The sequence below is a fragment of the Acetivibrio ethanolgignens genome (assembly GCF_001461035.1).
GTDB lineage: Bacteria > Bacillota > Clostridia > Lachnospirales > Lachnospiraceae > Velocimicrobium > Velocimicrobium ethanolgignens.
Map to the genome: position 1 here is coordinate 69,774 of NZ_LNAM01000001.1, position 57,671 is coordinate 127,444.

The following is a 57,671-nucleotide window of genomic DNA, read 5'->3' on the forward strand; positions in this document are numbered from 1 at the left end:
CAATTCTATATGAATGGACACAACCTCCTTGCCCACAAGCTAAAGAAAAAAGATATCTCTTACCATATGCATGACAACGCTTTCCTTGAAATCGCTGATGTTGAGACTGCACAGAAGCTCTCCGACAGGATCAATCCGGAAGACCTGCACAAAGTCCTTGATGTCCTTGCCAGACGCTACTGTCCTGTGGCTGACAGCCTTGGTCTCAGTTACACCTGGACGGTTCAGCAGATCGAGTGTGCAACCGATATCATGTTCAAACATCCGGATGACCTGGCACCCCTTTATGATGAGATTGTCAGGACAGCAATCTTTACAGTAAAGCCGGATAACATTGCCACTTTTCTGGGACAGCACATTACCTATAACTGTAAGAAAGAAGTCGGAACCAACTATAACCAGAGGATTCTCGGGACGAGGATCAAACACCATATGGGTGATGTATCAATCAAAATGTATGATAAGTTCGGCTGTGTCTTACGGATAGAAAGCACCTGTAATGATATCGGAACTTTCCGGGTAAAACGGCAGGTAGATCACCGGGACGGCAGTTCTACGGAACAGAAAGCCCCGTTGAAAAAGAGCATTTATAGCCTTTACCAGCTATTCACGATTATGAAAGCAGCCAACTACCGGTATCTGGAATTCATCTCATCGTTTGATGACCACAGTAATGGAAACAGAAATCTGAGAAAAGTTACCAGTCCTGTTATGGAAAGTGAACGTTCTTACCGTGGCTTCAATTTCTTTGCAGAACGTGATCTCCAGGTACTGGAGGCAATCAGCCGGGGTGAATACATGAGCTTTGGTATGCAGGGAAAAGACATTCGCCAGTATCTGGGCGATATCAGTTCGTCTGCCATGTCCAGAATATTCAAGCGGCTTCGTCTCCATGGAATCATTGAGCGGGTAAAAGGAACTTACAAATACTTTCCGACAGCTTACGGCAAAGAAGTTATTGCTGCTGGTCTTACAATCAGAAATCTTGTGCTTATACCAGCATTGGCATAAGTGTTTTTTCTACGCAAAAATTTTGCCATTTTGCGCTAAAAATCATTTATAATTGGCCTAATTCCCAAAGTTTCCTGTGGATAACAATTAGTGAGAACCCCCAAAAATTTCAGCACTTTTACAACAACTTTTTTATTTAATTCAGCTGGTAGGCTGAACTGTTACATTTTTTCAACATTTTCTCGTTCTGGAAGTGGTAATATTTAATTTTGGCAAGTGGCAAACTCGGGACGAAAGGATAGAAAAGAGTGGAGGTAAATACATAGGACATATAGAAAAAAACTATAAATATAAAAATTATATAAAAAATAACGATAGGAAAATAGCTCTTTGAGCATAGAAAACTCCGGATTTCTGTGTTATACTGGCAAAGTAATTATAAATTGTGCAGAAAAGAATGCTTGGAAAAGAGGGAGTTAAAGTGAATATTAAACAAGAGATAAGTGTAGCGAAGGTAGGTAAAGATGCAGAGGCTTATTTCAGAGACGGCTATTTTTGCTGTGAGGCAGTTATGGCAGCAGTCCGGGACAACTTTGAGCTGGATGTGCCAAAGGAGGTCATTGCCATGGCTTCCGGTATGGCTGTAGGAGCAGGACGTTCCGGCTGTATGTGCGGTGCCGTAAATGGCGGTATTCTGGCATTAGGCATGTTTTTTGGAAGAACGGAGCAAAATGGTCCGAAGGATCCTAAGGTTGTAAAATGTATGGAGCTTGTCAAAGAACTACATAGCTGGTTCAGGGAAGTAAACGGAAAAAATTCTGTCTGTTGTCGTATATTGACGAAAGAGTTTGATATGGGTAAGGGCGAGCACAAAGAGCAGTGTATTTACTTTACCGGTCTTTGTGCCGGCAAGGTGGCTGAGATTGTAGTTCGTGAGCTTGGATTAAAAAATCTGGATGAAGCATAGAGGATAGACAGGATGAAAGAGAGAATTTTAACTGGATAGAGTATATAAAAGAGAGCTGATTGTCAACTTGAATAAATATATAGTTGACAATCAGCTTTGGCTATATTATTATTTGATTAGTAGATTTTATCTGGGAAATCCAATTGGGTTATGGCCGTTGTTTTTATATTGCTTTATTTTAGCAGTTCCAGGAGACATTCTTTTGTGTATTATCGGAGCAATTCTTGGGAAAAGATTGATAGCATTAATTAACGGAGGAAGGTTGTAGAAATATTGGACATTGAAAGCTTAGGAAATGGGGTTATGCAGGGGAAACAAATTACCCTGGAGGAAGCTGTTTGGTTATATCAGCAGCCACTAGAAAAATTGTGCAGAAAGGCAGATGAAATCCGGGCACACTTTTGTTCTAATAGATTTGATATTTGCACGATTATCAATGGGAAAAGCGGTCGCTGTTCTGAAAACTGCCGTTTTTGTGCCCAGTCAATTCATAATCACACGAATGCGGAAGAATATCCATTGCTTCCGACAGAAGAGATTGTGATAAAGGCGAAAAAAAATGATGAGCAAGGAGTTCTTCGATATTCTATTGTTACCTCCGGAAAAAGGCTATCTGATAAGGAGATAAATCAGATGTGTGGTGCGGTGCAACAGATACGAGAGAAAACAGGTATTGCAGTCTGTATTTCTTTTGGTCTTCTAAATGAAGAACAGTATCGCAAATTGAGAGCGGCTGGAGTAACACGAGTTCATAATAATTTGGAAACTTCTCGAAAGAATTTTTCTAATATATGTACTACCCATACCTTTGAGGATAAGATAAATGCAATTAAAGCCGCACAGGCTGCCGGATTGTCTGTGTGTAGTGGTGGTATTATGGGACTTGGGGAAACACCAGAGGATCGTATTGACATGGCCTTTACTTTACGAGAACTGAGAATTAAAAGTGTGCCTGTTAATATGTTAAATCCGATTCCTGGCACTCCCTTTGAAAACAACAAAAGGATGACATCAGAGGATATGTGTCGAATTGTGGCAATATATCGTTTTATTCTGCCAGATGCCTCAATTCGTCTTGCCGGAGGACGGGGACTGCTGGCAGATAAAGGTAAAAGCTGTTTTCAGTCTGGAGCAAATGCAGCTATTTCCGGTGACATGCTTACTACAGCAGGAATTACAGTAGAAACAGATATGAAGCTATTAAGAGGGCTGGGATATGAAGTGGGGTATGGAAATGAGTAAGAATTTGTTTATTACGGGAACAGGGACGGATATTGGAAAAACTTATATATCTGGCTTGATACTAAAAAAGCTAAAGGAAAATGGAGCTTCTGCAGCTTATTACAAGGCTGCTATGAGTGGTAATGGGCGAAGAAGTGACGGTAGTCTGGAACCAGGGGATGCTGTTTATGTGTCAAAGATATATGGGATTAGCCAGCCTGTAGAAGAAATGTGTCCTTATATTTATGAAAATGAAGTTTCTCCTCACTTAGCATCCAGAATGGAAGGAAATCCGGTGCAGCTGGAGGTAGTATTAGATGGATTTCGGAAGGCCTGTAAAAGCTACGAATATGTTACAATAGAGGGGTCGGGAGGCATTCTCTGTCCCATTTGTTTTGATAAAACAAAGATATGGCTTTCGGATGTAATTAAGGCCTGTAATGTGGGATGCTTGCTTGTAGCAGTTGCTGGACTTGGTACTATTAATGGTGTGGGACTGACTGCGTTTTATATGAAAGAGCATGATATTCCTCTGAAGGGAATTATTTTCAATCATTTTCAACCGCAGGATGCGATGCAGCAGGACAATTTAAAAATGTGTGAATATTTGACTGGTGTAAAGGTGGTTGCCTGTGTCCAGGAGGGAGCTACAGATCTGGATATATCGGTAGATTTGTTAAAGTCGTTGTATGAGGAGGGAGAAGAGTGATTTGGTATCCATATGAACAAATGAAAACAATGAAAGCCCCTTATAAAATTGTAAATGCAGAGGGGGTCTATTTGTATACGGAGGAACAGAAACTAATAGATTCAGTATCTTCTTGGTGGAGTGTTATTCATGGCTATAAACATCCAGAATTAAATCAGGCACTTATTTCACAGGTGGAAAAATTTTCTCATGTGATGTTAGGTGGTTTGACCCATGAACCAGTACAGAAACTGTCAGAAAGGCTGCAAAACTTTCTTCCAGGTGATTTGAATTATTCCTTTTGTTTTGAAAGCATACGGCTCTAGCAAATACGTAGTACATATTCCTACGGAGGTAGAGGCACTGGAACAGGCTTTTGAAAAATATCATGACCGATTAAATTGCTTTATTGTGGAACCGTTGCTTCAGGGAGCGGGAGGAATGAGAATGTACGATGTTTCTTTTCTGAAGCGTGCCAGAGAACTTTGTGACCAGTATGGAGTGTTGCTGATTTTTGACGAGGTAGCAACTGGTTTTGGACGTACTGGCAACCGATTTGTGGCAGATTTGGTTCTGCCAGATATTCTGGTACTTGGAAAGGCACTGACTGGAGGGTACATTGGGCATGTAGTGTAGCATTAAAATCGATTGAGATTTTTGAGAGCCAGGGTTATATGGAAAAAATTCAAAGAATAGAGGAAGTTACCCATCGGGAAATGGAAGGATTTTCTGATTCAAGAATAAAAGAAGTTAGAATAATGGGTGGCTGCATCTGTGTGGAAGTAAAGGATGCTGATACATTGAAAGGGTATCAGCAATTCGCTTATGAACGGGGAGTGTTTAGCAGGCCTTTTTTGAAATACCTATATGCCATGGTTCCATATGTGATTACGGAGGAAGAGCTGGTCAAGGTATTGGATACAATGAAGTTATGGTTTAAGCAGAGATAAAATTAAGGGAGCATCGCAGGGAAGATGCTCCCTTCTTAGAAGGAACTAAATCATTTCCGTATTATGTCAAGAAAATAATTATGTATCCTCAGGTCATTGTTAAGCTCTGGATGAAAGGCTGCTACAAGCTGATTTTTCTGTCGTGCGGCAACAATTTTTCCGTCGACCTCGGCTAAAATATCAACATCTGGACCTGCTGATTTTATATACGGAGCCCGTATAAAGGTCATAGGAACTTCTCCGATTCCCTGAAAATGGCTGTTGGTATAAAAGCTCCCCAGCTGCCGGCCGTAGGCATTCCTTACTGCCAGGATATCCATAGTTCCCAGATGTGGATCCTCCTCTGCTATGTTTTTTGCCAGCAAAATCAGTCCGGCGCAGGTTCCGAAAACAGGAAGCCCTTGCTCAATGCCATGCTTTATCTCGTCAAGCATATTAAGCTCTCTCAAAAGCTTTCCCTGAACGGTGCTTTCGCCGCCAGGAAGGATTAATCCGTCAAAGGATTTTCTCAAATCAGACTTTTGTCTGATTTCAAAAGAGGAAACACCAAGCTCGGAGAGCAGCTTCTCATGTTCAATAAAAGCTCCCTGTACAGCTAAAACTCCAATTGTCAAATTATTTCCCCCTTTCCGCCATAAGAAGCTCGATTTCCTGCTCATTAATGCCTACCATTGCTTCTCCAAGATCCTCGGAAAGCTCTGCAAGCATTTTAGCATCGTTAAAGTTTGAAACAGCCTTCACAATAGCCGCTGCACGTTTTTCTGGATTACCAGACTTAAATATTCCAGAGCCAACGAACACGCCCTCTGCTCCCAGCTGCATCATGAGAGCGGCATCCGCAGGAGTTGCAACACCACCAGCGGCAAAATTAACGACAGGAAGTTTTTTGTGATCATGTACATATAAAACCAAATCGTATGGTACCTGTAGCTGCTTTGCTGCATCATAAAGCTCATCTGTACGCATGGAGGCTAGTCGGCAGATTTCTGCCTGCATCAGCCGCATATGGCGGACTGCCTGGACTATATCACCTGTGCCTGGCTCACCTTTAGTTCGTATCATGGAAGCACCCTCATTAATTCGTCTAAGGGCTTCGCCCAGATCCTTTGCACCGCAGACAAAGGGAACCTGAAAGGCTGTTTTATCAATGTGGTATTTGTCATCAGCAGGGGATAATACCTCACTTTCATCTATGTAATCAATTTCGATGGCTTGTAATATCTGTGCTTCAGCAAAATGACCAATTCTGCACTTTGCCATAACAGGTATACTTACAGCCTCCTGTATTCCCTTAATCATTTTAGGGTCACTCATTCTGGATACACCACCGGCAGCCCTGATATCAGCAGGAATTCTTTCAAGAGCCATAACGGCACAGGCCCCGGCACTTTCGGCAATTTTAGCCTGCTCTGGTGTGGTGACATCCATGATAACGCCTCCTTTCAGCATCTGTGCCAGATTTTTGTTTAATTCAAAGCGTTCATTTTTCATATTCAAATTCTCCTTTACATCTTTATATAAAACTATTATAATATGAGGTGATAGTATTGCAATTATCAGATGAGGAGATTTTTATATAACCAGATGAAATATTCTATAGATGCAAGCTCTGCCCAGAGTGCTTATATGCAGCTGTATCTTCAGCTAAGACATGATATTACAAATTCCTTATACAAGTATGGTGACAGACTGCCATCAAAACGCTTTCTGGCGGCAGAAACGATGACAAGCGTAGTGACTGTAGAGCATGCCTATAATATCCTGTGTGATGAGGGATATATTGAAGCAAGAGAACGCAGCGGATATTATGTTACCTATAAGAAAAGGGACTTCTTTCCTGTGCTTGAGGCTGAGGAAAAGGAAGTACAGATAACACCCAGTCATTATAACCGGGATGAGAGCTTTCCGTTTTCTGTTTTTGCCAGAACGATGAGAAATGTACTCTCTAAATATGGAGAGCAGATATTGATAAAGCCACCTAACTTAGGCAGTCATGAGCTGCAGCGTGCCATTTCCGATTATCTTGCCAGAAGCAAGGGAATTAAGGTTATGCCTCATCAGATTGTAATAGGCTCAGGAGCAGAGTATCTATATAGCTTGCTTGTCCAGCTTTTAGGGCGTGACAGAATCTATGCCCTTGAAAATCCGTCCTATGATAAGATATATTCTGTATATACGGCAAACGGCATTGAATGCGATATGCTGAAAATGGGAAAGGATGGAATTCTCACTGCGGAATTGAATAAAACAAGGGCATCAGTTCTTCATGTTACACCCTTTAAAAGCTTTCCGAGTGGTGTGACAGCAAGTGCTTCCAAAAGAAATGAATACATCGAATGGGCTGCAAAACGGGATGGAATTATAATAGAGGACGACTTTGGCTCTGAATTTACGGTATCGACGAAGCATGAGGATACGGTTTTTTCCTTGGAGCCCCTGCACAGTGTGATTTATATAAATACATTTTCCAAAACGATAGCACCATCCATGCGAATCGGCTACATGGTGCTGCCAAGTGAGCTGGTAGAGGTGTTTTTAAGTAAAATAGGTTTCTATTCCTGTACGGTGCCTGCCTTTGAACAGTATGTTCTTGCTGAATTTATCAATAACGGAGATTTTGAAAGACATATAAACCGGGTCAGAAGAAGGCGGCGACAGGAAGAAATAAATAAAGGAAAACAGGAGGTAAAGCTATGATACTCAATTATAATGAAATGGAAGAAAAGGTGCTGGAGCATTTTGTTGGTGGAGAAAAGGAGCTTTATGCAAAGATGTTTGTGGATAATCACAATAAAATTTTAAAGGGAAGGCTTAAGCCGGGAGCGACAATTGGGTTACATACCCACGATACCAGCAGTGAGATTATTTATATTCTGGAGGGCTGTGGAAAGGTGCTTTATGATGGCAGCTATGAAAGGGTGGAGGCAGGAGTCTGCCATTACTGTCCAAAGGGACATGCCCATAGCCTGATAAATGATAGTGATGCTGAGCTTGTATTTTTTGCAGTCGTGCCACTCACAGATAGAGGATAGGAGATATTTTTATGTTAACTACTATTTTAAGCGTGGTATTTTTTGTTACATCGCTTTTTTTGTTGCTGGTGTTGCTTGCCTACATCAGAACATCAAAAAGATTTCAGGATGGAATGGAGCATATTGCAGAGGGAGACTTGACCAAGAAAATCAAGGGAACTAAAGCCCCGGGAATTAATAAAGTGGTACATTTTTGCAATGTATTTATTAGCAATGTTCGTATGCTGATTGGAAAATCTAGCGAAATCTGCGATAAGATTCTTAACTACTGCGAGGATTTAAATAGAAAGATGTACAATATCGAGCAGAATGTAAAGGATAATGTAACTGCAATCCAGACGATTTCCAGGCACATGGACAGTCAGCAGGAGCAGATGATTGTAGTTAAGGATGACATGGAAGAAATTGTCGGTCAGCAGGAGGATGTCGTACATAATGCAAATACGCTGGAGCAGTTTGCCGTGGATATGAAAAATTCCATCAAGGAAAGCAACGTTATGTTTGATAACCTGATGGAAAAGATACAGAGTTCCTTTGAACTGGAGGAAAGGCTGGCAGGAAAGCTTCAGGAATTAAATGCCAGAGCTGAGGAAATCAGGGTGATTTCCGATACGGTAAAGGATATCAGCGAGACAACGAATCTGCTTTCCCTAAATGCTTCTATTGAGGCTGCCAGAGCAGGAGAAGCAGGAAGAGGCTTTGCCGTTGTTGCAGAAGAGATTCGTAAGCTGGCTGAAATGAGTGCTGTACAGGCAGAGGAGATTCAGCGGATTACAAATAAGGTAGAAAATGGTATTTCTGAAGTGTCAGATACGATGGAAACCAACCTTGAGGTAATGCGGGATTCTTATGAATATGCGAAAAATACCAGCGAAAAGTTTGTAGGCATGGAAGGTAATAGCAAACAGACCTTAACAGCGATTGAAAATATTACAGCCGCGATTGACCAGCAGGAGAAAAAGCTGAAAAATATTGAGGCAGCGATTAATTCAATTTCTGATTTTGTAATCAATACAACAGAAGAAGTAAGAGATTCTGCACAGCGTTCCCGGCAGCAGCTGGAGGTTATCAGTGAAATGGCTGGTAATATCAAGGAGCTTGGCTCTATGAATAAGGATATGGCAGGGACGGTTTCTTCTTTTGCAAAGAATTTTGTATTGGATGATAAGACACGGCAGTATATTAAAAGTGCCGTTGATATTCTGACTAAAATTGCAGCGGAAAGCTCAATTATGTCTCTGGAGGAAGAACGTTGTAATGTAACCCTTCGGGAATACATTCATCACTATCCTATCTTCTGCCTTTTGACAGTTATGGATGACAAGGGTGATACGATAGGGATTACTCTGGATGAAGGACCAAGAGAAGAGCTATATGCAAATTTTGCTCACAGACCGTATTTTAAGGAGTCGATTCAAGGACATAATTATCAGTCAGAGCCATATATTTCTATCGATACGAACGAGTACTGTATTGCACTTTCTGTACCAATTCGTATGAATGGAAGGATTATCGGTATTGTAATGGCAGATTTATCCTTAGAACAGTAAATATATATAATAGAAAGTCCGTTGGTTTAAACAAAAACCAGCGGACTTTTTTCTACTTTTCTTTTTCTTCATTTTTTGGTTCACAGGTCAGGTGGACACCCAGCTTCTTAAAGGTTCTTTCATCTACAGAGGAAAGAAGAACACTGGAATGAACCTCGCAGCCCCTGAGCTTTGGAAGCTGCTCTAAGGCCAGCTTTGCAGCATCGTTTGAAGCAGCACTGGCGGAAAGGGCAATCAGAATCTCATCTGTATGAAGACGTGGGTTCTGGCTTCCCAGATAGGAGGTCTTTAAAATCTGGATTGGTTCAATGGCCTGGGGTGATACCAGATGGGTATCGTGGTCAATGCCTGCAATCGCTTTTATTGCATTTAAAAGGGCAGCAGCAGAGGCTCCTAAAAGGTCAGAGGTCTTTCCTGTGATAAGACGTCCATCTGGCAGCTCAATCGCAGCTGCGGGATGCCCTGTAGCCGCTTCCCGCTCCATAGCCGCTTTTACTACGCCTCGGTCTTCTATGGTGACATTGGCCTGGTTCATTAGAAGCTCAAGCTTTAAAAGAACCTGACGGGAGCTTAAGCCCCGTTTGATATCACACAGGCACTGGTAATAACGCCGGATAATTTCCTGTCGGGAAGCCTCCCGGCAGGCCTCGTCATCAATAATACAGTTTCCTGCCATATTGACTCCCATATCTGTAGGAGATTTGTATGGACTTTTGCCAAGAATTTTCTCAAACATGGCATTGAGCACAGGAAAAATTTCAACATCACGGTTATAATTTACCGTAGTTTTTCCATAGGCCTCCAGATGGAAGGGGTCAATCATATTGACATCATTTAAATCGGCAGTTGCGGCCTCGTAAGCAAGGTTGACCGGATGCTTTAGTGGAAGATTCCAGATTGGAAAGGTCTCAAATTTGGCATAGCCGGCCTTGACACCGCGTTTATGCTCGTGATACAGCTGTGACAGGCAGGTTGCCATTTTCCCGCTGCCCGGGCCTGGTGCTGTGATGACAACCAGAGGGCGGCTTGTTTCGATATAGTCATTTTTACCATAGCCTTCATCGCTTACAATGTGAGCAATATTGCTTGGATAGCCCTCGATATTGTAATGAAGATAGGAACGGATGCCTAGGTTGGTAAGACGGGTACGGAACTGGTCTGCAGCCGACTGTCCGGTATATTTTGTAATTACGACACTGCCTACCATAAGTCCCATGCCTTCAAAGGCATTTATCAGACGCAGTACATCCTGGTCATAGGTGATGCCTAAGTCGCCGCGGATCTTGTTTTTTTCCATATCTTCAGCACTGATGACAATAACGATTTCGGCCTGGTCCTTAAGCTGTAAAAGCATTTTTAGCTTACTGTCCGGTGCAAAGCCGGGAAGTACACGGGAAGCGTGATAATCGTCAAAAAGCTTGCCGCCAAATTCCAGATAGAGCTTGTTATCAAAGGCGGCAATTCGTTCTTTTATATGCTCTGACTGCATTTGCAGGTATTTTTTGTTATCAAAACCAATTTTCATGATGAAACCAGCCTTTCCTCCAGAAATATTCAAAATAAATATAGCATGGAAATAGAAAAAGAACAACCGTAAAAAAGAAAAATAAAAACATAAAATAAAAATTTTTTAAAATTTCCAATATTTTTATTTGGAAAATGAGGTTAAGTGTGATAGAATAGAGTTGTATGATTATGTAAAGGAATGATAAAATGACTGTAAATGCTACTTACTGTCATAATAGTAAGGAAGAACACAGGAGAAAAAGAGTTAAAAGGATAAAGCATGTGATTATAGCGGCTGTTTTTCTTCTGCTTATTATACCAACGGTTTGCTGCTTTATGATGCTTATAAAGGTGAACAGGCTGGAAAAACAGGTGGAAGCTTTGGTGGAGATGCATGATAAGGAGTATCAGGCCTATCTGAAGGAACGTAAAGAGACCCAGACAAAGGAAGGCTCACAGGTTATTTATGCTGCTGAGGTAGAGGATGAAGCCACTATGGCAGATGTGTCAGAGGCAGAGGAGCCTGTTTTGGAAGAATCTACAGAAGAAGTGCTTACACCAGAGGAGCTGTTAGAGCAGAGTACGGAAAAGAAAAAGGTATATCTTACTTTTGATGACGGCCCAAGCCGGTATTCAGATGAACTTTTGGATATATTGAAGGAATATGGTGTAAAGGCAACCTTTTTTGTGATAGGAAGAACTGACAGAGAATCAAAAAGGATTTATAAAAGAATTGTTGATGAAGGACACACACTGGCAATGCATACTTATACTCATAAGTACGAACAGATTTATAAGAATCTGGACAGCTTTAAAAAGGATGTAGAGAAGCTGAGTGATCTTTTATATAAGACAACCGGAGTTCGGCCGAAATACTATCGTTTCCCGGGTGGGAGCAGTAATCAGGTCAGCAAGGTTTCTATTAAAAAATGTATTTCTTATCTAAACCAGAAGGGAATTACCTATTTTGACTGGAATGTAGTAAATGGAGATGCAACAGGTAAGAATTATACAGAAAAGCAGATGGTTACTACCGTTATGGAAGGGGTTCACAAGAACAATAATTCTATTGTACTGATGCATGATACCGTATCAAGGGATACAACGGTGAAATCACTTCCAACGCTGATTAAAAAGCTAAAAAAAGAAGGCTATGTGATTTTGCCGATCAGTGATTATACCAATCCGATTCAGCATATAAAGGCAGATAGCGTCAAATAGAATTTACATACAGGAGGAACATACATGGGCTTTTTAAAAGATTTAAAGGAAGACTGGTCTCAAGCAGTAAATGAACTTTTACCTGAGGATGAGCTGCTTAATAATTTGGAGAAAAACAAGGAGGAAGAGACAGAGGAGCCTGGGGAGGATGAAATCAGTCTTGAAGATGAATTTTTCCAGGCTCTTGACCGGCTGGACTCTGAGGAAGAGTCGGTAGAGCCGGAGGAAGAGGAGGCTGTTGAAGAAGAAGAGGATGAAGAGCTTCGTGAAATAGAACGGATGCTTAGAGAAGAGGAAGAGGAAAAATGGGTAGAAGCAGAACCGCTTGCCCAGGAAACAAAAATAGAAGAAATTAAGAACGAGCCTGAGGAGGATATAAAAATGGGAGAAAAGGAAATGTACGAGGACAGCAATGTAGAGAAAGATCTGCTGGAGCAGCTGATGGAAGAAGAGCAGGAGGTGCCGGCAGAAAAAGAATTGGTTAAGGAGGAGACTCTGACACCACCGGAAAGTGGTGAAAACACTACTATTATTACGAAAGGAACAACAATTAACGGAAGTATTTCTTCCGATGGCTCTTTGGAGGTTTTTGGAACAATTACCGGTGATATTGAATGTCTCGGAAAGCTTTCTATTGTAGGTACGGTATCTGGAAGCTCTACAGCAAAAGAAATTTATGTTAATACCTCCCGCCTGGAGGGTAACTTAAACAGCCAAGGCAGTGTCAAGGTTGGTGTAGGTACGATTGTTGTGGGTGATATCAGTGGAACCTCTGCAGTGATTGCAGGAGCTGTTAAAGGTGAGGTTGATGTAAACGGACCTGTTATTGTAGATTCTACAGCTATTGTAAAAGGAAATATTAATGCAAAATCCGTACAGATTAATAATGGAGCAGTTCTTGACGGATATTGCTCTCTGTCCTACTCAGATGTAGATCTGGATAATTTCTTTAGTGGAGAGAACTAGAATGATGAAAAAATATAACCGGGTTATGTTAAAGCTCAGTGGTGAGGCCCTGGCTGGCGAAAAGAAACAGGGCTTTGATGAGGCTACCTGCATCCAGGTAGCAAAACAGGTAAAACAGCTTACGGAGGATGGTATTCAGGTGGGTATCGTTATCGGTGGTGGCAACTTCTGGAGAGGAAGAACCAGTGAGACGATTGACCGCACAAAGGCCGACCAGATTGGCATGCTGGCTACAATTATGAATTGTATCTATGTATCAGAGATTTTCCGGTATGTAGGTATGAAAACCCAGATTCTTACTCCTTTTGAGTGTGGCTCCATGACGAAGCTTTTTTCTAAGGATAGAGCTAATAAGTACTTTCAAAAGGGTATGGTAGTATTTTTTGCTGGTGGTACTGGACATCCATATTTTTCTACAGATACCGGTATTGTGCTTCGTTCTATTGAGATGGAAGCTGATATTATTTTGCTGGCAAAGGCGATTGACGGGGTATATGACAGTGATCCGAAGGAGAACCCTATGGCAAGGAAATATGATGAAATTTCCATGCAGGAGGTACTAGATAAAAAATTAAAGGTGATTGATTTGACAGCTACAATTATGTGTCTGGAGAATAAGATGCCACTTCTGGTATTTGCTCTTCAGGAGGAAAACAGTATTGTCCGTGCAGCAAGAGGCGAGATATCAGGAACAAGAGTAACGGTTTAATTAAATTTAAAATGAATTCTAGGAGGAAAAACAATGGAAATAGCAAAATATGAAGACAAAATGCAGAAATCAGTGGCAAACCTAAAAGAGGAGTATGGAGCTATCCGTGCAGGACGTGCGAATCCTCATCTGTTAGATAAAATTAAGATTGATTATTATGGACAGCCATCCGGGCTGCAGTCTGTAGCTAATGTTTCCGTTCCAGAGGCAAGGGTTATTATGATTCAGCCTTGGGAAAGCTCCATTATCAAGGATATTGAAAAGGCAATTTTGGCTTCTGATTTAGGACTTACCCCTAGCAACGATGGAAAGGCAATTCGCCTTGTATTTCCAGAGCTTACCGAGGAACGAAGAAAAGAACTGGTAAAGGATGTTAAGAAAAAGGGTGAGGAAGCAAAGGTTGCCATTCGTAACATCCGTCGGGAAGCTAATGATGTATTGAAGAAGGAAAACAAGAACAGTGAGATTTCAGAGGATGAATTAAAGCAGTCTGAGACAAAGATTCAGAAGCTGACAGATAAGTACATCGAGGAAGTTGATAGGGAAATCGAAGCAAAATCAAAAGAAATTCTTACGGTTTAAAAGACAATGGGGGCTTGGGCAGAATATGATATATATTTTGTTTGAGCCCCTATAAGTGCTTTGAAAAGAGGTTGATTATGGCAGAAGTGGAAAAAAGAATTCCAACGCATATTGCGATTATTTTAGATGGAAATGGCCGTTGGGCAAAAAAAAGAGGTCTTCCAAGAAATGTTGGGCATGCCCAGGGAAGCCGGGCGGTAGAGAAAATCTGCCAGGCAGCCTATGACATGGGGGTAAAATATCTGACCGTATACGCATTTTCAACGGAAAACTGGTCAAGGCCCCAGGAAGAAGTAGATGCATTAATGAAGCTTCTTTCCAGTTATTTGAAGGATTGTTTGAAGACAAGTAAAAAAAATAATATGAAGGTCCGGGTGCTGGGAGATATTACGGCATTGGATACTGAATTGCAGAAAAAAATAAAGGAGCTAGAGTCAGTATCCTCTGAGAATACAGGACTTAATTTTCAGGTGGCCCTGAATTATGGAAGCAGAGATGAAATTTTACGGGCAGTAAAAAAGATTTTGACAGATTATGAGGACGGCAGGATAACAAAAGAAGAGCTGGATGAAGAAGGCTTTTCTGATTATTTGGATACGGCAGGAATACCGGATCCGGATTTGCTAATCCGCACCAGCGGAGAGCTTCGCCTGTCCAATTATCTGCTTTGGCAGCTGGCTTATACGGAGTTCTATTTTACAGATGTTTTGTGGCCGGACTTTGATAAAAAAGAGCTTGAAAAGGCTATCGATTATTATAATAAGCGGGAAAGAAGATTCGGAGGCGTTAAGTAAGCGGGAGGAATGACATGTTTGGTACGCGGTTGATAAGCGGAATAGTACTTATGATTGTTACAGTAGCTGTTATGGTGCTGGGAGGAGATGTTCTTTTCTGGACAGTAGCAGTGATTTCACTGATAGGCCTATTTGAATTATACAGAACCGTTGGGATTCATAAATCCTTCATGGGCTATGTGGCTTATCTGGGAAGCCTGTGTTTTGACCTTTTGATTCTTTTTAGTAAAGAGTCGGGGATTACGCACTTAATCATTGGTCTTTTGATGCTATTTTTAATTATTTATGTGCTTGCCTATCCGAGGTACAATTCAGAGCATGTAACGATGGCGTTTTTTGGTATTTTTTATGTAACGGTGATGCTTTCTTATATTTACCGGGTGCGGATGCTGGAGGACGGACATCTTTTAGTGTGGCTGATTTTCATTGGTGCCTGGGGGTCTGATACCTGTGCTTACTGTGTGGGCATGCTGATTGGAAAGCACCATCTGCCGGCAAAGCTTTCGGCCCTTAGCCCAAAGAAAAGTATCGAGGGCTGTATTGGTGGTGTGGCTGGAGCCGCTCTGTTAGGCTTTTTGTATGCCCTGTTAGTAAAAAATGGGATTGCAGGAGTGCAAAATCCGGAGCTTATTTTCGCTATTATTGGAGGAGCCTCCTCTGTGATTTCCCAGCTGGGTGACTGGACAGCTTCAGCGATTAAAAGAAATCATAATATTAAGGATTATGGACATCTGATACCGGGACATGGTGGTATTCTGGATCGCTTCGACAGTATTATTTTTACGGCACCGATTGTGTACTTTCTGGCAGAATTATTGTAGGAATGGGGATAAAGGATGAAAAGAATCGTAATTTTAGGTTCAACAGGCTCTATTGGATGTCAGACTCTTGAAGTAGTAAGAGAGCATAGGGAGGATTTTGAAATAACAGCGTTAGCAGCCGGCTCCAGTATTGATAAGCTGGAGGTACAGGCGAGAGAATTTCTCCCAAAGCTTGTGTGTGTCTGGGATAGTGAAAAGGCATTAGAGCTTAAGAAACGCCTTTCTGATACGGGAATCGGCGTTGTAAATGGTATGGAGGGCATGATTGCCTGTGCGACAGAGGTCTCAGCAGATATTGTGGTAGGAGCCGTTGTTGGTATGATTGGTATTCTTCCTACAATAGAGGCGATAAAGGCCGGCAAGGATATTGCACTGGCCAACAAGGAAACACTGGTAACAGCAGGACATATTATTATGCCATTGGTGAAGGAAAAGGGTGTGAAGCTTCTCCCGGTGGACAGTGAACATTCTGCAATTTTCCAGTGCCTGCAGGGACTTCATGGAGAAAAAGAGGTTGAAAGGCTTATTTTGACAGCCTCCGGCGGGCCATTTCGAGGACGGAAGCTTTCTGATTTGAAAGATATCCAGGTAGAGGATGCTCTAAAGCATCCAAACTGGGCGATGGGAAGAAAGATTACCATTGATTCGTCCACTATGGTTAACAAGGGGCTGGAGGTTATTGAGGCAAAATGGTTGTTTGATGTGGACTTTGATAACATCCAGGTGGTGCTGCAGCCACAAAGCATTATTCACTCCATGGTACAATTTACAGATGGAGCTGTTATGGCACAGCTGGGGACACCAGATATGCGGCTGCCGATTCAGTATGCCTTGTATTATCCATACCGAAGCCCTTTGAGTGGTGACAGGCTGGATTTTGGGAGTATGGGTGGAATTACCTTTGAGAAGCCGGATATGGAGACCTTTCGAGGTCTTTCAATGGCTTATGAGGCAGGAAAGGCGGGTGGCAGTGTGCCTACCGTATACAATGCAGCAAATGAGAGGGCAGTAGCCAGATTTTTAAATAAGGAGATTGGATATCTGACGATTTACGAGATGATAGAGTATGCACTTAATAAGCACACTCGTATAGAAAATCCAACCTTTGAGGAAATTCTTTCCATTGAGAAGGAAACCTATCGGCTGCTGGATGAAAAATGGAATTAAGTCGGATGGAAATGAGGAGAAATAGATGAATATAGTAATTGCAATTTTAATATTTACGGTGATTATCGTAATTCATGAGCTGGGACACTTTCTTCTAGCAAAGAAGAATGGTGTGGGAGTTATTGAATTTTCTGTGGGCATGGGCACGAGAATTATCACTCTGGCTAAGACAAAGGAAGGAATTAAGACCGCATTTTTTATCTCTCAAGAGAATTTTGAGAACCGGGAGGATTGGCAGGATGTTACTAAATATTCCTGGAAGCTGTTTCCAATCGGGGGTTCCTGTATGATGCTGGGAGAGGACGAGGCAAACCCTTCTTTGGATGCCTTTAATAATAAGGGGGTCTGGGCGAGAATTTCCGTTATCTTTGCAGGTCCGTTTTTTAACTTTATTTTGGCCTTTGTACTTTCTTTTATTATTATTGGAATTGCCGGATATGATAAGCCGGTAATTGGACAGCTGGAGCCGGGGATGCCGATGGAGGAGGCTGGTTTTCAGGTGGGAGAGGTGATTAAGGAGATAAATGGGAAAAACATTGTTATCTCCCGGGACATTTCCAGTGTTATGCAGTTTCAGCCTTTATCCGGGGAGCCGGTAGAAATTATATCTGTCCGTGATGGGGAAGAGCATACAACGCTAGTGACTCCGGTAAAGGATGAAAATGGAAGCTACCGTCTGGGCTTTGGCTATGGAGGCACTTATGAAAAGGCAAATCCTATTGAATTAGTAAAATATAGTCTGACGGAGGTAAGATACTGGATTGAATTGACAATCAAGAGTCTAGGACAGCTGATTACCGGAAAGGTCAGTGCTAAGGAGATATCCGGGCCAGTTGGTATTGTAAATATGGTAGGAACAGCAGTGGATGCAGGTAAAAGCTATGGGCTTTTAAATGTCGTTGCCGTTATTTTAAGAATGAGCATCTTAATTAGTGCCAACCTTGGTGTTATGAACCTTCTGCCGATACCGGCACTGGATGGTGGACGTCTGGTCTTTCTTTTGATTGAAGCCCTCCGGGGCAAGCCGGTAGACCGGGAAAAGGAAGGAATGGTACACTTTGCCGGACTGGTAGTGCTGATGCTTTTCATGGTATTCGTAATGTACAATGATATTGCAAGGATTTTATAGGAGAAAAGCTATGTTTCGTGATAATACAAGGGTGGTTTTGATTGGAGACCGGAAAATCGGTGGTGGTAATCCGATACTGATTCAGTCAATGACAAATACAAAAACGGAGGATGTAGAGGCTACAGTAGCCCAGATTCAGCGACTTACTAAGGCTGGCTGCGAAATTATCCGCTGTGCCGTACCAACGGTGGAGGCTGCAAAGGCTTTAAGAGAGATTAAAAAGCAAATATCGATTCCTTTAGTAGCGGATATTCATTTTGATTATAAGCTGGCGATTGCAGCGATGGAAAACGGTGCAGATAAGATTCGGATTAATCCGGGAAATATCGGTGCCACAGAGCGGGTAAGGGCTGTGGTAGATGTGGCAAAGGAGCGAAATATTCCGATTCGTGTGGGAGTGAACAGTGGCTCCCTGGAAAAGTCGTTGATCGAAAAATATGGCTGTGTTACCGCAGAGGGACTGGTAGAAAGTGCTCTGGATAAGGTACACCTCATAGAGGAGATGAATTACGATAATCTGGTTATCAGCATCAAGTCCTCTAATGTACCAATGTGTATTAAGGCTCATCAGCTGATTGCAGAGAAAACAAGATATCCTCTGCATGTAGGTATTACAGAGGCTGGTACGCTGTATTCCGGTAATATTAAATCTGCAGTAGGCCTGGGAGCAATTCTTTCTGCCGGTATTGGCGATACCATCCGGGTATCCTTAACCGGAGCTCCGGAGGAGGAGGTAAAGACAGCAAAGACGATTTTAAAGACTCTGGGACTTCGCAAGGGTGGTATCGAAGTAGTCTCCTGTCCGACCTGTGGAAGAACACAGATTGATTTGATTGGCCTGGCTAATCAGGTAGAGGATATGATTCAGGATTTTGATCTGGATATTAAGGTGGCTGTTATGGGCTGTGTTGTTAATGGTCCGGGAGAGGCAAAGGAAGCTGATATCGGAATTGCCGGCGGTCATGGTGAGGGACTTTTGATTAAAAAAGGTGAAATTATAAAAAAGGTACCGGAGCAGAAGCTGTTGGAGACTCTGCGACAGGAGCTTTTACACTGGAAATAGGTGATTAGGATGTTATTTTTTGAGGCATTTGAAGAGCTGCATGTGGGTGAGGAGCTCCATCGGCTTTTTGAAGAGGCAGAGGTAGAGCGTGTGGTGGCTTCCAGGAGTCACCACCTTATTAAAATACATATAAAGCACAGGCGGCTTTTATCCTATCGGAATATCAAGACGATGGAATACCAGATGAAAAAGCAGCTTTTTTTAGGTACGCCGGAAAGTGTGGCTTTGATTCCGGCCTTTACGCTTTCGGAAAGCTATACTCCAGAAAAGCTGATGCCGATGTACTTGGACAGTATGATAGAGGAGCTTAAGGAGGAAAGCATCTTAGAAGCCAATATCTTAAGAAGTGCCGAATGGCATTTTGAAGGGGATGTGCTTCATCTGACCTGCGAGGACAACTCAGTGATTAAGCAGAAGACCCCGGAGCTAAAGGAGAAGCTTTTATATATCTTTAATGACCGCTGTGGCTTTTCTATCTCGGTTGTCTATGATTATTATGAGCCAGAGAAAAAGGAAGAGGAGGAGCCGGTATTTTATACTCCTGGACGTCTGATGCAGGAGCGGGGAGAGCTGGCGAGGGAAAGACTTAAGGGGAATACGGCTTCTTCAGGTGCAGGTAATTTTGAAAATACGGCAGGTGAAGCTTCTGATGATAAGAAAACCTTTGAACCGAAAAAGGTTTCAGGGGAAAAGCCTGCTTACAAACGGAGTTTCCGTAAGCTGCCGGAGGATCCCGATATCTTTTACGGAAGGCCCTTTGACGGAGAAACGACACCAATCCGTGATATTCAGGATGAGGTCGGTGAGGTGGTTATCCAGGGAAAGGTAACCTTTGTGGAGGCCAGAGAACTTCGAAATGAAAAGACCCTTTTGATTTTTAATGTAACGGATTTTACAGACACGATTGCAGGTAAGCTGTTTTTAAAAAATGAGCAGACAGCAGAAGTGACAGAGAAGCTTACAAAAGGAGCCTTTATCCGTCTGAAAGGAATGGCCTTGCTGGATCGCTATGACCATGAGGTAGGAATCAGTTCGATTGTCGGTATCAAGACGATATCTGATTTTACCTCTGTACGGATGGACAATAGTACTGAGAAGCGTGTGGAGCTTCATGCCCATACCCTGATGAGTGATATGGATGCTGTTGTAGACGTTAAAACAATGATAAAGCGTGCCAAGGCCTGGGGGCATAAGGCCATTGCTATTACGGACCATGGTGTAGTACAGGCCTTTACCGATGCCAGCCATTCCCTGGATAAGGGAGATGATTTTAAAATTATTTATGGCTGTGAGGCTTATCTGGTAGACGATTTAAAAAATATCGTGGAAAATGACAGGGGACAGTCTCTGGATGCACCCTGTGTTGTTTTTGATATCGAAACCACCGGCTTTGGCCCGGTGAAGGATGCAATTATTGAAATCGGTGCAGTAAAGGTAGTAGATGGACAGATTACGGAAAAATACAGTACCTTTGTTAATCCTGACCGGCCGATTCCTTTTGAAATTGAGCAGCTAACCGGTATTAGCGATGAAATGGTGTTGCCTTATCCGATGATAGATAAAATTCTGCCGGAATTTCTGGCCTTTTGTGAGGGCTGTGTGCTGGTGGCTCACAATGCAGGCTTTGATGTAAGCTTTATTACCCAGAAGGCAAAGATGCTGGGAATCTCTACTGATTTTACTGTAGTGGATACTGTTGGCATGGCAAGAGCTCTTTTACCAGATTTAAATAAATTTAAGCTGAATGTAGTGGCAAAGGCTCTGGATATTTCTCTGGAAAATCATCACCGGGCGGTAGATGATGCCGGAGCCACAGGGGAAATTTTTGTGAAATTCATAGAAATGCTGAAAGAACAGGAAATTTTCACGCTGTCTCAGTTAGATGAGCTGAGTAAGGCTTCACCAGAGGTGATTAAAAAGCTTCCAACCCATCATGCTGTAATTCTGGCAAAAAACGATACCGGAAGGATTAATCTCTATAAGCTGGTTTCGTTGTCTCATATTGATTACTACAGCCGAAGACCCCGGATTCCAAAGAGCGTCTTTGAGGAAAACAGAGAAGGACTTATGATTGGCTCTGCCTGTGAGGCGGGAGAGCTGTATCAGGCAATTTTAAGAGGACAGTCCCAGGAGGAAATCAATCGCTTAGTAAACTTTTACGATTATCTGGAAATCCAGCCTCTTGGCAACAACGCCTTCATGGTGCGGGAGGAAAAATATAATGATATACAGTCTGAAGAGGATTTGATTGCGATTAATAAAAAAATCGTTGCCCTGGGAGAGGAGTTTAACAAGCCTGTAGTAGCGACCTGTGACGTGCATTTTCTTGATCCGGAGGATGAGCTTTACCGTCGTATCATTATGGCAGGTAAGGGCTTTAAGGATGCTGATATGCAGGCACCCTTGTATCTTCGGACAACAGAGGAGATGCTTTCAGAATTTTCCTATTTGGGAGAGGAAAAGGCAAGAGAGGTGGTTATCACCAACACCAATATAATTGCCGATAGGATTGAGCGGATATCGCCGGTACGGCCGGATAAGTGCCCGCCGGTGATTGAAAATTCAGCTGAGACTCTGACTCAGATTTGTTATGATAAGGCTCATTCCATGTATGGGCCGAATTTGCCGGAGATTGTAGAGGCAAGGCTGAAAAAGGAGCTAAATTCCATCATTGGAAATGGCTTTGCTGTAATGTACATTATTGCCCAGAAGCTGGTTTGGAAGTCCAATGAGGATGGCTATCTGGTGGGCTCTCGTGGCTCAGTAGGCTCCTCCTTTGTGGCTACTATGTCCGGTATTACAGAGGTAAATCCACTTCCTGCCCACTATTACTGTACCAACTGCTTTTATTCAGATTTTGATTCGGAGGAGGTCAAGGCCTATGCCGGCCGTTCCGGCTGCGATATGCCGGATAAGCTGTGTCCGGTCTGTGGAAAGCCTCTTAGTAAGGATGGACATGAGATTCCCTTTGAAACCTTCTTAGGCTTTTATGGCGATAAGGAGCCGGATATCGACCTTAACTTCTCTGGTGAATATCAGTGTCATGCCCACGATTATACGGAGGTTATCTTTGGTAAGGGACAGACCTTCCGTGCAGGAACCATTGGTACACTGGCAGAGAAAACAGCCTATGGCTATGTTTATAAATACTATGAAGAAAGGGAGCAGCACCGGAGACGGGCTGAGATGGAACGGGAAGCAGAAGGCTGCGTAGGAGTACGCAGGACAACAGGCCAGCATCCGGGTGGAATTATCGTACTTCCCCATGGAGAGGAAATCTATTCCTTTACACCAGTACAGCATCCGGCCAACGATATGACGACTTCGACGATAACCACCCACTTTGATTATCACTCCATTGATCATAACCTATTAAAGCTTGATATTCTCGGTCATGATGATCCTACCATGATTCGTATGCTGGAGGATTTAACCGGAGTAGATGCAAAGTCAATCCGTCTGGATGATGAAAAGGTATTGTCTCTGTTTGATAATTTGTCAGCACTGGGAATAACGCCGGGAGATTTGGATGGTTGTGATTTGGGAAGTCTTGGAATACCGGAGTTTGGTACAGATTTCGTTATGCAGATGCTTAGAGATACAAAACCAAAGACCTTTTCGGATCTGGTGCGTATCTCCGGGCTGTCCCATGGTACGGATGTATGGCTTAACAATGCCCAGTATTTCATCAGTCAGGGTAACTGTACGCTGTCCACGGCGATTTGTACCCGTGACGATATTATGACCTTTTTGATTCATACCGGGGTAGAAAATGGACTTGCCTTTAAAATTATGGAAAGTGTCCGTAAGGGAAAGGGCTTGAAGCCGGAGATGGAGGAGGCCATGCGGGCAGCAGGAGTGCCGGAATGGTACATGGAATCCTGCCGGCGAATTAAGTATATGTTCCCGAAGGCTCATGCAGCGGCTTATGTTATGATGGCCTTCCGTATTGCCTGGTTTAAGGTATATGAGCCACTGGCCTATTATGCAGCTTATTTCAGCATCCGTGCCTCGGCCTTCAACTATGAGCTGATGTGCCAGGGCAGAGAAAAATTAGAGTACTATCTGGCAGATTTCAAACGCCGTAGTAACGAGCTGAGCAAGAAGGAGCAGGATACTGTAAAGGACATGAAAATCGTCCAGGAAATGTATGCTCGGGGCTTTGAATTCATGCCGATTGATTTGTATCGTGCCAAGGCCCGGCATTTTCAGATTATTGATGGGAAAATTATGCCATCCTTAAGCTCGATTGATGGTATGGGAGATAAGGCGGCAGAGGCGGTGGTCGATGCGGCAGCAGAAGGAAAGTTCCTATCCCAGGATGATTTCCGTCAGCGGAGCAAGGTCAGCACGACAATCGTAGATAAGATGGTAGAGCTGGGAATTCTGGAGGGACTGCCGATATCAAATCAGATGTCGCTCTTGGATTTTCTGTAAACTTATGAAGAGTAGAAAAAATAGGGAGGAAAATGCTTTGAAATTTTCTCTGGAATTAAGAATCCGAATGTGGTAAGCTAGTAAAGGATATATTTAGTGCAGGTGAGGAGGTAGCAATATGAAATGTCCTTTTTGTGGGGAAGAAAACACAAGAGTTATTGATTCCAGGCCAACAGAGGATGGGAGCTCCATTCGACGCAGGAGGCAGTGCGATGAGTGCAAGAAGAGATTTACGACATATGAGAAGGTAGAAGCGATTCCCCTGGTGGTAATTAAGAAAAATCAGGATAGAGAGCCCTATGACCGAACAAAGATTGAATCCGGTATTTTCAGGTCCTGCCATAAGCGGCCGATTTCTGTAGAGCGGATTAATATGCTTGTGGATGAGATAGAGGCAGCGATTTTTAATCTGGAGGCAAAGGAGATTCCAAGTAGTCAGATTGGAATGATTGTTATGGATAAGCTTAAGGATTTTGACCAGGTGGCCTATGTCCGTTTTGCTTCGGTTTACCGGGAGTTTAAGGATGCAAATACCTTTATGGATGAAATAAAAAAGATACTGGAAATAAGTGACAAAAAGGAGATATAAAATAATGGCAGAGGAATTATTAAAGAGAGAGCAGGTAAAAAGGGAAGATACCTGGGCTATTGAGGATTTATTTGCAACGGAAGAGGAGTTTTTTGATGCGGTAGATAAGCTGGAAAAGCTGATTTCAGAGTTTTCGGTATTTACCGGGGAGTATTTGAGCCAGGGGGGTACAAAGGTTTTAGAGTATTATAAAAAGCTGGAGGAGGTGTGGCTTCTTCTGGATGATACCTTTGCTTATGCTTCGAGAAATGGAGATGTAGATACAGCCAATGCCCACTATCAGGAGCTGCGTGGTAAGATGACCAGTGTATACAATAAATTTCTGGAGAAAAATGCACCGATTGAGACCCTTATTGCTAAAATAGAGGATGCTGCACTGGAGAAGCTTTATGCAGAGGCTCCAGAGCTTAAAAATTATAAGGTAAGCATAGATAATACGAGAAGACTGCGTCCGCATACTCTGACGCCGGAGCTGGAGGAGCTGTTAGCCTCCTCACAGGAGATGGCTGGCGGCACAGAGAAGGCCTTTTCGCTTTTATGTAATGCAGATTTTGAAAATCCAACGGTAGCAGATGAAAAGGGTGAGATGGTAAAGGTATCTACCGGACGCTTTGTACCGATGTTGGAGAGCCCGGATGCGAGAGTACGCCGGGATACCTTTAAGGCGTATTATGGAAGATATGAACAGTATAAAAATACCTTTGCAGCCTTGTACGAAGGAAAGGTAAAGGCGAATTGCTTTTATGCAAAGGCAAGAAAATATGATTCTGCTCTGGAGGCGGCGGTTGATGTCAACAATGTGCCAAAGGAGGTTTATTTTAACTTGATTGAGGCCGTTCATGAGTATATGGCTTATCTGCACCAGTATATGGCTCTCAGAAAGAAGCTTTTAAAGGTAGATGAGCTTCATATGTATGACATATATGTACCAATCGTGGGAGAAATGGATGCTAAGATTGATTATCCACAGGCACAGGAGGAAATCAAGGCGGCCCTTAAGGTGTTGGGCGATGAATATGTGGGCCTTTTGGAGGAGGGCTTTACGAACCGCTGGATTGATAAGTATGAAAATGAAGGAAAACGAAGTGGTGCTTATTCCGCAGGTAATTACAGCCATCATCCATATGTCCTGATGAATTTCCAGCATAATCTGGATTCTGAGTTTACTTTGGTGCATGAGATGGGACATGCCCTGCATTCCTATTTTTCAGCAAAGAATAATAACATAATGGACAGTGAGTATAAGATTTTCGTAGCAGAGGTAGCTTCCACCTGTAATGAGGCTCTGCTTATGAACCATCTTTTAAATCATACGGAGGATAAGAAAAAGAGAGCATATCTGATAAATTATTTCATGGAGCAGTTCAGAACAACCCTGTACCGTCAGACCATGCTTGCAGAGTTTGAAATGCTGACCCATAAGATGGTAGAAGAAGGTAAGTCCCTGACGGCTGAGAGCTTAAAGAAGCTTTATTATGATTTAAATGTACAGTATTATGGTGAGGACATGGTAGTAGATGAGGAGATTGCCATTGAGTGGGCAAGAATTCCGCATTTTTATTACAATTTCTATGTATATCAGTATGCTACCAGCTTTGCTGCCTCTATGGCACTCAGCCAGATGATTTTAAAGGAGGGACAGCCGGCAGTTGAGCGGTATCTTAAGTTTTTATCCGGCGGCTGTACCAAGTCTCCGACAGACCTTCTTAAGGATGCCGGTGTAGATATGACAACCAAGAAGCCAATTCATGAGGCACTGCAGATTTTCGGCAGTCTGATTCAGGAAATGGAAGAGCTGATGAAATAAGGAAATTACAGTGGCAGCAGCCGTAGAACCAACTCCCATACGAAAGACACCAATAAATAAAAGATCCAGTATGACATTAATTACAGAAGAAGTGATTAATGTCATACTGGAGTGGGTGCTGGCTGTCGCCTACTGACTGCAGGATCCCCATGAAAATAGAGTCCCCGGTCAATACAACCAGGGATTTTGATTTTTCTGATGCTGTTTCTTCCATATAAATAGTATCTCTTTAGTATTTTTTTATAGTATAGCACATTCAGGAGGAATTGACAAATGCAGGACTTATGGTATAATGTCGGCATAGGCGATTTCTGACAACAAAGCGATGTTTTATAGAATTTATAGTGCAGCAGTATTTGGAATAGAGGCAACCATTATCTGTGTAGAAGCAGATGTGAGCGACGGGTTACCTCTCTTTTCTATGGTTGGTTATCTTGCTTCAGAGGTGAGAGAAGCCAGAGAGCGTGTTCGGATTGCTATAAAGAATTCGGGTTACGCACTTTTACCAAAGCATATTACAGTGAATCTGTCTCCGGCAGATATTCGTAAGGAGGGTACGTCCTATGACCTTCCATCAGCTATAGCTATTCTGACCGCATTCGGTCATATTTCACAGGAGTATTTGAAAAATATTATAATTGTAGGAGAGCTTTCTCTGGACGGAAGCGTAGGTGCTGTTGATGGAATTCTGCCAATTTTATTTGCAGCGAAAGAAAGGGGATTTTTAAAGTGTATGCTTCCCTTTGAGAACCGCAAGGAGGCAGCCTATGTGGAGGGAATAGAGCTTATTCCGGTAAAAAATCTTAGGGAGGGTGTTGACTATCTGAATGGAAGGAAAGAGCTTGGAGAGGCTCGGGAGGATGAAATAGCAGACAATAAGAAAAAGGAAGTGTCAGAGAGTGACTTTGCGGAGATAGCTGGTCAGGAGGCTTTAAAGAGGGCACTTTCCATTAGTGCAGCAGGGTGGCATAATGTGCTGATGATTGGGCCGCCCGGTTCAGGAAAAACGATGGCTGCCCGGCGAGTTCCAACGATTATGCCTAAGCTTTCAAAGGAGGAAGCTATGGAGATATCCCGCATTTATAGTGCGGCTGGACTTTTAAAGGGAGAACCGTATTTTATAACAGAGCGGCCTTTTCGTTCACCACACCACACGATTACGGCTTCTGCACTGGCCGGTGGTGGAGCACGTCCAAGAGTAGGAGAAATCAGTCTGGCTCATGGCGGAGTACTTTTCTTAGATGAACTGACGGAATTTAAAAAGTCTACTCTGGAGGTGCTGCGACAGCCGATGGAAGAGGGGCGGATACAGATAGACAGACTTCACGGATGCTGCAGCTATCCGGCTGGCTTTCTTTTTATCGGAGCTATGAATCCCTGCAGCTGTGGCTATTATCCGGAACGGGATAAATGCAGCTGTAGTGAGAGCGAGGTAAGACGCTATCTGTCCCGGTTAAGCGGACCGCTTTTAGATAGAATTGATATCTGTGTTGAGGTTCCCAGGGTAGAATTTTCAGATATAAAGCAGGGAAGAGGAGATGAAACCTCTGCACAGATACAAAAACGCATCCTGGCAGCAAGAAAAATACAGGAAAAAAGATATGAAGGGGAGAAAATACGGTTTAATGGGCAACTGTCCGGTAGCCTTTTGAAAAAATATATCCGCCTGAGGAGAAAGGAGGAAGCTTTTCTGGAAAAGGTCTTTGACCGGAAGGAATTTTCTACCAGGGCTTATTTTAAGATTTTGAAGCTTGCCCGAACTATCGCGGATATAGAAGGAAAGGATAGGATAGAAATCAGTCATTTGAGTGAAGCGGTGTTTTACCGGAGCCTGGATAGAAAATACTGGAGATAAGGAGGAGTGAAATTATGAAAGGGAGCATATATCTGGTAGAGAAAGAGGATAAAGAATATCCAGGGAAGCTTATGCATATTGCCAATCCACCGGAGCGGCTATATGTAAATGGAAAGCTTCCCAGAGAGGATATCCTTACGATAGCTATTGTGGGAGCACGAAATTGTACTCCTTATGGAAGCGAGATGGCAAAATATTTTGGAAGAGAGCTGGCATATGCAGGGGTGCAGATTGTCAGTGGAATGGCGAGGGGGATTGATAGCTATGCCCATTGGGGAGCATTAGAGGCAGGTGGGGCAACCTTTGCTGTTTTGGGCTGTGGAGCGGATATCTGCTATCCCAAGGAAAATTATAAGCTATATGAGAAAATTCTTTCCCAAGGAGGAATTTTGTCGGAATATGAGCTGGGAACACCACCGCTTTCGGCTTATTTTCCGCAGAGAAATCGCATTATCAGTGGACTATGTGATGGAATCCTTGTAATAGAAGCAAGGGAAAAAAGTGGTTCTCTGATTACTGTAAGTCTGGGGCTGGAGCAGGGAAAGGATATTTTTGCTCTGCCGGGAAGAAGCACAGATATGCTAAGTAAGGGGTGTAACTGGATTATCCGCCAGGGAGCAGCACTGGTAGAATCACCGGAGGAGATACTTAGGGAATATGGTTTTTCAGAAAAGTATAAATTAAGAAAAAATAAAAAAAATAATATTCCACTTGAAACAAAGGAAAAAATAGTGTATAGTAGGTTGAGTTTGGAGCCCAAGCACTTAAATACTCTGGTAGAGGAAACAAAATGGAGTGTTTCTGAGGTGATGGGAGCTCTTTTGAATCTGGAACTATCCGGCAGAATAAAAGATGCCGGTGGAGGATATTATGTAATAGTGCTGTAAATACAGCAGATGTGAGGGTATCGAAATGGCAAAAAATCTTGTTATTGTAGAGTCACCAGCAAAAGCTGCGACAATTAAGAAATTTCTTGGAAAAAATTATGAGGTTATGGCGTCCAATGGACATGTAAGGGATCTTCCGAAGAGCCAGATGGGAATTGATGTAGAAAAGGATTTTGAACCAAAGTATATTACAATTCGGGGAAAAGGAGATTTATTGGCAAAGCTTCGTAAGGAAGTAAAAAAAGCAGACAGGGTATATCTGGCAACGGACCCGGACCGTGAGGGAGAAGCGATTTCCTGGCATCTTTTTCATGCCCTGAAGCTGGATGAGAAAAAGGCAAGCCGGATTACCTTTAATGAGATTACCCAGAATGCGGTAAAGAATTCCTTGAAGCAGGCGAGAGACATTGACATGGATCTGGTAGATGCCCAGCAGGCAAGGCGTGCTCTTGACCGCATGGTGGGCTACAGTATTAGTCCGCTTTTGTGGGAAAAGGTAAAAAGAGGCTTAAGTGCAGGACGTGTACAGTCGGTAGCTCTTCGTATCATCTGCGATCGAGAGAAGGAAATTGATGCTTTTGTACCAGAGGAATACTGGACTCTGGAGGCTGACTTTAAAGTGAAGGGAGAAAAAAAGCCTCTTCGTGCCAAATTCTATGGATTAGAGGATGAAAAACTGAATATTCATTCAGAGGAAGAATTACAGGAAATTCTGAAAAAAATAGAAAAAGCAGAGTTTTCTATTAGCGATGTAAAGATAGGGGAAAGAATCAAGCGGGCACCGTTGCCGTTTACTACGAGTACATTGCAGCAGGAAGCGGCTAAGATGCTGAACTTCTCGACGCAGAAAACCATGCGTCTGGCACAGCAGCTGTATGAGGGTATTGCTGTCAAGGGAAACGGAACTGTCGGCGTAATTACCTATCTGCGTACGGATTCGACCCGTATTTCAGAGGAAGCACAGGCCGCTGCCAGAGAATTTATCAGTGCTAATTATGGAGAACAGTATAATGGAGAAGAGGAAACAGCTAAAAAGAGCAGTAAGAAGATACAGGATGCTCATGAAGCAATCCGTCCGACCTATGTGGAGCTGACACCGGCAAAGCTTAAGGATTCCTTGAGTAGAGATCAGTTCCGTTTGTATCAGTTAATTTGGAAGCGTTTTGTAGCAAGCCGGATGAAAGCTGCTCTTTATGAGACAACCTCAGTTAAGATAGACGGGAATGGCTATCGCTTCACTGCAGCTGCGTCCCGTTTGGTAGAGGAAGGTTTTATGATGGTCTATACCACGGATGAGGATAAGGCCGAAAAAACGACTTTGTCTAAAAATCTGGAAAATGGAATGAAGCTGATCCTTGCTGATACGGAAGAAAGCCAGCATTTTACCCAGCCGCCGGCACATTTTACCGAGGCTTCCCTGGTAAAGGCCTTGGAAGAGCTTGGAATCGGACGACCAAGTACCTATGCACCAACAATTACAACAATTTTGGCGAGAAGATATATCGTAAAAGAGAATAAAAATCTTTATGTAACAGAGTTGGGAGAAGCAGTTAATCAGATTATGATGGAGGCTTTTACAACGATTGTAGATGTCAATTTTACAGCGAACATGGAAGGGCTTTTAGACTGTGTTGAAGATGGTACCGTAGCCTGGAAGACGGTTGTCCGCAACTTTTATCCGGATTTAAAGGAAGCTGTTGATCATGCAGGAGAGGTTCTGGAAAAGATTAAGATTGAAGATGAAGTGACAGATGTTGTCTGTGAGGAATGTGGAAGAAACATGGTAATCAAATACGGACCTCATGGAAAATTCTTAGCTTGTCCGGGATTTCCAGAGTGTCGGAATACCAAGCCATATTTTGAAAAAATTGGAGTACCTTGTCCGAAATGCGGAAAGGAAGTTGTTATCCGTAAGACCAAGAAGGGCAGACGTTACTTTGGATGTGAGAATAATCCGGAATGTGATTTTATGTCCTGGCAGAAGCCATCAAAAGAAAAGTGTCCAAAGTGCGGCAGTGGTATGATAGAAAAAGGAAATAAACTGGTGTGCATGAGCGAAACCTGTGGCTTTGTAACTACAATTGTATAAAAAATTACAAAACTATTGAATTTTCAAATAAATTGTGGTAAAATTCACTCATATGGTACAGTAAAGTATGACTGTTGGAGGAGGGGAACGCTATGAGTGTACAGCTGTTAGACAAAACAAGGAAGATAAATAAGCTGTTGCACAATAACAATTCACATAAGGTGGTATTTAATGATATCTGTGAGGTGTTAAGTGAAATACTGGAATCCAATATCCTTGTTATCAGTAAAAAGGGAAAGGTTCTGGGAATCAAGAACCGGGATGATATTCCGGAGATTCGGGAGCTGATTAAGGACAGTGTAGGGGGACATATTGACGAGCTGTTGAATGAGCGTCTTCTCAATATTCTTTCCACCAAGGAAAATGTTAACCTGATGACATTGGGGTTTGAATTTGATAATGTGAATGAATATCAGGCAATTATTATACCGATTGAGATTGCAGGGGAGAGACTGGGAACTTTATTCCTGTACAAGTACCAGTCTCAGTATACAATAGATGATATTATTCTAAGTGAGTATGGAACTACGGTGGTAGGGCTTGAGATGCTTCGCTCCGTAAATGAGGAGAGTGCAGAGGAAAGCCGTAAGGTACAGATTGTTAAATCAGCGATTAGCACCTTATCTTTCTCTGAGCTGGAAGCGATTACCAGTATTTTTGATGAGCTGGATGGAACAGAGGGAATTTTGGTAGCCAGCAAGATTGCTGACCGTGTTGGTATTACCCGTTCTGTTATTGTAAATGCTCTTAGAAAGTTTGAAAGTGCTGGAGTTATTGAGTCCAGATCCTCTGGTATGAAGGGGACCTATATTAAGGTCATCAACGATGTGGTTTTTGATGAATTAAAACAGATTAAAAAGAACAAGATGTGTTAACTATATAGGACCTGGATGGCTTACGACAAAGGGAGTTGATACAGAACTTCCTTTTTTGTTGTAGAAATAGGGCTATTTTCCTATCAATATTCCTTGTTTTTTGTAAAAAAAAAAGATATAATAGCAAAGAAAGGATGTGTGAAGGATGATTGGTTCCAATGCATACAATTATATCAATGTTCTGGGCAAAGCGGCAGATGCCAGTTGGCTGAGAGATGAATTAATCAGCAACAACCTTGCAAACGTAAGCACCCCTAACTATAAAAGAAAGGATGTCCAGTTTGAGTCCTATCTTATGACGGCAGTAGCAGGCGGTGACAGTCTGGATGATAATATCGACAATATTGATTTATCTGCTTTGAATCCGACCACTTATACGGAGTATTCAGGATTGAGCTACCGACTGGATGGGAACAACGTGGATATTGATACGGAAAGTGCGGAGCTTGCAAAGAACCAGCTTCGTTATTATACTCTGATTGATTCGATGAGTCAGGAATTCAGCCGGATTAAGATGGTATTGAACCGTAACAGCTAAAAGGGGAGGTAATATATGTCAGTATTTGGAGCAATGAATGTCAGTGCTACGGGTATGACTGCCCAGAGCGTAAGACGTGATATTATTTCGCAGAATATTGCAAACGTTAATACAACAAGAGACGCCAATGGAAAGCCTTATAAAAAGAAAAATGTTGTATTTGAAGAAAAAAGTGTAACCAGCTTTGCAATGGCACTTGATTTATCTATGGGTGCAACAGGCATCGGACTTGATGGAGTAAAGGTATCAAAGATTGTAGAGGACGATTCGGAGGGAAGAATGGTTTATGATCCATCCCATCCGGATGCAGATGAGGACGGTTATGTTACCTGCCCTAATGTAAATGTGGTGCAGGAGATGACAGATTTGATCGATGCCAGCCGTGCTTATGAAGCGAATGTAACCGCTTTTAATGCATCAAAGTCTATGTATATGAAAACATTGGAGATGGGCAAATAAACAGTAGGAGGATAAAAGATGAGCACTATTTCATCTATCGGGAACGTTCCGGAGAATATATTATGGGGTGATAAGGCGAATGCCGTAAATCCTTCCAGGAACCAGACCTTTGAAACTTTATTCCAGTCAGCACTGGATATGATAAATGAAACCAATGATTTAACGAATAAGGTAGAGGAAGAAGAAATCCGTTTTGCGATGGGGGCCTCAGACAGTCCGGTTGATTTGATGGCTGCACAACAGAAGGCCAATATCTCGTTGCAATATACAGTGGCAGTCCGTAATACAATCCTGGACGCTTATAAAGAGATTATGAACCTTCAGTTCTAAGTAAGGAACAAATCTTAAAATACGGTATACGATAACGGGAGAGAACAGCATGCAGGAGCGTTTAAAAAAGATTCCAGAGCGTTTTCTGGAGTTTTGGAATAAATATACAACCAGACAGAAGACAATCATAATTAGTGTGGTATGTGCCATATTTTTTACGATTGTCCTTTTGGCGTATTTTCTTACAAGACCGAAATATGATGCGGTGCTTGGTAGCTTTGAAGATAGCAAAGAAGCGACAGAGGTTATAACTCTTCTTGAGGGCAATGGGATTCCTTATGAGCAGTCCAGAGATGGGAAAATTATATATGTCGAGGAAAAAAATTATACGAAGGGCCTTAATCTTCTGGCTTCCAATGATATTCTGACAGATGAGATGGGCTGGGAAAACTTCGCCTTTAACAATTCTATGTCAACGACAGAAAAAGAGAAGGAACAGAAGATTACCTTGGCGACACAGACCCAGCTTAGGAATAATATTTTAAAGATGGAGGGCATCCGGGATGCGACCGTTATTATTGATAAGCCGGCTTCTGAATATACAATTTTTGAACAGGAAAAGGAGCCGTCTGTCAGCATTATCCTGGATTTATCTGAGGAGATAACCGACGAGCAGGCTCGGTATATGGCTATGTGGGTGGCGAATGCTATGGGTTCTGAGACCGCAGATGGCGTAGTTATTATGGACAGTCAGAGAAATCTCTTGTTTGGCGGCAAGCAGGAAGAGCTGCTGGGTGGGGCGATTGCAGATAAGGAGGAATATAAGCGAAGGCTTACGAACCAGCTCAATTATGATGTTGAGACTATGATGGTCAAGGCAGAGTTTGATGATGTCAATGTCACCTCTAATATGAAATATGATTTCAATAAGATTACTGAGCAATACACTGAGTATACGCCTACAGAAGGGCAGGAGCAGGGTGTTTATTCCCATAGCTACCAGTATTCTTCCAAGGGTTCGTCTGGTTCTGGTGGTATTCCTGGAACCGAGTCTAACGATGAGGATACCGATTATATGATTCAAACCGGAGGGACTACAGATACACAGATTACGCTGGATAAGTATGATTATCTTCCGAATGAAAGAATTAAAAATATAGAGTATGAAATCGGTGCTGTTGTACCAGGGGAGTCTTCTATGTCGGTTGTACTGACAAAATATGTTGTGTATAATGAAAAAGACTTGAAGCGTCAGGGGCTTTTGGATGGTACAACCTTTGAGGATTTTATCCTGGCAAATAATACAAGGGCTTCTCTTGCAGTAGATGAGCAGTATTATCAGTTGATTGCTTCTGCTACCGGAATTGCAGTAGAAAATATTACAATTATGGCATACAGCCAGCCGGTATTTAACGAAGAGGTTAGGGAACCATTTGACATTACCAATTACCTGATGATTATCCTGGCGGTGCTGATTGTAGCCTTGCTGATTTTTGTAGTATTCCGTGGTACAGCACCAGTCGAGGTAACAGAGATGGAGCCGGAGCTTTCTGTAGAACAGCTTCTGGCAACAACCAAGGAAAACCAGTCTCTGGAGGATATCGAATTCAGCGAAAAGTCCGAAACGAGACGATTGATAGAAAAGTTTGTAGACGAGAATCCAGAAGCGGTAGCGACCTTGCTTCGCAACTGGCTACAGGATGATTGGGGGTAATCAGAATGGCAGCAAATATGGAAATGACAGGTGTACAAAAAGCAGCGATTCTTTTAATTGCCCTGGGACCGGAAAAATCTGCTAATATATTTAAACATTTAAAGGAAGATGAAATAGAGCAGCTTACTCTGGAAATAGCCAATACCAGGAGTGTGTCTCCAGCTTTAAAAGATGAGGTGCTCGATGAGTTCTATGAGGTTTGTCTGGCACAGCAGTATATTGCAGAAGGTGGCGTTGGTTATGCGAAAGAGCTTCTGGAAAAAGCCCTGGGTACCGAAAAGGCAATGAATGTCATTGGAAAGCTGACGGCTTCCTTGCAGGTTCGTCCCTTTGAATTTGTACGAAAGACTGATGCCAGCCAGCTTCTAAACTTTATTCAGGATGAGCATCCACAGACAATTGCTTTGATTTTATCCTATCTGCCATCTGGGCAGGCGGCACAGATTGTGTCAGCTCTGACACCGGACAAGCAGGCGGATGTTGCAAAGCGTATTGCGATGATGGATCGTACTTCTCCGGATGTAATCAAGGAGGTAGAGCGGGTATTGGAGCAGAAGCTGTCTTCTTTGGTAAACCAGGATTACACAATTGTTGGTGGTATCGATTCTATTGTAGAGATTTTGAACACGGTAGACCGTGGTACCGAAAAACATATTATGGAAACTCTCGAAATCGAAGAGCCAGAGCTGGCAGATGAAATCAGGAAGAAGATGTTTGTATTCGAGGATATTCTTTCTCTGGACGACCGTTCTATCCAGCGTGTACTGCGTGAGGTTGATAATAATGAGCTGGCAGTTGCACTTAAGGGATCTAACGAAGAGGTACAGACAGTTATCTTTAACAATCTGTCCAAGCGTCTGGCAACCATGATTAAAGAGGATATGGATTTCATGGGACCGGTACGTCTTAAGGATGTAGAGGAGGCACAGCAGAAAATCGTTAATATCATCCGTAAGCTGGAGGATTCCGCAGAGATTGTAATTGCAAGAGGCGGAGGTGACGAGCTGATTGTCTAATCTGATTAAATGGAATTATATAAATTTGGAAAGTGAGAACCGGCGGATTATTGATTCAGACCATTCCAAAAAAAATCCATTCCTGGAGCAGCCAGCTTCGGGAATGGCCTGTAATAAAGGAGAAAATATGGAGGCCGGAGGCTTCCATGAGGGAGTTAAAGCCGTAAATTACGATGAGCTTCTTAAAAAAGAGCGGGAGCAGATAGAGACAGAGAAAAATGTTGTTCTTTCTGAAGCCAGAAGACAGGCTGACGAGCTGATTAGTCAGGCCAGATGTGTCGCGGAGAATATAAAAAATGATGCTTATGAGAGCGGATATGAAAGCGGCAGGGAATCTGGTCAGGCAGAGGCTTTGGAAATTCTTGAAAAAGAAAAGGAAAAGCTTCAGGAATACCAAAAGGAGCTTGAAAAGGATTATCAGGAAAGGCTTCGCAGCATAGAGCCTATGATAGCTGATTTTATGGCAAAACTTGTGGAAAAGCTGACAGGTACTGTTGTAGAAGGGAAAAAGGATGTTATTCTTTATCTGGTGCGATGTGGACTGGAGCAGACTGGAAAAAGCACCCGCTTTGTGATTCGGATTTCCCAGGAGGATTATCCACTGGTAGAGAGTCATAAGGAGGAGCTTCTGGCTCTTTTAGATGGTCAGGGTGAGTTAAGCTTCCGTGAGGATAAGGGGCTCACTAAAAATCAATGTGTAATAGAAACAGATACAGCGATTATTGAAAGCAGTCTGGATATTCAGCTGGAGAATCTTTCAGAGGATATCCGGCTCATGGCATTAAGCAAAGAGCTGTAAGTGCCGATATATTAACTATGGAAAGCAGGTGTTTTATGGAAAATTTTGAATTTATCTTTCAGAGGTATAACCGGCTTCTGGAAAAGTCCTATGTAAAGCACCTGGGAAAGGTAGTTAAGGTAGTTGGTCTTACGATAGAATCTATCGGACCAAGTGCTAAGCTAAATGATTTGTGTAAGATTATTTCTGCCGATGGACGCAATGAAATTATGGCAGAGGTAGTTGGCTTCCGGGATGACAGAGTTCTTTTAATGCCCTTTGGAAGTGTTGAGGGGGTAGGCTTGGGAAGCCGGGTAGAAAATACCGATGAGTGCCTGAAGGTTATGGTAGGTGCTAATCTTCTAGGGCAGGTTCTGGATGGATTGGGACGTCCTCTTTCCGGTGAGACCCTGGCCTGTGATAGAGCATACCCGCTGGATGCACCGCCACCGGATCCGATGAAACGAAAAATGATTGACGAAGTACTTCCTTTGGGAGTAAAGGCTGTTGACGGTATGATCACTCTGGGAAAGGGGCAGAGAATTGGAATTTTCGCCGGCAGTGGTGTTGGAAAAAGTACCTTGATGGGCATGTTTGCCCGTAATACCCGGGCTGATATTAATGTAATCGCACTGATAGGAGAGCGAGGCAGGGAGGTTCGTGAATTTATCGAACGGGACCTGGGAGAAGAGGGCATGAAGCGTTCAGTAGTAGTAGTAGCTACCTCGGATAAGCCGGCACTGATTCGTAAGAAGGCAGCGATGACGGCAACGGCAGTTGCTGAGTATTTCCGAGATCAGGGTAAGGATGTCCTTTTAATGATGGATAATCTGACCCGTTTTTCGATGGCTCAGAGAGAAATCGGCCTTGCTTCCGGTGAACCACCGGTATCCCGCGGATATCCGCCGAGTGTATATTCTGAGATGCCCAAGCTTTTAGAGCGGGCCGGAAGGTCAGATAAAGGATCTATTACCGGTCTTTATGCAGTTTTAGTTGACGGTGATGATTTTAATGAGCCAATCAGTGATACTGCCCGTGGTATTTTAGATGGACATATTATTTTGTCCAGAAAGCTGGGACATAAGAATCATTACCCGGCCATTGATATTTTACAGAGTATTTCCCGTGTTATGAGCAGTGTAGCCTCCAGTGAGCATAAGAAATATGCCGGTATGCTTAAAAACGTTATGGCTACCTATACGGAGGCGGAGGATTTGATTAATATCGGAGCTTATAAAAATGGCTCTAATAAAAATATAGATTATGCAATTGAAAAAATTGATGCAGTAAATGAGTATCTGCGGCAGCAGACAGATGAGAAGCTGGAGTATGAAGAAGAGGAAGAGCTTCTGAAACAAATTTTTGAGGATGCTTGATTATGGCAAAATTTATCTATAAGATGCAGAACCTCCTGTCGATAAAGCTGAAGCTGGAGGAGCAGGCAAAAAACGCTTTTGGTGAGGCAAGGGCAAGGCTTAATCAGGAAGAGGAGAAGCTTTCCATGCTGGAAGGAAAAAAGCAAAGCTATGAAAGGCAGCTCTCAGAAAGTATAGCCGGAAAGCTTAATATCCGGGAAATATGTCAGACAGAAGAGGCTGTAGAAATTATGAAATATAAAATTCGCATACAGAGTATTGCAGTGACTACGGCAATGCAGCAGCTGGAATTAGCCAGAGTTAAGCTGAATGAGGCAATTCAGGAGCGAAAGATACAGGAAAATCTAAGAGAGCAGGCTTTTCTTACTTTTATGGAGGAGCTGAAGGCAGAAGAACAAAAAGAGGTAGATGAAAGAGTAAGCTTCATGTACCGTGACAGTGAGGAAGAGTAGATGGCTAGAAAAAAGAAGGATGAAATAGAAAATATCACAGAGGCTGGAGCGGAGACAGAAAAAAGGGGAAGTAAGATTGTATCCTTTCTGATTGCCTTAGTAATCGTGATTATCTGGCTGGCGGTTTTTGCCCTATTGATAAAGATGGATGTTGGTGGCTTTGGAAGCCGGGTGTTGGCCCCGGTTTTAGAGGATATTCCGATTATTAATAAGATTTTGCCGGGTGGCGGTGGTTACACTGACAGCGAGGGTAACACCTATAAGAGCCTGGATGAAGCGATGGCACGGATTAGTGAGCTGGAGCTTCAGCTGGATTCCATGAACAGCTCAGGGGTAGCCAATTCCGATTACATAGCACAGTTAGAGGCTGAAATTGCACGCCTTAAGACTTTTGAAGAAGAGCAGAAGACTTTTGAAGAAAGGGTAGCCGAGTTTGATAGGGAGGTTGTATTTTCAGATAAGGCACCGGATATTGAAGAATATAAGAAATTTTATGAAGGTATTAATGAAGAAAATGCAGCGAAGCTTTATCAGCAGGTAGTTGAGCAGCTGCAGGTGGATGCTAATATGAAGGAGCAGGGTGAGCGGTTTGCTAAGATGGAGCCTGCGACAGCAGCGCAGATTTTAAGTGAGATGACTGGAGATTTGGATTTGGTATGTGGCATCCTAAAGAGTATGAAGACACAGCAGAGTGCTGAAATCATTGCAAATATGTCAAGTGAGTTTGCAGCCAAGGTAACTAAAAAAATGACCCTGATGGATCAAGAATAGGCACCTTGTTTGTAATAAATACAATTGAATAGAAGGGAGGAAACCAATGACAGCATCAAACGTGTTGACGCAGGCGATTCAAATGATGGGTTCCAGTGGCAGGGATACGGTTTTGGCGAAGCTTGGAACTGCTACAGGGAATAGCTTTGGACAGGTAATGGGTGATAGTCTGAATAACCAGCTGGGAAGGCAGAAGGATGATCTTCAGGCAGTAAAACAGAAGCCTTCCTGTGGCAGACAGTTTACTTCCAAGGGGATAACCGATAGGGCAAAGACACTTTCTGTAGCTCAGGAAAAGTCCGCAGTCAGTCAGGAAGTACCAGAGCTTACTAAGAAGATGGAAGCAGCTGTAAGGGATCTGCTGCAGGAAGAGCTGGGGCTTACAGAAGAAGAACTGGAGGCAGCAATGACAGCCCTGGGATTAGATTATCTGAAGCTTTTACTTCAGGAAAATATGCAGGCCCTGGTCTTAGAGGTAAATAAAGCCGATGCAATGGAGCTTCTCACTGATGAAGGCTTAAGCAGTCAGCTGAATACACTTTTGCTTGGTACCCAGGAAATTCTTTCTGAAAACGGAATTCAGGCATCAATGGAGGAACTGCCGGAGCTTCTTAAAGGTTTGGAGGGTGCTTTGGAAACGTCGGTAAAGGATGAAGAAGGGATTCAAAGCAAGGTAACAGAGGAAGGCGGACCTGTGGTAGAGCTTGTGGCAGAAAAGACAGCCGGAGCTGAAAAAAAGCCAGAGGTATCGATGGAAGAGGAAAATCCTAAGGCATCGGAAGCTGGTGAAGAAGCAGAAAGCTTAGTTAAACCAGAAAAGCACTTGGAGGAGACTTCACAGAAGAAGGACAGTAGGGAAGGCTTTCAGAACCGCAGCGATACAAAGGAAGAAGGCTTAAAGAGCTTCGACCGTGAAAAGAGTCAGAATCCTATGGATGTGCTTCTTCAGAATCTGAGCAGCCATATGCCAATAGATGAGGTGAGTATGACAGCGGCTCAAAGACTTGAGGCAATGCGGGACATTGTAAATCAGGTATTGGAGCAGATTCGTATCACGATAAAGCCGGAGACTACCAGCATGGAGCTTACCCTGAATCCGGAGAATCTTGGAAAGGTAAGTCTTACTGTGGTTTCCAAGGAGGGTCATCTGACCGCCAGCTTTACCGCACAGAATCAGGTAACAAAGGAAGCACTGGAAAGCCAGATGCAGACTCTGAAGGAAAGCTTAAACAGCCAGGGCATTAAGGTAGAGGCTATTGAGGTCAATATTGAAAGCTTCGCCTTTGATGAAAGAAACCAGATGAATGGCGGACAGGAGAATCATGGTCAGTCAAAGTCGAAGGAGAGAAGGCTCACCACAGAGGATATCCAGAAGGCCTTTGGTGAGGATATCAACGGTGAGGAAGAGACAATTGACACGGCAGCGATTACTCAGAGTGGAAGCCAGGTTGATTACATAGCTTAGGCGATAAAGGAAGGAGGAAAAGGATGAGTGATTTAATACTTCCAATTAAGGAGGGACAGGTTGTCGGGGAAACTACGAAAACCACCAACACAAGTAAGAAAACGACAGGAACCAGTGAGTTGGGAAAGGAGCAGTTCTTACAGCTTCTGGTTACTCAGATGAAATACCAGGATCCGCTAAATCCCACAGATAATACCCAGTTTGTAGAGCAGCTGGCTACTTTTTCCCAGTTAGAGCAGATGCAGAACTTAAATGCTACGACAATCAATACCCAGGCATTCTCTCTTGTGGATAAAGAGGTTATTATCAAAACGAAAAATTCGGATGGCAGGGAAAATCTGATTCAGGGTATGGTAGATTACGTTACGACTAAGGGCAGTAAAACTTATCTCTCTATTAAGGATAAGCTTTACTCCATGGATGATCTCTATACAGTGATAGGTACTAATTATGTTGTCAGCCAGAAGCTTCCAACAGTAGAAGCCCAGAGCTTTGAGTATGATCACCAGAAGCCGGAGGATATTATAGTTAAGGTATCCCTGGGTAAGGATGAATATGAGGCATCCGCTGTTGTTGTACTTTTGGATGGACAAGTAGTAGCTAATAAGTATCTTTCCTATAAAGATGGTAAGGTTACAATTAACAAGGAAGCCTTTGCTGCAACCGATGCTGGAAATCATTCCTTAGCATTTGTCTTTAATGATCCGCTGACTACGACGGTAACGAATAAGGTAACAGTTAAGATTACCGGAGACAAGCAGATGGAAGAGCTTCCAAAGGACGAAGGAAACACCGGAGATGACAGTGGGAATGTAACTGAGCCGGGAGATAAAGCAGAGAATATTGGAAACGCATAAGCATGGATGCAAAGGGTGAAATATATGAACATTATGAGAAATAAATTCTCCTCCATTGAGGAGATGACAGGAAAGCTTCATAATAGCCAGGCAAATACCCGAAATGCGGCTTCTCTTTCAAAAGGACAGGGAATTTCCTTCCAGGAGGTCTTAGAGAAGACAAAGGCGACAGAGGAGAGTCGGAGACTTCGGTTTTCCAAGCATGCGAATGAGAGATTACAGAGCAGGAACATTGACTTGTCAAAGACTCAGCTGGAGCGGTTAGAGCAGGGAACCAACAAAGCAAGGGAGAAAGGAATCAAGGAATCCCTGGTGATGGTGGACGATTTGGCATTTATTGTAAATGTAAAGAATAACACAGTGGTGACTGCAGTAAATAACAGCGAGGATGGTGTTTTCACCAACATTGACGGAGCGGTTATTGGCTGATAGTTATGTAAGAAAACCCGCCGGACCTTGATAAGGAAGCGGGTGGCTCCCGACTGACAGACGGAGCCGGAACTTAATTTTAAGGAGGTCGTTTCATTATGATGAGATCATTGTTTTCTGGTGTTTCCGGTCTAAAGGTACATCAGACAAAGATGGATGTTATTGGTAATAATATTGCAAATGTAAATACCGTAGGCTTCAAGGGAAGCAGCGTAAATTTTTCCGATGTTTTCTATCAGACTACCCAGTATGCTACTGGACCAAATGCAGCTACCGGGGCTGCCGGACGTAATGCTATGCAGATTGGTCTTGGTTCCAATCTGGCATCTATTACAGCAAGCATTACCCAGACCGGTGGTTCCCAAAGAACGGATAATCCCTTTGACGTTATGATTAATGGGGATGCGTTTTTTATTGTAAACAGTGGTGGCACCAATTATTTTACAAAGAATGGTGCATTTAATATTGATGCTGCCGGTACTCTTTGTACCTCTACCGGTGCTAATGTTATGGGCTGGCAGGTAGATAAGGATGGCAATATCGTAAAGGCAGCGGTATCTCCACTGAAAATCATGGCACCGGAGAACCTGTATGCAGAGCCGGAGCTGACAACAGCTACCTACTTAAGTGGTAACATTGACCAGATGGATCCACAGCTTTTGAGTGCTGATGGACTTCCGGTACAGGTAAGCTTTTTTGATAACCTGGGTAACAGCTATACGGCAAAGCTTAAGGTTACGGCAAAGGCAGGAGCTGGAGCACCGGCAAAGCCAAGTGCCGAGGAGGCAAAAAAGGGAAACTATACAGTAAGTCTTGTAGATATTGTTGATAGCAGTGACAGCTCTATTTTTAAAGCAGGTGGTGTGGCAGCAGGTGGAGCAAAGCTGAAGTTCGGTGGAAAGGATCTGAATGTTAATGCAAATGGAACAATTCCGGATAATGCAGTAGATTTGGCCTTTAACCCTTCCAATGGTAGCTTTAAATCAATTGGAGCAAATAATGATGGGGGATTTCCTAATTCCATGAAGCTTACTATTGAGACAACAGGTACTGTTCCGGGAGTATTTGACAAGATAATAACAGATCCAGATGGAAAACAAACAAAGGATGCAGAATATAAGGGCATTGACATTGATTTTTCATCTCTTACCATGTATGCCACCAGTGGTACTTCTAAAATCGAGCCTACCAAGGGAAGCTTAGATGGCAAGGGTGCCGGTCTTCCGGTAGGCAATATGACAGGAGTCAGCATTGATACAAATGGAAAGATATTTGGAAGCTACGATAATGGTACGAAAAAGCTGCTGGGGCAGCTGGCGGTAACCACCTTTGCTAACCCATCGGGTCTGGAGGCTGTCGGTGACAGTATGTTTGCTGAGACACAAAACTCCGGCTCCTTTGATGGAGTAGGACAGGATCCGACCCAGGGAGGTGGAAAGCTTTCTACCGGTGTACTGGAGATGTCCAATGTGGATTTATCCTCTGAGTTTACCCAGATGATTACAACCCAGAGAGGTTTCCAGGCAAATTCTAGAATTATCACAACATCAGATACTCTTTTAGAGGAATTGATTAATCTGAAGAGATAAGGCTAGCTTAAGTGAATAGTGAAGGAACAGGGAGGTTATCTTCACTATTCACTTTTTATGTAATTTAGGACGGATTTCCTATCTTAAAATATTTTATCCCGAAATTTACATTATTTTGTTGTTTTTTCTTGTAAATAGAGAAAATTTTATATATAATAGTAGGGAGGTATTTGGTATGATTGAAGTAACGCGGATGAATGATACAAAATATATGGTAAATGCAGAGCTGATAGAGACCGTGGAGGAGACACCAGATACGGTCCTGACCCTTACTACTGGTAAGAAGCTCGTTGTGAGAGAAAGCAGTAAGGAAATTAGAAATCGAATAATAGCTTACAAAAAAGAAATCTTTTTTGTAGCTGTAGATAAATAAACTATAATACATAGGCGGTGAAGAATTTTGGATATAGCTACATTAATTGGATTGGTTCTTGGATTTGGTTTGATGATTTTCGGTATGGTATTCGGAAAAACCTTTTCGGCGGTTATGAACTTTATTGATCCACCTTCCATTCTGATTACGATTGGTGGTACCTTTTCCTGTCTGATTGCACAGTCAAAGGATATCGGTACCTTTGTAAAATCCTTGAGTTCCTTTGGTCTGGCACTGAAGCCGGTACAGTCGAATGAGGCTGAGACAATACAGAATATTATCAATCTTTCCAACGTAGCCCGTAAGGAGGGACTTCTGGCTCTGGAAGAGGCAGCTAACGGTGTTGAAGATGATTTCTTAAAAAAAGGAATTCTTCTAATTGTAGACGGTACTGACCCGGAGCTGGTGCGTGGTATTCTGGAAACAGAGCTTTCCTGCATTGAGGATCGTCATGGATCGATTATTGGATTCTGGGAGAATATGGCGGCTATGGGCCCTGCATGGGGTATGATTGGTACCTTGATTGGTCTGATTAACATGCTAAAGGAATTAAGTGATATGGCTAGTGTAGGACCAAATATGGCGGTTGCTCTGGTAACGACCTTCTACGGTTCTCTGATTGCAAACTGGATTGCAACACCGGTTGCAAACAAGCTTAAGATGAACAACGCAACTGAGGTTCGTATGAAAGAGGTTATGGTCGAAGGACTTCTGTCGATTCAGGCAGGCGAGAATCCTCGTGTTATTGAAGAAAAACTGAAATCCTTTATGGCACCTTCTGCCAGAGGTAGTGTTGGCGAAGGAAATGAAGGCGGTGAAGCATAATGGCAAGAAAGAAGAAAGAGGAAAGTGGCGGTGGTGGTTCACCGGCGTGGATGGCGACCTTTTCGGATCTGATGAATCTTCTGCTTTGCTTCTTCGTATTGCTGTTTGCAATGTCCAGTGTTGATGAGGAGGCCTTTGCAGATATTGCAGCATCCTTTAACAACAGCTTTAGCATCTTTTCCGGAGGAGCCCAGGCGATTGGCGAGGGTAAGCTGGTGTCCCAGGGTGCCAGTCAGCTTAATAATTTAAGCCAGTATTTTAACCAGATGGGAGCAGCCGGTGAGGATGATTCTATGGAAGAGGGTACTGGCTCCGTATCAGAATATAAGGAGCAGCTGGCAGAAGAGCAGAAAAAGGCTACGGAGATGATTTATGAGGAAATCGTAGAGGCTGCAGAGAAAAAAAATATTGAAGATGCTGTAGAGGTAGCAGTAGATGAGGGCTACCAGTATGTAAGGATTGTTATGAACGGAGCGATTCTTTTTGATTCTGGAAGTGATAGGATAAAGGAGGGTGCTATTCCGATTTTAAGCAAGATAGGTGATATTTTAAAAACCTACGATAAGCATTTGATTAAAATTGAGGGACATACCGATAATATCCCAATTAAAAGCAATAGATTTCCGAATAATGTATGGCTTTCGACTGCCAGAGCGACAGAGGTGTTTGCTTATCTGACAGAGAAAAAGAAACTTGATCCGGAGAGCATGGAGGCTTCCGGCAGAGGCGAATATAATCCGATTGCTGATAACAAAACGGAAAGTGGTCGGGCAAAAAACAGACGTGTAGAAATTAAAATCTACAGTAAGGAGTAAGTACTATGAAGAAAAATATGCTGACAGTAGTTATTTTGGCGTTATGCCTGATTAATCTGATTTTGACAGGCACTATGGTATTTGTTATTGTACCAACATCTCAGAAGACAGATAAACTGATTACCCAGGTAGCTTCGGTAATTGAGCTGGAGCTCAAGGGCGATGGACAGATGTATGACATAACAGGAGCGGAACCATATAAGATCGAAGAGAAGAAGCAGATGAATCTAGCTCCCGGTGATGATGGTAAGGATCATTATGCAATTCTTGATTATGTAACCGTATATGTAAATCCGGATTCTGAAAAATACAAGCAGTATAATACGGATTTGACAGCCGGTACTTATAATTCTGTGATTCTTGATAAGGTTGAGACTGTTATTTCTGGATATAGCTATGAAGAAACTGTAGATGGAAGAGAACAGATGAAGGAAGACTTATTAAATGAACTGAAAAAGGTATTTGGTTCTTCTGATTTCATTATCAGCGTATCCTTTGGCAATCTGCTCTTTAGTTAATTTTTGCTTTATCTTGTGGATTAAATATGGTATGATGGTAAGAGACGATAAAATTGTGACAAAAGAGGTGAGGGGAAATGGGTGATGTCTTATCGCAGAGTGAGATAGATAATCTGCTTGCTGCCTTAAGCAGTGGTGAGCTGGATGCCGACGAGATGAAGGAAAGCTCTGAAAAGCAGGTGAAGAACTACGACTTTGCCAGACCTTCCAAGTTCTCTAAGGATCACCTCAGAACACTTGAGATTATTTTTGAAAATTATGGAAGACTTCTTTCGACAAATCTTCCGGCTTATTTTAGAAAGAGTGTACAGGTAGAGGTCATGAACTCTGAGGCGATTACCTACTCAGAGTTTTCCAATGCCTTATCAAATCCGGTGATTCTTGGAATTGTCAATTTCAGCCCCTTGGAGGGCAACATTATTATGGAAGTTGCAGACAATTTAGGATATGCGATTATAGACCGTATGCTAGGCGGTGGTGGACAGCCTTTAGAAAAGTCCAGGGATTTTACGGAAATAGAGCTGATTATTTTAGAACGGGTATTAAATACCTGCACGAATCTTCTAATCGAACCATGGCAAAGCGTAGTGGATATTAAGCCACGGCTGGAGAAAATAGAGACAAACTCTCAGTTTGCACAAATTATTTCTCCAAGTGAGATGACTTCGATTATTACAATGAATATTCAGATTGGTAATGTAGAGGGATTGATGAATATCTGTATCCCATATACCTGTGTAGAGCCTGTAATTGACAAATTGAATACAAAGTATTGGTATTCTACAATGCAGGTGAAGGATGATGGTATCTATCAGGAGGCTATTGAATCCGTTATTTCCAAAGCAAAAATACCGATTCGTGCACTTCTTGGAAAGAGTACCGTATCGGTGAATGATTTTGTAAATCTGCAGCCAGGTGATATTATCCGGCTTGATACCAGGGTGGATGATGAGCTGGATATTTATGTAGGCAATATTAAGAAGTTTACCGCATTGCCAGGAGCTTTTCAGGATACCTATGCGGTCAGAGTAACTTCAGTGATAAGGGAGGAGTAAAGCGATGGATGGTATGTTATCCCAGGAAGAGATCAATGCTCTTTTGGGTGGAATGGACAGTGACAGCAGCAGTTCGCCTGCGAAAGACTCTTCTTTGCAGTTAAATGATGCTGAAAAGGATGCGGTTGGTGAGGTTTCCAACATTTGTATGGGGACGGCTGCGACCACTCTCTCTACTTTGTTAAATAACCGAGTAGTAATTACAACCCCAAATGTTTCAATTACAAATGTAGATGAGCTGTCAGAAAAGTATGACAGACCTTGTGTTTTTGTACAGATTTCTTATATTGATGGTCTGGATGGAAACAACCTGTTGATTTTAAAAGAAAACGATGTTAAGATAATTACAGATTTGATGATGGGTGGAGACGGAACCAATATCAGTGGTGAGTTGACAGAGCTTCATTTAAGTGCTATCAGCGAGGCGATGAACCAGATGATGGGTTCTGCATCTACATCCCTTTCTTCTCTGCTTGAGAAGAAGGTTGATATCAGTCCGCCGATTGCCAGCCTGATTGATTTAAATGACAGTTTAACTGATACCAAGCTGTCGGATTTCTTACAGGGCAATTTTGTCCAGGTGGCTTTTCATATGGAAATCGGTGATTTAATTGATAGCCAGATTATGCAACTGTATCCTTTTGATTTTGCAAAGGATTTATACCGTAAATTTGCAGGTGACACATCGCAGTCGGCTTCACAACCGGTACAGCAGCCAGCACCTGCGGCAGCACAGACCCAGCCTGCACCACAGCCGGTTCCACAGCCGGCACCAATGATGCAGCAGCCAGTGGCCGGTATGGGACAGCCTGTGATGGCACCATATGGTATGCAGCCGGATGTTAACGTATCTCCGGCACAGTTCCAGGCCTTTGGAACTATGGTAAATCCAATTATCCAGCAGGAAAATATCGATTTAATTATGGATGTGCCGCTGGAGGTTACAGTTGAGTTAGGACGTACCAACAAGTCCATAAAAGAAATTCTGGATTTCTCACCAGGAACTATTATTGAGCTTAACAAGCTGGCAGGTGAGCCAGTCGATGTACTGGTCAACGGTAAGTTTGTAGCCAAAGGTGAAGTAGTGGTAATCGAGGAAAACTTTGGTATTCGTGTTACCGAGATTATCAGATAAATCGAAAGAGATAGGAGAGAAAAACTATGGCAAAAAATATTTTAATTTGTGATGATGCAGCTTTCATGCGAATGATGATTAAAGATATTTTAACCAAGAATGGCTATAATATCGCTGGTGAGGCTGAAAATGGAATGAAGGCAGTAGAAAAATACAATGAAACAAAGCCGGATCTTGTTATGATGGATATTACCATGCCGGAGATGGATGGAATCCAGGCTTTAAAGAAAATTAAGGAATCTGATCCGGGTGCAAATGTTATTATGTGTTCTGCTATGGGACAGCAGGCGATGGTTATTGAATCCATCCAGTCTGGAGCAAAGGATTTCATTGTTAAGCCATTCCAGGCAGATCGTGTATTAGAGGCTGTTAAAAAAGCGGTGGGCTAATATGTTTTTGGCATCTGCACTTTCTACGATTGAGAATGTGTTTCAGCTAATCGGTCTTTTGGTGGTTTTTATTTTGATTCTGGCTGCAGCCTATTTTGTAACAAAATGGGTAGGTAATACAGCAATGGAGGGTCAGAAAAATAAGAATATCTCGGTAATTGAAACCTTCCGACTGACACCAAATAAATTCATTCAGATTGTCCGGTTGGGAGATACGTATGTAGCGATAGCTGTCAGCAAGGATCATGTAGAATATTTGACAGAAATTGATGAAGAAAAACTGTCTTTGCCAGGAGCAGGGGAGAGACAGTTTTCTTCCAATGGAGATTTTAAAGAAGTTTTTTCAAAAATTATAAAGAAAAAAGAAACAAAGTAAAGGTTGGTAATCATGAGAAGAAACAAAACGAAGTTGCAGAAATGGGGAGCAAGATGTATGGGCTTTTCACTGCTGATGTGCTTATTAACCTTTATTTGTGCTGTAAAGGTTTATGCAGCAGAGACACCGAATATACCGAATGGTTTTGAATTAAATATTTCTTCCAATGCAGGAAGTACGAGTCTGTCAGCCACGCTTCAGATGCTTTTGATGCTGACAATTCTTTCGTTGGCACCATCTATTTTAATTATGGTGACGTCATTTACAAGAATTATTATCGTGCTTCATTTTGTAAGAGCGGCATTGGGAACTCAAACGACACCGCCTAACCAGATTCTGATTGGGCTTGCTTTATTTCTCACCTTTTTTATTATGGCACCGACCTTTAATAAGATTAATACCGACGCAGTGCAGCCATTGTCAAAGGGAGAGATTAGCCAGGAGGAAGCAATAAAAGCAGGTGTTGAACCTATCCGGGAATTTATGTTTGCTCAGATGGATGGTTCCGAAGGTGGACAGAAGGATTTGAAATTGTTTTTAGGTATTGCTGAGATTCCACAAGAGGAGCTTAACTCTTTGGAGGATATTCCGACAACGGTGCTAATTCCTGCATTCATTATCAGCGAGCTTAGAAAAGCTTTTACAATCGGCTTTTTGATTTATATACCATTTATTATCATTGATATGGTAGTGGCATCAACCCTGATGTCCATGGGTATGATGATGTTGCCGCCGACAACAATATCCATGCCCTTTAAGATACTCTTATTTATTCTGGCGGATGGCTGGAATCTGGTGATTGGTTCTGTTGTTTCAACCTTTGCCGGATATGGTGGATAAAGGGTTTCAATTATATTTGTAAGGGAGGATGAAGGATATGACAGAGGGACAGGTTATCGATGTTGCGAGAGAAACTCTGTGGATTATTATTAAGGTATCGGCTCCTCTTTTACTGGTTTCTCTGATGGTAGGTCTGGCTATCAGTATTTTCCAGACCGTTACTTCAATCCAGGAGCAGACATTGACCTTTGTGCCAAAGCTTCTGGCGATTTTTCTTGTTATCGTGTTGACGGGAAACTGGATGATGAAGACAATGGTGGCTTTTTTGGTAGAGCTGTTTTCTAACTTCGGAAACTATATATAACGGCCGGAGGATAGGATATGAGCTTTACAGTTGAAAATCTTGAATTTTATCTGATGATAATTGTAAGAATATCAGGCTTTATTTATACAGCACCTTTTTTTAATCTTTCTCAGGTACCCCTTCGGGTAAAGGCGGGAATAACAGTTTTTCTGGGAATTATGGTTGCCGGCATGCTTAATTATGCTCCACTGGAATATGCCGGAACCATTGGCTTTGGTGGTTTGATAATTAAGGAACTTATGCTGGGAGTAATTCTTGGCTTTTCTTCCAACATTTGTATGTATATTCTTAATTTTGCCGGGCAGCTGATTGATATGGAAATCGGCTTTTCTATGGTAAATTTATTTGACCCAGTATCGAAAATCCAGACAACGATTACTGGTAATTTATACAGCTATCTGGTTATGCTGATGCTGATGATAACAAATATGCATTATTATTTGATTCGGGCTATTGTGGATTCCTTCCGGGCAGTTCCGGTTGGCGGAGTCAATATTCCAGCTAATATATATGAAGCCTTTATGAAGTTTATGGCAGATTATTTTATCATTGGTTTCCGGATTATTCTTCCGATTTTTGCAGCTACGCTCCTGGTAAATGTTGTGCTGGGAGTTTTAGCGAAGGCGGCTCCACAGATGAATATGTTTGTTGTTGGTATGCAGCTTAAGGTTATCGTAGGTCTGGCGATTCTTTGGATGGTAGTAGATATGGTTCCTGAAGTATCTGACTTTATTTTTACAGAGATGCGAGGTATGGTAACAGCGGTTTTAAAGGTTCTATCCTCTTAGGAGGCTGATTTATGAAATATTATTTATCCTATGACCTTCAGTTTTTTGCAAAGGAAGGTGCTGGTGGAGAAAAAACAGAGGATGCAACGGCGAAAAAGTTAAATGACGCCAGAGAAGAGGGCCAGGTGGCACGAAGCCAGGATCTTTTGGTTGCAGCCATTTTAATGACATTATTTTTAACACTTAAGGTAACAGTTGGGTATATTGGTAAGACCTTTCTTGAAAACTATCAGTTGTTTTACAAAATGATACCAGGGATTGCAGGAGATACCTTTACACTTAATACATCCTCTTCTTTGATGCGTGAGGCACTTTTACGGATTATAATGGTTGCACTTCCCTTTTTTGTGGGGGCTGTTGTTGTAGCCTTTGTTGTCAATGTTTTTCAGGTTAAGTGGAAGCCGACGCTCAAGCCTCTAAAGCCTAAATTCAATAAATTTAATCCAATTCAAGGCTTTAAGCAGATGTTTTCCAAGGATAAGGCTTTTGAATTTTTAAAGGCTATTGTTAAGATTGGGCTTCTTGGCTATATTGTGTATGACGCCCTGAAGGATGAGTGGGGCATGCTTTTGAATCTGTATTCCATTTCTTTTATGGATGCGATTGCATTGATTGGAACTACAATTATTAATCTAGGTGTAAAAATCAGTGTTTTTTTTCTAGGCTTTGCCCTGATTGATTACCTGTATCAAAAGCGTAAGTTTAAGGAAGATATGAAGATGACCAAGCAGGAGGTCAAAGACGAGTTTAAGCAGACAGAGGGAGATCCTCAGGTAAAGGGAAAAATCAAGCAGAAGATGCGGGAGGTTTCCCAGAGACGTATGATGCAGGCACTTCCGGAGGCAGATGTGGTTATTACAAACCCGACGCATTTGGCAGTTGCAATTAAGTATGATAAGAATAAAAGCTCGGCACCTGTAGTGATTGCAAAGGGTGCTGATTACCTGGCACAGAAAATCAAGGAGACCGCCAGGGAGTATGATATAGAAATAGTAGAAAACAAGCCTTTAGCGAGAATGCTCTATTATAACGTAGACTTGGATGCGGAAATTCCGCAGGAGCTCTACCAGATGGTTGCAGAAATTCTTGCCTATGTATATAGGCTTAAAGGTAAGCTTTCATAAGAACATCAGATAAGGAAAGGAGGATACACAGATGAAAAGAAGAGATTTTGTTATTGGTTTATATTTGCTTTTGGCAGTTATCTTTTTTATTGTGCCGATTCCTTCTGTTTTGTTGGATGTTCTTTTGGCATTAAATATTTCCATTGCTATGATTGTTCTATTTAATGCATTGTTTTCCAAGGAAGCACTGGATATGTCCAGTTTTCCATCAGTTCTTTTATTTACGACACTTTTCAGAATCTCTCTCAATGTGTCTTCTACACGTTTGATTCTTCAGACCGGTGACCCGGGTACTGTTGTAAAAACCTTCGGTGATTTCGTAGGTGGTGGCAATCTGGTTATTGGTTCTATTATATTCGTTGTGTTGATTTTAATTCAGTTTCTGGTTATCAACAAGGGTTCTGAACGTGTTGCTGAGGTAACGGCACGTTTTACTCTGGATGCGATGCCTGGTAAGCAGATGGCAATTGATGCAGATTTGAATACAGGAGCAATTACCGATGAAGAGGCGAGGGGCCGGAGACAGAAAATTCAGGATGAATCAGCCTTCTTTGGATCTATGGATGGTGCTACCAAGTATGTTAAAGGAGATGCGGTTGCCGGTCTTATTATTACGCTTATTAACTTTGCCGGTGGCATGATTACCGGTACCATGGGCGGTATGGAGGCTATGGATGCCCTGCAGAAGTATACCATTCTTACGATAGGTGATGGATTGGTAAGCCAGATTCCATCCCTTATGATTTCTCTGGCTACCGGTGTCTTAGTAACTAAGGTATCGAAAGAGGCGGATATCGGAGATGTCCTTTTAAAGCAGCTGTTTGGTATTCCAAAGGTACTTTATATGGTTGGTGGGGCTATGGTATTTCTTGCAGTGACCACTCCATTGAACATTGTGATTTTTAGTGCTTATGGTATTATTTTTATTCTGGCAGGTCGTATGATAGCTGCCCAGACAGAGGTGGCAGCCATCGAAACAGAAGGAACGGCAGAAGAAGTGGCGGCAGAGGAGATACGCCGTCCGGAAAATGTTACTTCTCTTTTGCAGGTTGACCCGATTGAGCTGGAATTTGGGTATGGAATTATCCCTCTGGCAGATGTCAATCAGGGAGGAGACCTTTTGGATCGTGTTGTTATGATTCGTAGACAGATTGCACTGGAGCTTGGTTGCGTCGTGCCGATGATTCGTCTGCGTGATAACATCCAGCTGAATCCAAACCAGTATGTGATTAAGATTAAAGGTATACCAGTCAGTGAGGGAGAAATCCTGTTTGATCACTACATGGCGATGAATCCGGGCTATGTTGAAGAGGAGATTACAGGCATTCCGACCTTTGAGCCTTCCTTCCACCTACCGGCAATCTGGATTACGGAAAGTCAGAGAGAAAGAGCTGAGTCCATGGGATATACAGTTGTTGATCCACCGTCTATTATTGCAACGCATCTGACCGAGGTTATCCGTAACCACTTGGATGAGCTGATGACCAGACAGGATGTACAGAATCTGATTAACAATGTCCAGGAGGCAAACCAGACCTTGATTTCCGAGCTGGTACCAAAGCTTCTTGGTGTTGGTGAGATTCAGAAGGTTCTTCAGAATCTTTTAAGTGAAGGCATTTCCATCCGTGATTTGATTACAATTTTTGAAACTCTGGCAGATTATGCACCGACCACCAGAGACACGGATGTGCTGACAGAATATGTAAGACAAAGTCTGAAACGGGCGATTTCCAATAAATATTTTCCACAGAATGAGACTACAAGTGTAGTGACACTTGACCCGAAAATAGAGCAGGAAATTATGGGAGCGGTGAAGCAGACAGAGCAGGGAGCTTATCTGACCTTGGAACCGGAAACGACAAAGGCGATTATCAGCTCGGTTGAAGAAGAGGTTGCTAAGCTTGAAAATCTAGGTAAGAATCCAATTGTGATTACTTCACCGATTGTAAGGATGTATTTTAAAAAGCTTACAGAGGACTATTTTAAGGATTTGATTGTTGTTTCCTATAATGAGATTGAATCCAATGTTGAATTACAATCAGTAGGGATGGTGAGCATTTAGTGATTATTAAGAAATTTCAGGCTGGAACGGAAACGGAAGCAATGATTCTGGCAAAAGAAGAGCTTGGCAAGGATGCTATCGTAATGAATATTAAAACGATTAAGCCGAAGGGATTTTACGGCCTGTTTCGGAAGCCGTTGGTAGAAGTGACAGCAGCAGTAGATGACAACGTAAATTATAATTCATCGCTGGAAAAACCAAAGGTGCAGCAGACTCCGGCTCCGATAGTGAATCCTAATATTCTGGTGGAAGAGCAGGAGACGGAAAGTGCAATTGAAAAAAAGCTGAATGACTTGCAGAAGCTGTTGGAAAACCAGCTGGTAAAAAATGAAGAATCAAAAGAAATTACTGAAGAAATTGTTGAAGATAAAGAAGATACAAAACAAGCTCTTGGAGAAAAAAATGCAGCCTGCATCCAGCTGATTTATAATCAGCTAGTAAATAACGAGATGGATGAAAAATATGCGAAACAGATTATTTCTGAGATAGAAAAGGGAATTTCAAAGGAAGCCGGGGTTGATAATGTTCTATCCAGTGTGTATCAGAAGATTATATTAAAGCTGGGACAAAGAAAGCCAATAGAGCTGCTGGAAAAGGGACCAAAATTTCTTTTCTTTGTTGGCCCTACCGGTGTTGGAAAAACAACAACAATTGCAAAGCTGGCTTCGGATTTTGCTTTGAAGAAAAAGACAAAGGTTGGGTTTATTGCTTCAGATACCTATCGTATTGCTGCTGTAGAGCAGCTGAAAACTTATGCCAATATTCTTGGCATTCCTCTTCAGGTAATCTATTCCGCAGAGGATATGGATAAGATAAAAAAGGAATTTAAGGATATGGAACTGGTTTTTGTTGATACGGCTGGCAGGTCACATCAGAACCAGAAGCAAAAGGAGGAGATTGCCCGTCTTATTTCCTCTGTGCCTGAGGAGGAACGGGAAGTATTTCTGGTTTTAAGTGCGACAACAAAATATCGGGATTTGCTAAAGATTGCAGACTGCTATTCCGAGGTTGCAGATTATAATCTGATTTTTACCAAGCTGGATGAAACAAGCTGCATCGGCAATATATATAACTTGAAAATGTACACAGGAGCACCACTATCCTATACCACCTTCGGACAGAATGTGCCGGATGATATTGGAATTATAGATGCTCAGAGTATTGCAAAGAAGCTGCTGGGAGGGAATGATTAATGGATCAGGCGAGTCAGTTGAGAAATATAATTAAAAAGAACCAGCAGCCTCCAACAGCAAAGGTGATTACGGTTACCAGTGGTAAAGGCGGCGTTGGCAAATCAAGTATTTCTGTTAATCTGGCAATTCAGTTGCAGAAGCTTGGTAACCGTGTTGTTATTATGGACGCTGATTTCGGTCTGGCTAATATTGAGGTTATGCTGGGAATCCGACCTAAATATAATCTGGCAGATTTGATATTTAAAGGAAAAAGAATGAATGAGATTATTACCCCAGGGCCGGAGGGGATTGGCTTTATTTCCGGCGGTTCAGGAATTCAGGAACTGACCCGTTTGACAAATGACCAGATTATGGGGTTAAATCAGTCTCTATGTCTTTTAGATGAAATTGCGGATATTATTATTATTGATACGGGAGCCGGTATTGGAGATTCTGTTATGGAATTTGCCTGCACTGGTGATGAAACGATATTGGTGGTAACACCGGAACCAACTTCCATTACCGATGCTTATGCTGTACTAAAGGCTTTGGATAAGCGGATGATGGGAAAACCGGGAGACTATACAATAAAGATGCTGGCAAACAGGGTAGGCTCTTTAGCAGAGGGGCGTGAGCTTTATGAAAAGCTGAGTGTTGTGGTAAACAAATTTTTGAAGATAAAGGTGGAATTTTTAGGAGCTGTACCACAGGATAATCTGCTTTCTAAAGCAGTATTAAAGCAGTCACCTGTGTCCATCAGCTTTCCAAAAGCCGCTTCTTCCCAGTCACTGTTTGAAATTGCTTCCATGATTGGTAACAATAAAATAAAGGAACAAAAAACTCCAAATGGAATAAGACTCTTATTTTATAATCTGATTCAAAGTAAAATGGGCAGGTGAAGCTATGATTTCCAAGATTCTTGCTGTAGGTAATAAAGTAGATATACAGCATGGTCAAAAAAAACATCAGTATAAAAGTAAAATAATGGATATTATGGATGAGGAAACTCTGAAGCTTTCACTTCCCATAGAAAAAAGTATCGTAATTCCTATGGCAAAGGGATGGAGAATTGAATTGACCTTTTTTTCCAGTAAAGGGCTTTACCGTTGTCAGGGAGAAATTCTGGAACGCTATAAGGAGGAAAATCTTTATCTGATGATAGTCAGACTGACTTCTGAGTTAGAGCGGGTACAGAGAAGACAGTTTTACCGACTGCCCTATTCTATGGAGATAGAATTTCGGGAAAGGAAGGAAGAGCCTGCAATCCAGGAAATTTCTTCTGAAAAGATGGAAGAGCATTCATGGAATACAGGGGTTACATTGGACATCAGTGGTGGAGGCTGCCGGTTTAATGCACCGGTAGCTTGCCAAATAGGTTCACAGCTGGAGCTTGAATTTTTTCTAAAAATGGAAAATGGATTTCATGGACAGCGGTGGAGAGGAAAGGTAACTGCATCCTATCCGGTTCCTAATAGAAATGATATCTATGAGAACCGGGTGGAGTTTATAGATAATGACAGGCAGAAAAGAGAACAGCTTGTGAAATTTATTTTTGAGGAAGAAAGAAGAATTCGAAGAAAGGAAAGAGGTATGGAGAGTTGAAGAAGAAAATTTTAATTGTTGATGATTCTGCACTTATGAGAAGGACCATATCTGATATAATTAACTCAGATTCAAGATTAAAAGTGGAAGCACTTGCAACAAATGGAATCGAGGCCTTGGATCTTATTGTGGCTGCTCCGAAACGCTTTGATGCGATTCTTTTGGATATTAATATGCCAAAGATGGATGGTCTGCAGTTTTTAGAGCAGATGAATAAGCTGAAGCTAAAGGTGATTACTATTGTGGTAAGTACACTGGCATTGGAAGGAGCAGAAGAGACAATCCGGGCATTGGAGCTTGGGGCCTTTGATTTTGTAACAAAGCCGGGAAGCTTTATAGAGGCAAAGGGAGATACCTTCCGTGGAAGAGTCTTAAAATGCTTAAGTGTAGCTCTGGGTCTGAGTGATGCTTTGGCAGCTTCGCCGATTGTGGAAAAGGTGGAGCCAAGCAGGGGCTCTTTGAAGTCACCCGGCAAGGTAGTAAAGGGAAGCAAGCTGATTGCCCTGGCCTGCTCTACAGGTGGACCAAAGGCTTTGCAGCAGGTAATCCCTACGCTTCCAGGGAATCTTGATGCACCTGTGCTGTTAGTTCAGCATATGCCGGAAGGTTTTACAAAGTCACTGGCTGACCGCTTAAATGACTTAAGTAATGTACGGGTAAAGGAAGCAGAAGATGGAGATATCCTGGAAAAAGGTGTTGTATATATCGCCAGGGGTGGTCGCC

General features: G+C 42.4%; 57 protein-coding genes and 3 pseudogenes (1 of these 60 only partly in view). 56 read left to right on the forward strand and 4 right to left on the reverse strand.

Annotated elements, in window-relative coordinates; all coding sequences use genetic code 11:
* The 7 genes and pseudogenes from ASU35_RS19970 to ASU35_RS19985 all read left to right on the forward strand — a co-directional run.
* The coding region (locus ASU35_RS19970) for a MarR family transcriptional regulator (protein WP_058351215.1) at nucleotides 1–1,011 on the forward strand (1,011 nt) is incomplete at its 5' end.
* A 421-nt stretch (nucleotides 1,012–1,432) separates the two neighbouring features.
* Nucleotides 1,433–1,918 carry a C-GCAxxG-C-C family protein gene (locus ASU35_RS00305; RefSeq protein ID WP_058351216.1) on the forward strand — a complete coding sequence of 162 codons (486 nt, stop codon included), beginning with the start codon at nucleotides 1,433–1,435 and terminating at the stop codon, nucleotides 1,916–1,918.
* A 100-nt stretch (nucleotides 1,919–2,018) separates the two neighbouring features.
* Nucleotides 2,019–2,186, forward strand: a pseudogene (locus tag ASU35_RS19975) (biotin transporter BioY); the annotation flags it as partial.
* Between the two features lie 35 nt (nucleotides 2,187–2,221).
* A complete protein-coding gene (gene bioB / locus ASU35_RS00310) occupies nucleotides 2,222–3,160 on the forward strand; it encodes a biotin synthase BioB (RefSeq protein ID WP_058351217.1) in 939 nt (312 codons plus the stop codon).
* Nucleotides 3,153–3,848 (forward strand): dethiobiotin synthase, encoded by a 696-nt coding sequence (bioD, locus tag ASU35_RS00315; protein ID WP_058351218.1) that lies wholly within the window; start codon nucleotides 3,153–3,155, stop codon nucleotides 3,846–3,848. The genes bioB and bioD overlap by 8 nt, the downstream gene beginning before the upstream one ends.
* A complete protein-coding gene (locus tag ASU35_RS19980) occupies nucleotides 3,845–4,153 on the forward strand; it encodes an aminotransferase class III-fold pyridoxal phosphate-dependent enzyme (protein ID WP_242861166.1) in 309 nt (102 codons plus the stop codon). Before bioD ends, ASU35_RS19980 begins: the two co-directional genes overlap by 4 nt.
* An 85-nt stretch (nucleotides 4,154–4,238) precedes the next feature.
* Nucleotides 4,239–4,777: pseudogene (locus tag ASU35_RS19985) on the forward strand (aminotransferase class III-fold pyridoxal phosphate-dependent enzyme).
* 50 nt (nucleotides 4,778–4,827) lie between these two features.
* Here the strand turns inward: ASU35_RS19985 and pdxT are convergent.
* The gene (gene pdxT / locus ASU35_RS00325; RefSeq protein WP_058351129.1) at nucleotides 4,828–5,391 is read right to left on the reverse strand and encodes a pyridoxal 5'-phosphate synthase glutaminase subunit PdxT; all 564 of its coding nucleotides are present in this window, start codon (nucleotides 5,389–5,391) and stop codon (nucleotides 4,828–4,830) included.
* Between the two features lies 1 nt (nucleotide 5,392).
* Nucleotides 5,393–6,268 (reverse strand): pyridoxal 5'-phosphate synthase lyase subunit PdxS, encoded by an 876-nt coding sequence (gene pdxS / locus ASU35_RS00330; protein ID WP_058351130.1) that lies wholly within the window; start codon nucleotides 6,266–6,268, stop codon nucleotides 5,393–5,395.
* Nucleotides 6,269–6,337: 69 nt separating this feature from the next.
* Here pdxS and pdxR point away from each other — a divergent pair, with 69 nt between their 5' ends.
* The 3 genes from pdxR to ASU35_RS00345 are packed head-to-tail and all read left to right on the forward strand — an operon-like array spanning nucleotide 6,338 to nucleotide 9,359.
* Nucleotides 6,338–7,474, forward strand: a complete 1,137-nt coding sequence (gene pdxR / locus ASU35_RS00335; protein WP_242861167.1) for a MocR-like pyridoxine biosynthesis transcription factor PdxR — start codon at nucleotides 6,338–6,340, stop codon at nucleotides 7,472–7,474.
* A complete protein-coding gene (locus ASU35_RS00340; RefSeq protein ID WP_058351132.1) occupies nucleotides 7,471–7,809 on the forward strand; it encodes a cupin domain-containing protein in 339 nt (112 codons plus the stop codon). Before pdxR ends, ASU35_RS00340 begins: the two co-directional genes overlap by 4 nt.
* Nucleotides 7,810–7,820: 11 nt before the next feature.
* Nucleotides 7,821–9,359: a methyl-accepting chemotaxis protein gene (locus ASU35_RS00345; RefSeq protein WP_058351133.1), complete on the forward strand. Its 1,539-nt coding sequence runs from the start codon at nucleotides 7,821–7,823 to the stop codon at nucleotides 9,357–9,359.
* 52 nt (nucleotides 9,360–9,411) lie between these two features.
* Here ASU35_RS00345 and ASU35_RS00350 read toward each other — a convergent pair whose 3' ends face one another.
* Nucleotides 9,412–10,884: a DUF1846 domain-containing protein gene (locus tag ASU35_RS00350; RefSeq protein ID WP_058351134.1), complete on the reverse strand. Its 1,473-nt coding sequence runs from the start codon at nucleotides 10,882–10,884 to the stop codon at nucleotides 9,412–9,414.
* 188 nt (nucleotides 10,885–11,072) lie between these two features.
* Between ASU35_RS00350 and ASU35_RS00355 the strand changes: the two genes are divergently transcribed.
* From ASU35_RS00355 to pepF, 12 genes are all read left to right on the forward strand, one after another.
* Nucleotides 11,073–12,086: a polysaccharide deacetylase family protein gene (locus tag ASU35_RS00355; protein WP_058351135.1), complete on the forward strand. Its 1,014-nt coding sequence runs from the start codon at nucleotides 11,073–11,075 to the stop codon at nucleotides 12,084–12,086.
* Between the two features lie 24 nt (nucleotides 12,087–12,110).
* A complete protein-coding gene (locus ASU35_RS00360) occupies nucleotides 12,111–13,052 on the forward strand; it encodes a polymer-forming cytoskeletal protein (RefSeq protein ID WP_058351136.1) in 942 nt (313 codons plus the stop codon).
* 4 nt (nucleotides 13,053–13,056) lie between these two features.
* Nucleotides 13,057–13,761 (forward strand): UMP kinase, encoded by a 705-nt coding sequence (gene pyrH, locus ASU35_RS00365; protein ID WP_058351219.1) that lies wholly within the window; start codon nucleotides 13,057–13,059, stop codon nucleotides 13,759–13,761.
* 33 nt (nucleotides 13,762–13,794) lie between these two features.
* Nucleotides 13,795–14,343 carry a ribosome recycling factor gene (gene frr / locus ASU35_RS00370; RefSeq protein ID WP_058351137.1) on the forward strand — a complete coding sequence of 183 codons (549 nt, stop codon included), beginning with the start codon at nucleotides 13,795–13,797 and terminating at the stop codon, nucleotides 14,341–14,343.
* A 77-nt stretch (nucleotides 14,344–14,420) separates the two neighbouring features.
* Entirely contained in the window at nucleotides 14,421–15,137 is a 717-nt protein-coding gene (locus tag ASU35_RS00375) for an isoprenyl transferase (RefSeq protein WP_058351138.1), read from the forward strand.
* A gap of 14 nt (nucleotides 15,138–15,151) precedes the next feature.
* Nucleotides 15,152–15,958: a phosphatidate cytidylyltransferase gene (locus tag ASU35_RS00380; RefSeq protein ID WP_058351139.1), complete on the forward strand. Its 807-nt coding sequence runs from the start codon at nucleotides 15,152–15,154 to the stop codon at nucleotides 15,956–15,958.
* A gap of 15 nt (nucleotides 15,959–15,973) precedes the next feature.
* Nucleotides 15,974–17,125, forward strand: coding sequence for a 1-deoxy-D-xylulose-5-phosphate reductoisomerase (locus ASU35_RS00385; RefSeq protein ID WP_058351140.1), 1,152 nt, complete (start codon nucleotides 15,974–15,976; stop codon nucleotides 17,123–17,125).
* A 25-nt stretch (nucleotides 17,126–17,150) separates the two neighbouring features.
* A complete protein-coding gene (rseP, locus tag ASU35_RS00390) occupies nucleotides 17,151–18,254 on the forward strand; it encodes an RIP metalloprotease RseP (RefSeq protein ID WP_058351141.1) in 1,104 nt (367 codons plus the stop codon).
* A gap of 10 nt (nucleotides 18,255–18,264) precedes the next feature.
* Entirely contained in the window at nucleotides 18,265–19,317 is a 1,053-nt protein-coding gene (gene ispG / locus ASU35_RS00395; protein WP_058351142.1) for a flavodoxin-dependent (E)-4-hydroxy-3-methylbut-2-enyl-diphosphate synthase, read from the forward strand.
* Nucleotides 19,318–19,326: 9 nt separating this feature from the next.
* Nucleotides 19,327–23,754 (forward strand): PolC-type DNA polymerase III, encoded by a 4,428-nt coding sequence (locus ASU35_RS00400; protein ID WP_058351143.1) that lies wholly within the window; start codon nucleotides 19,327–19,329, stop codon nucleotides 23,752–23,754.
* Between the two features lie 118 nt (nucleotides 23,755–23,872).
* Entirely contained in the window at nucleotides 23,873–24,343 is a 471-nt protein-coding gene (gene nrdR / locus ASU35_RS00405; protein ID WP_058351144.1) for a transcriptional regulator NrdR, read from the forward strand.
* A gap of 4 nt (nucleotides 24,344–24,347) precedes the next feature.
* Nucleotides 24,348–26,150 (forward strand): oligoendopeptidase F, encoded by a 1,803-nt coding sequence (gene pepF, locus ASU35_RS00410; protein ID WP_058351145.1) that lies wholly within the window; start codon nucleotides 24,348–24,350, stop codon nucleotides 26,148–26,150.
* Here pepF and ASU35_RS20860 read toward each other — a convergent pair.
* Nucleotides 26,145–26,310 (reverse strand): annotated as a pseudogene (locus ASU35_RS20860) (MATE family efflux transporter); the annotation flags it as partial. The gene pepF and the pseudogene ASU35_RS20860 overlap by 6 nt on opposite strands.
* Before the next feature lie 165 nt (nucleotides 26,311–26,475).
* Between ASU35_RS20860 and ASU35_RS00415 the strand changes: the two are divergent.
* From ASU35_RS00415 to ASU35_RS00580, 34 genes are all read left to right on the forward strand, one after another.
* Nucleotides 26,476–28,005 (forward strand): YifB family Mg chelatase-like AAA ATPase, encoded by a 1,530-nt coding sequence (locus ASU35_RS00415; protein WP_058351146.1) that lies wholly within the window; start codon nucleotides 26,476–26,478, stop codon nucleotides 28,003–28,005.
* Between the two features lie 14 nt (nucleotides 28,006–28,019).
* Entirely contained in the window at nucleotides 28,020–28,892 is an 873-nt protein-coding gene (dprA, locus tag ASU35_RS00420; RefSeq protein ID WP_058351147.1) for a DNA-processing protein DprA, read from the forward strand.
* A 25-nt stretch (nucleotides 28,893–28,917) separates the two neighbouring features.
* The gene (gene topA / locus ASU35_RS00425; RefSeq protein WP_058351148.1) at nucleotides 28,918–30,981 is read left to right on the forward strand and encodes a type I DNA topoisomerase; all 2,064 of its coding nucleotides are present in this window, start codon (nucleotides 28,918–28,920) and stop codon (nucleotides 30,979–30,981) included.
* A gap of 92 nt (nucleotides 30,982–31,073) precedes the next feature.
* Entirely contained in the window at nucleotides 31,074–31,856 is a 783-nt protein-coding gene (gene codY / locus ASU35_RS00430; protein WP_058351149.1) for a GTP-sensing pleiotropic transcriptional regulator CodY, read from the forward strand.
* Between the two features lie 145 nt (nucleotides 31,857–32,001).
* Nucleotides 32,002–32,394 (forward strand): flagellar basal body rod protein FlgB, encoded by a 393-nt coding sequence (flgB, locus tag ASU35_RS00435; RefSeq protein ID WP_058351150.1) that lies wholly within the window; start codon nucleotides 32,002–32,004, stop codon nucleotides 32,392–32,394.
* A gap of 15 nt (nucleotides 32,395–32,409) precedes the next feature.
* Nucleotides 32,410–32,853, forward strand: a complete 444-nt coding sequence (gene flgC / locus ASU35_RS00440; RefSeq protein ID WP_058351151.1) for a flagellar basal body rod protein FlgC — start codon at nucleotides 32,410–32,412, stop codon at nucleotides 32,851–32,853.
* Between the two features lie 18 nt (nucleotides 32,854–32,871).
* The gene (fliE, locus tag ASU35_RS00445; RefSeq protein WP_058351152.1) at nucleotides 32,872–33,183 is read left to right on the forward strand and encodes a flagellar hook-basal body complex protein FliE; all 312 of its coding nucleotides are present in this window, start codon (nucleotides 32,872–32,874) and stop codon (nucleotides 33,181–33,183) included.
* Nucleotides 33,184–33,232: 49 nt separating this feature from the next.
* Complete coding sequence (locus tag ASU35_RS00450; RefSeq protein WP_058351153.1) at nucleotides 33,233–34,837, forward strand: flagellar M-ring protein FliF C-terminal domain-containing protein; 1,605 nt, start codon at nucleotides 33,233–33,235, stop codon at nucleotides 34,835–34,837.
* 5 nt (nucleotides 34,838–34,842) lie between these two features.
* Nucleotides 34,843–35,853 carry a flagellar motor switch protein FliG gene (fliG, locus tag ASU35_RS00455; RefSeq protein WP_058351154.1) on the forward strand — a complete coding sequence of 337 codons (1,011 nt, stop codon included), beginning with the start codon at nucleotides 34,843–34,845 and terminating at the stop codon, nucleotides 35,851–35,853.
* Nucleotides 35,846–36,652 (forward strand): FliH/SctL family protein, encoded by an 807-nt coding sequence (locus ASU35_RS00460; RefSeq protein WP_058351155.1) that lies wholly within the window; start codon nucleotides 35,846–35,848, stop codon nucleotides 36,650–36,652. The genes fliG and ASU35_RS00460 overlap by 8 nt, the downstream gene beginning before the upstream one ends.
* A gap of 35 nt (nucleotides 36,653–36,687) precedes the next feature.
* Nucleotides 36,688–38,007, forward strand: coding sequence for a flagellar protein export ATPase FliI (gene fliI, locus ASU35_RS00465; protein ID WP_058351156.1), 1,320 nt, complete (start codon nucleotides 36,688–36,690; stop codon nucleotides 38,005–38,007).
* Nucleotides 38,008–38,009: 2 nt separating this feature from the next.
* On the forward strand, nucleotides 38,010–38,459 hold the full coding sequence (gene fliJ, locus ASU35_RS00470; protein WP_058351157.1) for a flagellar export protein FliJ: 450 nt from the start codon (nucleotides 38,010–38,012) through the stop codon (nucleotides 38,457–38,459).
* Nucleotides 38,460–39,230: a MotE family protein gene (locus tag ASU35_RS00475; protein ID WP_058351158.1), complete on the forward strand. Its 771-nt coding sequence runs from the start codon at nucleotides 38,460–38,462 to the stop codon at nucleotides 39,228–39,230. It begins immediately after the preceding gene.
* 46 nt (nucleotides 39,231–39,276) lie between these two features.
* Nucleotides 39,277–40,695, forward strand: coding sequence for a flagellar hook-length control protein FliK (locus ASU35_RS00480; protein ID WP_058351159.1), 1,419 nt, complete (start codon nucleotides 39,277–39,279; stop codon nucleotides 40,693–40,695).
* A 23-nt stretch (nucleotides 40,696–40,718) separates the two neighbouring features.
* Nucleotides 40,719–41,552, forward strand: a complete 834-nt coding sequence (locus ASU35_RS00485; RefSeq protein WP_058351160.1) for a flagellar hook assembly protein FlgD — start codon at nucleotides 40,719–40,721, stop codon at nucleotides 41,550–41,552.
* 24 nt (nucleotides 41,553–41,576) lie between these two features.
* Nucleotides 41,577–41,981, forward strand: a complete 405-nt coding sequence (locus tag ASU35_RS00490) for a TIGR02530 family flagellar biosynthesis protein (protein WP_058351220.1) — start codon at nucleotides 41,577–41,579, stop codon at nucleotides 41,979–41,981.
* Nucleotides 41,982–42,079: 98 nt separating this feature from the next.
* The gene (locus ASU35_RS00495; protein ID WP_058351161.1) at nucleotides 42,080–43,570 is read left to right on the forward strand and encodes a flagellar hook protein FlgE; all 1,491 of its coding nucleotides are present in this window, start codon (nucleotides 42,080–42,082) and stop codon (nucleotides 43,568–43,570) included.
* 175 nt (nucleotides 43,571–43,745) lie between these two features.
* Nucleotides 43,746–43,943, forward strand: a complete 198-nt coding sequence (locus tag ASU35_RS00500) for a flagellar FlbD family protein (RefSeq protein ID WP_058351162.1) — start codon at nucleotides 43,746–43,748, stop codon at nucleotides 43,941–43,943.
* Nucleotides 43,944–43,970: 27 nt separating this feature from the next.
* Nucleotides 43,971–44,768 (forward strand): motility protein A, encoded by a 798-nt coding sequence (locus tag ASU35_RS00505; RefSeq protein WP_058351163.1) that lies wholly within the window; start codon nucleotides 43,971–43,973, stop codon nucleotides 44,766–44,768.
* Nucleotides 44,768–45,583, forward strand: coding sequence for an OmpA/MotB family protein (locus ASU35_RS00510; protein ID WP_058351164.1), 816 nt, complete (start codon nucleotides 44,768–44,770; stop codon nucleotides 45,581–45,583). Before ASU35_RS00505 ends, ASU35_RS00510 begins: the two co-directional genes overlap by 1 nt.
* 5 nt (nucleotides 45,584–45,588) lie before the next feature.
* Complete coding sequence (locus ASU35_RS00515) at nucleotides 45,589–46,101, forward strand: SPFH domain-containing protein (RefSeq protein WP_058351165.1); 513 nt, start codon at nucleotides 45,589–45,591, stop codon at nucleotides 46,099–46,101.
* Between the two features lie 77 nt (nucleotides 46,102–46,178).
* Nucleotides 46,179–47,156 (forward strand): flagellar motor switch protein FliM, encoded by a 978-nt coding sequence (gene fliM, locus ASU35_RS00520; protein WP_058351166.1) that lies wholly within the window; start codon nucleotides 46,179–46,181, stop codon nucleotides 47,154–47,156.
* Between the two features lie 4 nt (nucleotides 47,157–47,160).
* Entirely contained in the window at nucleotides 47,161–48,291 is a 1,131-nt protein-coding gene (gene fliY, locus ASU35_RS00525) for a flagellar motor switch phosphatase FliY (RefSeq protein ID WP_058351167.1), read from the forward strand.
* 26 nt (nucleotides 48,292–48,317) lie between these two features.
* Entirely contained in the window at nucleotides 48,318–48,680 is a 363-nt protein-coding gene (locus tag ASU35_RS00530) for a response regulator (RefSeq protein ID WP_058351168.1), read from the forward strand.
* 1 nt (nucleotide 48,681) lies between these two features.
* Nucleotides 48,682–49,056, forward strand: coding sequence for a flagellar biosynthetic protein FliO (locus ASU35_RS00535; RefSeq protein WP_058351169.1), 375 nt, complete (start codon nucleotides 48,682–48,684; stop codon nucleotides 49,054–49,056).
* 12 nt (nucleotides 49,057–49,068) lie between these two features.
* Nucleotides 49,069–49,896 carry a flagellar type III secretion system pore protein FliP gene (fliP, locus tag ASU35_RS00540; RefSeq protein WP_058351170.1) on the forward strand — a complete coding sequence of 276 codons (828 nt, stop codon included), beginning with the start codon at nucleotides 49,069–49,071 and terminating at the stop codon, nucleotides 49,894–49,896.
* Between the two features lie 37 nt (nucleotides 49,897–49,933).
* A complete protein-coding gene (gene fliQ, locus ASU35_RS00545) occupies nucleotides 49,934–50,200 on the forward strand; it encodes a flagellar biosynthesis protein FliQ (RefSeq protein WP_058351171.1) in 267 nt (88 codons plus the stop codon).
* A gap of 17 nt (nucleotides 50,201–50,217) precedes the next feature.
* Complete coding sequence (fliR, locus tag ASU35_RS00550; protein WP_058351172.1) at nucleotides 50,218–50,988, forward strand: flagellar biosynthetic protein FliR; 771 nt, start codon at nucleotides 50,218–50,220, stop codon at nucleotides 50,986–50,988.
* Between the two features lie 11 nt (nucleotides 50,989–50,999).
* Complete coding sequence (flhB, locus tag ASU35_RS00555; protein WP_058351173.1) at nucleotides 51,000–52,112, forward strand: flagellar biosynthesis protein FlhB; 1,113 nt, start codon at nucleotides 51,000–51,002, stop codon at nucleotides 52,110–52,112.
* Between the two features lie 31 nt (nucleotides 52,113–52,143).
* Nucleotides 52,144–54,174 (forward strand): flagellar biosynthesis protein FlhA, encoded by a 2,031-nt coding sequence (flhA, locus tag ASU35_RS00560; protein WP_058351174.1) that lies wholly within the window; start codon nucleotides 52,144–52,146, stop codon nucleotides 54,172–54,174.
* Nucleotides 54,174–55,367, forward strand: coding sequence for a flagellar biosynthesis GTPase FlhF (gene flhF / locus ASU35_RS00565; protein ID WP_058351175.1), 1,194 nt, complete (start codon nucleotides 54,174–54,176; stop codon nucleotides 55,365–55,367). The genes flhA and flhF overlap by 1 nt, the downstream gene beginning before the upstream one ends.
* Nucleotides 55,367–56,245 (forward strand): P-loop NTPase, encoded by an 879-nt coding sequence (locus ASU35_RS00570; protein WP_058351176.1) that lies wholly within the window; start codon nucleotides 55,367–55,369, stop codon nucleotides 56,243–56,245. The genes flhF and ASU35_RS00570 overlap by 1 nt, the downstream gene beginning before the upstream one ends.
* Before the next feature lie 4 nt (nucleotides 56,246–56,249).
* Nucleotides 56,250–56,948, forward strand: a complete 699-nt coding sequence (locus ASU35_RS00575) for a flagellar brake protein (protein WP_058351177.1) — start codon at nucleotides 56,250–56,252, stop codon at nucleotides 56,946–56,948.
* Nucleotides 56,945–57,671, forward strand: the 5' portion of a protein-coding gene (locus ASU35_RS00580; protein WP_058351178.1) for a protein-glutamate methylesterase/protein-glutamine glutaminase. Its footprint extends 344 nt past the window's final position; the window shows 727 of its 1,071 coding nt (coding positions 1–727); its start codon is at nucleotides 56,945–56,947; the stop codon falls past the right edge of the window. The genes ASU35_RS00575 and ASU35_RS00580 overlap by 4 nt, the downstream gene beginning before the upstream one ends.

Coding starts and splice junctions, on each gene's coding strand:
- bioB (WP_058351217.1), top strand. CDS start 2,222: ATGCAGGGGAAACAAATTACCCTGGAGGAAGCTGTTTGGTTATATCAG.
- bioD (WP_058351218.1), top strand. CDS start 3,153: ATGAGTAAGAATTTGTTTATTACGGGAACAGGGACGGATATTGGAAAA.
- pdxS (WP_058351130.1), bottom strand. CDS start 6,268: ATGAAAAATGAACGCTTTGAATTAAACAAAAATCTGGCACAGATGCTG.
- pdxR (WP_242861167.1), top strand. CDS start 6,338: ATGAGGAGATTTTTATATAACCAGATGAAATATTCTATAGATGCAAGC.
- ASU35_RS00340 (WP_058351132.1), top strand. CDS start 7,471: ATGATACTCAATTATAATGAAATGGAAGAAAAGGTGCTGGAGCATTTT.
- ASU35_RS00345 (WP_058351133.1), top strand. CDS start 7,821: ATGTTAACTACTATTTTAAGCGTGGTATTTTTTGTTACATCGCTTTTT.
- ASU35_RS00350 (WP_058351134.1), bottom strand. CDS start 10,884: ATGAAAATTGGTTTTGATAACAAAAAATACCTGCAAATGCAGTCAGAG.
- ASU35_RS00355 (WP_058351135.1), top strand. CDS start 11,073: ATGACTGTAAATGCTACTTACTGTCATAATAGTAAGGAAGAACACAGG.
- ASU35_RS00360 (WP_058351136.1), top strand. CDS start 12,111: ATGGGCTTTTTAAAAGATTTAAAGGAAGACTGGTCTCAAGCAGTAAAT.
- pyrH (WP_058351219.1), top strand. CDS start 13,057: ATGAAAAAATATAACCGGGTTATGTTAAAGCTCAGTGGTGAGGCCCTG.
- frr (WP_058351137.1), top strand. CDS start 13,795: ATGGAAATAGCAAAATATGAAGACAAAATGCAGAAATCAGTGGCAAAC.
- ASU35_RS00375 (WP_058351138.1), top strand. CDS start 14,421: ATGGCAGAAGTGGAAAAAAGAATTCCAACGCATATTGCGATTATTTTA.
- ASU35_RS00380 (WP_058351139.1), top strand. CDS start 15,152: ATGTTTGGTACGCGGTTGATAAGCGGAATAGTACTTATGATTGTTACA.
- ASU35_RS00385 (WP_058351140.1), top strand. CDS start 15,974: ATGAAAAGAATCGTAATTTTAGGTTCAACAGGCTCTATTGGATGTCAG.
- rseP (WP_058351141.1), top strand. CDS start 17,151: ATGAATATAGTAATTGCAATTTTAATATTTACGGTGATTATCGTAATT.
- ispG (WP_058351142.1), top strand. CDS start 18,265: ATGTTTCGTGATAATACAAGGGTGGTTTTGATTGGAGACCGGAAAATC.
- ASU35_RS00400 (WP_058351143.1), top strand. CDS start 19,327: ATGTTATTTTTTGAGGCATTTGAAGAGCTGCATGTGGGTGAGGAGCTC.
- nrdR (WP_058351144.1), top strand. CDS start 23,873: ATGAAATGTCCTTTTTGTGGGGAAGAAAACACAAGAGTTATTGATTCC.
- pepF (WP_058351145.1), top strand. CDS start 24,348: ATGGCAGAGGAATTATTAAAGAGAGAGCAGGTAAAAAGGGAAGATACC.
- ASU35_RS00415 (WP_058351146.1), top strand. CDS start 26,476: ATGTTTTATAGAATTTATAGTGCAGCAGTATTTGGAATAGAGGCAACC.
- dprA (WP_058351147.1), top strand. CDS start 28,020: ATGAAAGGGAGCATATATCTGGTAGAGAAAGAGGATAAAGAATATCCA.
- topA (WP_058351148.1), top strand. CDS start 28,918: ATGGCAAAAAATCTTGTTATTGTAGAGTCACCAGCAAAAGCTGCGACA.
- codY (WP_058351149.1), top strand. CDS start 31,074: ATGAGTGTACAGCTGTTAGACAAAACAAGGAAGATAAATAAGCTGTTG.
- flgB (WP_058351150.1), top strand. CDS start 32,002: ATGATTGGTTCCAATGCATACAATTATATCAATGTTCTGGGCAAAGCG.
- flgC (WP_058351151.1), top strand. CDS start 32,410: ATGTCAGTATTTGGAGCAATGAATGTCAGTGCTACGGGTATGACTGCC.
- fliE (WP_058351152.1), top strand. CDS start 32,872: ATGAGCACTATTTCATCTATCGGGAACGTTCCGGAGAATATATTATGG.
- ASU35_RS00450 (WP_058351153.1), top strand. CDS start 33,233: ATGCAGGAGCGTTTAAAAAAGATTCCAGAGCGTTTTCTGGAGTTTTGG.
- fliG (WP_058351154.1), top strand. CDS start 34,843: ATGGCAGCAAATATGGAAATGACAGGTGTACAAAAAGCAGCGATTCTT.
- fliI (WP_058351156.1), top strand. CDS start 36,688: ATGGAAAATTTTGAATTTATCTTTCAGAGGTATAACCGGCTTCTGGAA.
- fliJ (WP_058351157.1), top strand. CDS start 38,010: ATGGCAAAATTTATCTATAAGATGCAGAACCTCCTGTCGATAAAGCTG.
- ASU35_RS00475 (WP_058351158.1), top strand. CDS start 38,460: ATGGCTAGAAAAAAGAAGGATGAAATAGAAAATATCACAGAGGCTGGA.
- ASU35_RS00480 (WP_058351159.1), top strand. CDS start 39,277: ATGACAGCATCAAACGTGTTGACGCAGGCGATTCAAATGATGGGTTCC.
- ASU35_RS00485 (WP_058351160.1), top strand. CDS start 40,719: ATGAGTGATTTAATACTTCCAATTAAGGAGGGACAGGTTGTCGGGGAA.
- ASU35_RS00490 (WP_058351220.1), top strand. CDS start 41,577: ATGAACATTATGAGAAATAAATTCTCCTCCATTGAGGAGATGACAGGA.
- ASU35_RS00495 (WP_058351161.1), top strand. CDS start 42,080: ATGATGAGATCATTGTTTTCTGGTGTTTCCGGTCTAAAGGTACATCAG.
- ASU35_RS00500 (WP_058351162.1), top strand. CDS start 43,746: ATGATTGAAGTAACGCGGATGAATGATACAAAATATATGGTAAATGCA.
- ASU35_RS00510 (WP_058351164.1), top strand. CDS start 44,768: ATGGCAAGAAAGAAGAAAGAGGAAAGTGGCGGTGGTGGTTCACCGGCG.
- ASU35_RS00515 (WP_058351165.1), top strand. CDS start 45,589: ATGAAGAAAAATATGCTGACAGTAGTTATTTTGGCGTTATGCCTGATT.
- fliM (WP_058351166.1), top strand. CDS start 46,179: ATGGGTGATGTCTTATCGCAGAGTGAGATAGATAATCTGCTTGCTGCC.
- fliY (WP_058351167.1), top strand. CDS start 47,161: ATGGATGGTATGTTATCCCAGGAAGAGATCAATGCTCTTTTGGGTGGA.
- ASU35_RS00530 (WP_058351168.1), top strand. CDS start 48,318: ATGGCAAAAAATATTTTAATTTGTGATGATGCAGCTTTCATGCGAATG.
- ASU35_RS00535 (WP_058351169.1), top strand. CDS start 48,682: ATGTTTTTGGCATCTGCACTTTCTACGATTGAGAATGTGTTTCAGCTA.
- fliP (WP_058351170.1), top strand. CDS start 49,069: ATGAGAAGAAACAAAACGAAGTTGCAGAAATGGGGAGCAAGATGTATG.
- fliQ (WP_058351171.1), top strand. CDS start 49,934: ATGACAGAGGGACAGGTTATCGATGTTGCGAGAGAAACTCTGTGGATT.
- fliR (WP_058351172.1), top strand. CDS start 50,218: ATGAGCTTTACAGTTGAAAATCTTGAATTTTATCTGATGATAATTGTA.
- flhB (WP_058351173.1), top strand. CDS start 51,000: ATGAAATATTATTTATCCTATGACCTTCAGTTTTTTGCAAAGGAAGGT.
- flhA (WP_058351174.1), top strand. CDS start 52,144: ATGAAAAGAAGAGATTTTGTTATTGGTTTATATTTGCTTTTGGCAGTT.
- ASU35_RS00570 (WP_058351176.1), top strand. CDS start 55,367: ATGGATCAGGCGAGTCAGTTGAGAAATATAATTAAAAAGAACCAGCAG.
- ASU35_RS00575 (WP_058351177.1), top strand. CDS start 56,250: ATGATTTCCAAGATTCTTGCTGTAGGTAATAAAGTAGATATACAGCAT.